At 71.8% G+C, this 56802-nt stretch carries 51 protein-coding genes and 3 tRNA genes (2 of these 54 only partly in view); 30 read left to right on the forward strand and 24 right to left on the reverse strand.

Annotation, left to right across the window (positions count from 1 at the left end):
* A protein-coding gene (locus ACIQLL_RS04430) for a transglycosylase domain-containing protein (RefSeq protein WP_402463752.1) crosses the window boundary here: on the reverse strand, positions 1-241 show its 5' portion. Its footprint begins 2417 nt before the window's first position; 241 of the gene's 2658 nt are visible here — the first part of the coding sequence; it begins with the start codon at positions 239-241; its stop codon lies off the left edge, out of view.
* 313 nt (positions 242-554) lie between these two features.
* Between ACIQLL_RS04430 and ACIQLL_RS04435 the strand changes: the two genes are divergently transcribed.
* The 5 genes from ACIQLL_RS04435 (at position 555) to ACIQLL_RS04455 (ending at position 7995) form a co-directional block, all read left to right on the forward strand.
* Positions 555-1238: a PadR family transcriptional regulator gene (locus ACIQLL_RS04435; protein ID WP_402463754.1), complete on the forward strand. Its 684-nt coding sequence runs from the start codon at positions 555-557 to the stop codon at positions 1236-1238.
* Positions 1235-2326: an inositol-3-phosphate synthase gene (locus ACIQLL_RS04440; RefSeq protein ID WP_402463756.1), complete on the forward strand. Its 1092-nt coding sequence runs from the start codon at positions 1235-1237 to the stop codon at positions 2324-2326. The genes ACIQLL_RS04435 and ACIQLL_RS04440 overlap by 4 nt, the downstream gene beginning before the upstream one ends.
* A gap of 293 nt (positions 2327-2619) precedes the next feature.
* A complete protein-coding gene (locus tag ACIQLL_RS04445) occupies positions 2620-3951 on the forward strand; it encodes an MFS transporter (protein WP_402463758.1) in 1332 nt (443 codons plus the stop codon).
* 182 nt (positions 3952-4133) lie between these two features.
* Positions 4134-6266 (forward strand): SpoIIE family protein phosphatase, encoded by a 2133-nt coding sequence (locus ACIQLL_RS04450; RefSeq protein ID WP_402463760.1) that lies wholly within the window; start codon positions 4134-4136, stop codon positions 6264-6266.
* A 184-nt stretch (positions 6267-6450) separates the two neighbouring features.
* Positions 6451-7995 carry an MDR family MFS transporter gene (locus ACIQLL_RS04455; RefSeq protein WP_402463762.1) on the forward strand — a complete coding sequence of 515 codons (1545 nt, stop codon included), beginning with the start codon at positions 6451-6453 and terminating at the stop codon, positions 7993-7995.
* A gap of 36 nt (positions 7996-8031) precedes the next feature.
* Here the strand turns inward: ACIQLL_RS04455 and ACIQLL_RS04460 are convergent, their stop codons facing one another.
* Both ACIQLL_RS04460 and ACIQLL_RS04465 read right to left on the reverse strand, forming a co-directional pair.
* Positions 8032-9300: an MFS transporter gene (locus ACIQLL_RS04460; RefSeq protein ID WP_402463764.1), complete on the reverse strand. Its 1269-nt coding sequence runs from the start codon at positions 9298-9300 to the stop codon at positions 8032-8034.
* Between the two features lie 55 nt (positions 9301-9355).
* Positions 9356-10855: a CCA tRNA nucleotidyltransferase gene (locus ACIQLL_RS04465; protein ID WP_402463766.1), complete on the reverse strand. Its 1500-nt coding sequence runs from the start codon at positions 10853-10855 to the stop codon at positions 9356-9358.
* 160 nt (positions 10856-11015) lie between these two features.
* On the opposite strand from ACIQLL_RS04465, the gene ACIQLL_RS04470 reads away from it, so the two are divergent.
* From ACIQLL_RS04470 to trxA, 6 genes are all read left to right on the forward strand, one after another.
* A complete protein-coding gene (locus tag ACIQLL_RS04470) occupies positions 11016-11624 on the forward strand; it encodes an NUDIX hydrolase (protein ID WP_402463768.1) in 609 nt (202 codons plus the stop codon).
* Positions 11625-11632: 8 nt separating this feature from the next.
* Positions 11633-13741, forward strand: coding sequence for a DUF6049 family protein (locus ACIQLL_RS04475; RefSeq protein WP_402463770.1), 2109 nt, complete (start codon positions 11633-11635; stop codon positions 13739-13741).
* On the forward strand, positions 13738-15525 hold the full coding sequence (murJ, locus tag ACIQLL_RS04480; protein WP_402463771.1) for a murein biosynthesis integral membrane protein MurJ: 1788 nt from the start codon (positions 13738-13740) through the stop codon (positions 15523-15525). Before ACIQLL_RS04475 ends, murJ begins: the two co-directional genes overlap by 4 nt.
* A 106-nt stretch (positions 15526-15631) precedes the next feature.
* Positions 15632-17521, forward strand: a complete 1890-nt coding sequence (locus tag ACIQLL_RS04485; RefSeq protein ID WP_402463773.1) for a protein kinase family protein — start codon at positions 15632-15634, stop codon at positions 17519-17521.
* An 83-nt stretch (positions 17522-17604) separates the two neighbouring features.
* Positions 17605-18657, forward strand: coding sequence for a thioredoxin-disulfide reductase (trxB, locus tag ACIQLL_RS04490; RefSeq protein WP_402463775.1), 1053 nt, complete (start codon positions 17605-17607; stop codon positions 18655-18657).
* 31 nt (positions 18658-18688) lie between these two features.
* On the forward strand, positions 18689-19015 hold the full coding sequence (gene trxA / locus ACIQLL_RS04495; protein ID WP_402463777.1) for a thioredoxin: 327 nt from the start codon (positions 18689-18691) through the stop codon (positions 19013-19015).
* Between the two features lie 280 nt (positions 19016-19295).
* Here trxA and ACIQLL_RS04500 read toward each other — a convergent pair whose 3' ends face one another.
* The 8 genes from ACIQLL_RS04500 to rpmH all read right to left on the reverse strand — a co-directional run bounded on the left by ACIQLL_RS04500 (position 19296) and on the right by rpmH (position 25087).
* Positions 19296-20651 (reverse strand): ParB/RepB/Spo0J family partition protein, encoded by a 1356-nt coding sequence (locus ACIQLL_RS04500; RefSeq protein WP_402463779.1) that lies wholly within the window; start codon positions 20649-20651, stop codon positions 19296-19298.
* Positions 20652-20761: 110 nt separating this feature from the next.
* The gene (locus ACIQLL_RS04505) at positions 20762-21832 is read right to left on the reverse strand and encodes a ParA family protein (protein WP_402463781.1); all 1071 of its coding nucleotides are present in this window, start codon (positions 21830-21832) and stop codon (positions 20762-20764) included.
* A 150-nt stretch (positions 21833-21982) separates the two neighbouring features.
* A complete protein-coding gene (rsmG, locus tag ACIQLL_RS04510; protein ID WP_402463783.1) occupies positions 21983-22621 on the reverse strand; it encodes a 16S rRNA (guanine(527)-N(7))-methyltransferase RsmG in 639 nt (212 codons plus the stop codon).
* Positions 22622-22767: 146 nt separating this feature from the next.
* On the reverse strand, positions 22768-23292 hold the full coding sequence (locus tag ACIQLL_RS04515; RefSeq protein WP_402463785.1) for a Jag family protein: 525 nt from the start codon (positions 23290-23292) through the stop codon (positions 22768-22770).
* Positions 23293-23303: 11 nt separating this feature from the next.
* Positions 23304-24239 (reverse strand): membrane protein insertase YidC, encoded by a 936-nt coding sequence (gene yidC, locus ACIQLL_RS04520; RefSeq protein ID WP_402463787.1) that lies wholly within the window; start codon positions 24237-24239, stop codon positions 23304-23306.
* Positions 24240-24293: 54 nt separating this feature from the next.
* Positions 24294-24590, reverse strand: a complete 297-nt coding sequence (yidD, locus tag ACIQLL_RS04525) for a membrane protein insertion efficiency factor YidD (protein WP_402463789.1) — start codon at positions 24588-24590, stop codon at positions 24294-24296.
* On the reverse strand, positions 24587-24946 hold the full coding sequence (gene rnpA, locus ACIQLL_RS04530; protein WP_402463791.1) for a ribonuclease P protein component: 360 nt from the start codon (positions 24944-24946) through the stop codon (positions 24587-24589). The genes yidD and rnpA overlap by 4 nt, the downstream gene beginning before the upstream one ends.
* Positions 24947-24949: 3 nt before the next feature.
* Positions 24950-25087: a 50S ribosomal protein L34 gene (rpmH, locus tag ACIQLL_RS04535; protein ID WP_402463793.1), complete on the reverse strand. Its 138-nt coding sequence runs from the start codon at positions 25085-25087 to the stop codon at positions 24950-24952.
* Between the two features lie 315 nt (positions 25088-25402).
* Here rpmH and dnaA point away from each other — a divergent pair, with 315 nt between their 5' ends.
* From dnaA to ACIQLL_RS04590, 11 genes are all read left to right on the forward strand, one after another.
* Positions 25403-26824, forward strand: coding sequence for a chromosomal replication initiator protein DnaA (dnaA, locus tag ACIQLL_RS04540; RefSeq protein ID WP_402463795.1), 1422 nt, complete (start codon positions 25403-25405; stop codon positions 26822-26824).
* A 602-nt stretch (positions 26825-27426) separates the two neighbouring features.
* The gene (gene dnaN / locus ACIQLL_RS04545; protein WP_402463797.1) at positions 27427-28560 is read left to right on the forward strand and encodes a DNA polymerase III subunit beta; all 1134 of its coding nucleotides are present in this window, start codon (positions 27427-27429) and stop codon (positions 28558-28560) included.
* A gap of 70 nt (positions 28561-28630) precedes the next feature.
* Positions 28631-29527 carry a phosphogluconate dehydrogenase (NAD(+)-dependent, decarboxylating) gene (gene gnd, locus ACIQLL_RS04550; protein WP_402463799.1) on the forward strand — a complete coding sequence of 299 codons (897 nt, stop codon included), beginning with the start codon at positions 28631-28633 and terminating at the stop codon, positions 29525-29527.
* 18 nt (positions 29528-29545) lie between these two features.
* On the forward strand, positions 29546-30739 hold the full coding sequence (gene recF, locus ACIQLL_RS04555) for a DNA replication/repair protein RecF (protein WP_402463801.1): 1194 nt from the start codon (positions 29546-29548) through the stop codon (positions 30737-30739).
* On the forward strand, positions 30732-31397 hold the full coding sequence (locus tag ACIQLL_RS04560; RefSeq protein ID WP_402463803.1) for a DUF721 domain-containing protein: 666 nt from the start codon (positions 30732-30734) through the stop codon (positions 31395-31397). The genes recF and ACIQLL_RS04560 overlap by 8 nt, the downstream gene beginning before the upstream one ends.
* Positions 31398-31736: 339 nt before the next feature.
* Entirely contained in the window at positions 31737-33824 is a 2088-nt protein-coding gene (gene gyrB, locus ACIQLL_RS04565) for a DNA topoisomerase (ATP-hydrolyzing) subunit B (protein ID WP_402463805.1), read from the forward strand.
* A 96-nt stretch (positions 33825-33920) separates the two neighbouring features.
* The gene (gene gyrA / locus ACIQLL_RS04570; protein ID WP_402463806.1) at positions 33921-36545 is read left to right on the forward strand and encodes a DNA gyrase subunit A; all 2625 of its coding nucleotides are present in this window, start codon (positions 33921-33923) and stop codon (positions 36543-36545) included.
* Positions 36545-37486, forward strand: a complete 942-nt coding sequence (locus ACIQLL_RS04575) for a DUF3566 domain-containing protein (RefSeq protein ID WP_402463808.1) — start codon at positions 36545-36547, stop codon at positions 37484-37486. The genes gyrA and ACIQLL_RS04575 overlap by 1 nt, the downstream gene beginning before the upstream one ends.
* A gap of 105 nt (positions 37487-37591) precedes the next feature.
* Positions 37592-37665, forward strand: a tRNA-Ile gene (locus ACIQLL_RS04580).
* A 27-nt stretch (positions 37666-37692) separates the two neighbouring features.
* Positions 37693-37812, forward strand: a complete 120-nt coding sequence (locus ACIQLL_RS04585) for a DLW-39 family protein (protein ID WP_216645792.1) — start codon at positions 37693-37695, stop codon at positions 37810-37812.
* 20 nt (positions 37813-37832) lie between these two features.
* Positions 37833-37908 (forward strand) — tRNA-Ala (locus ACIQLL_RS04590).
* 59 nt (positions 37909-37967) lie between these two features.
* On the opposite strand, the gene ACIQLL_RS04595 is transcribed toward ACIQLL_RS04590, so the two are convergent.
* On the reverse strand, positions 37968-38786 hold the full coding sequence (locus ACIQLL_RS04595) for a hypothetical protein (RefSeq protein WP_402463811.1): 819 nt from the start codon (positions 38784-38786) through the stop codon (positions 37968-37970).
* 86 nt (positions 38787-38872) lie between these two features.
* Here ACIQLL_RS04595 and ACIQLL_RS04600 point away from each other — a divergent pair, with 86 nt between their 5' ends.
* Positions 38873-39412 carry a peptidylprolyl isomerase gene (locus tag ACIQLL_RS04600; RefSeq protein WP_402463813.1) on the forward strand — a complete coding sequence of 180 codons (540 nt, stop codon included), beginning with the start codon at positions 38873-38875 and terminating at the stop codon, positions 39410-39412.
* Between the two features lie 188 nt (positions 39413-39600).
* Entirely contained in the window at positions 39601-40323 is a 723-nt protein-coding gene (locus ACIQLL_RS04605; protein WP_402463815.1) for a rhomboid family intramembrane serine protease, read from the forward strand.
* An 83-nt stretch (positions 40324-40406) separates the two neighbouring features.
* On the opposite strand, the gene ACIQLL_RS04610 is transcribed toward ACIQLL_RS04605, so the two are convergent.
* The gene (locus ACIQLL_RS04610; protein ID WP_402463817.1) at positions 40407-40667 is read right to left on the reverse strand and encodes a cell division protein CrgA; all 261 of its coding nucleotides are present in this window, start codon (positions 40665-40667) and stop codon (positions 40407-40409) included.
* A gap of 125 nt (positions 40668-40792) precedes the next feature.
* On the opposite strand from ACIQLL_RS04610, the gene ACIQLL_RS04615 reads away from it, so the two are divergent.
* The 4 genes from ACIQLL_RS04615 to ACIQLL_RS04630 are packed head-to-tail and all read left to right on the forward strand — an operon-like array spanning position 40793 to position 43135.
* Positions 40793-41524 (forward strand): DUF881 domain-containing protein, encoded by a 732-nt coding sequence (locus tag ACIQLL_RS04615; RefSeq protein WP_402463819.1) that lies wholly within the window; start codon positions 40793-40795, stop codon positions 41522-41524.
* The gene (locus ACIQLL_RS04620) at positions 41521-42318 is read left to right on the forward strand and encodes a class E sortase (protein ID WP_402463821.1); all 798 of its coding nucleotides are present in this window, start codon (positions 41521-41523) and stop codon (positions 42316-42318) included. The genes ACIQLL_RS04615 and ACIQLL_RS04620 overlap by 4 nt, the downstream gene beginning before the upstream one ends.
* Positions 42315-42485: a hypothetical protein gene (locus ACIQLL_RS04625; protein WP_402463823.1), complete on the forward strand. Its 171-nt coding sequence runs from the start codon at positions 42315-42317 to the stop codon at positions 42483-42485. Before ACIQLL_RS04620 ends, ACIQLL_RS04625 begins: the two co-directional genes overlap by 4 nt.
* Positions 42482-43135 carry an aminodeoxychorismate/anthranilate synthase component II gene (locus ACIQLL_RS04630; RefSeq protein ID WP_402463825.1) on the forward strand — a complete coding sequence of 218 codons (654 nt, stop codon included), beginning with the start codon at positions 42482-42484 and terminating at the stop codon, positions 43133-43135. The genes ACIQLL_RS04625 and ACIQLL_RS04630 overlap by 4 nt, the downstream gene beginning before the upstream one ends.
* A gap of 45 nt (positions 43136-43180) precedes the next feature.
* Here ACIQLL_RS04630 and pknB read toward each other — a convergent pair whose 3' ends face one another.
* From pknB to ACIQLL_RS04665, 7 genes are read right to left on the reverse strand one after another with little or no spacing between them, the layout of a single operon-like run.
* The gene (gene pknB / locus ACIQLL_RS04635) at positions 43181-45235 is read right to left on the reverse strand and encodes a Stk1 family PASTA domain-containing Ser/Thr kinase (RefSeq protein WP_402463827.1); all 2055 of its coding nucleotides are present in this window, start codon (positions 45233-45235) and stop codon (positions 43181-43183) included.
* Complete coding sequence (locus ACIQLL_RS04640) at positions 45236-46708, reverse strand: serine/threonine-protein kinase (protein ID WP_402463829.1); 1473 nt, start codon at positions 46706-46708, stop codon at positions 45236-45238.
* The gene (locus tag ACIQLL_RS04645) at positions 46705-48162 is read right to left on the reverse strand and encodes a peptidoglycan D,D-transpeptidase FtsI family protein (protein WP_402463830.1); all 1458 of its coding nucleotides are present in this window, start codon (positions 48160-48162) and stop codon (positions 46705-46707) included. The genes ACIQLL_RS04640 and ACIQLL_RS04645 overlap by 4 nt, the downstream gene beginning before the upstream one ends.
* Positions 48159-49775 carry an FtsW/RodA/SpoVE family cell cycle protein gene (locus ACIQLL_RS04650; protein ID WP_402463832.1) on the reverse strand — a complete coding sequence of 539 codons (1617 nt, stop codon included), beginning with the start codon at positions 49773-49775 and terminating at the stop codon, positions 48159-48161. Before ACIQLL_RS04650 ends, ACIQLL_RS04645 begins: the two co-directional genes overlap by 4 nt.
* On the reverse strand, positions 49772-51109 hold the full coding sequence (locus ACIQLL_RS04655; protein ID WP_402463834.1) for a protein phosphatase 2C domain-containing protein: 1338 nt from the start codon (positions 51107-51109) through the stop codon (positions 49772-49774). Before ACIQLL_RS04655 ends, ACIQLL_RS04650 begins: the two co-directional genes overlap by 4 nt.
* Positions 51110-51113: 4 nt before the next feature.
* Entirely contained in the window at positions 51114-51608 is a 495-nt protein-coding gene (locus ACIQLL_RS04660) for an FHA domain-containing protein FhaB/FipA (RefSeq protein ID WP_402463836.1), read from the reverse strand.
* 10 nt (positions 51609-51618) lie between these two features.
* Positions 51619-52338, reverse strand: a complete 720-nt coding sequence (locus ACIQLL_RS04665) for an FhaA domain-containing protein (protein ID WP_402463838.1) — start codon at positions 52336-52338, stop codon at positions 51619-51621.
* 240 nt (positions 52339-52578) lie between these two features.
* Between ACIQLL_RS04665 and ACIQLL_RS04670 the strand changes: the two genes are divergently transcribed.
* Positions 52579-52662: transfer RNA gene (locus ACIQLL_RS04670), tRNA-Leu, on the forward strand.
* A gap of 750 nt (positions 52663-53412) precedes the next feature.
* On the opposite strand, the gene ACIQLL_RS04675 is transcribed toward ACIQLL_RS04670, so the two are convergent.
* The 4 genes from ACIQLL_RS04675 to ACIQLL_RS04690 all read right to left on the reverse strand — a co-directional run bounded on the left by ACIQLL_RS04675 (position 53413) and on the right by ACIQLL_RS04690 (position 56212).
* Positions 53413-53766: a VOC family protein gene (locus tag ACIQLL_RS04675; protein ID WP_402463840.1), complete on the reverse strand. Its 354-nt coding sequence runs from the start codon at positions 53764-53766 to the stop codon at positions 53413-53415.
* Positions 53767-53854: 88 nt separating this feature from the next.
* Positions 53855-55138 carry an RNA polymerase sigma factor gene (locus ACIQLL_RS04680; RefSeq protein ID WP_402463842.1) on the reverse strand — a complete coding sequence of 428 codons (1284 nt, stop codon included), beginning with the start codon at positions 55136-55138 and terminating at the stop codon, positions 53855-53857.
* Positions 55138-55506 carry a YciI family protein gene (locus ACIQLL_RS04685; protein ID WP_402463844.1) on the reverse strand — a complete coding sequence of 123 codons (369 nt, stop codon included), beginning with the start codon at positions 55504-55506 and terminating at the stop codon, positions 55138-55140. The genes ACIQLL_RS04680 and ACIQLL_RS04685 overlap by 1 nt, the downstream gene beginning before the upstream one ends.
* Positions 55507-55537: 31 nt before the next feature.
* Positions 55538-56212, reverse strand: a complete 675-nt coding sequence (locus tag ACIQLL_RS04690) for a DUF998 domain-containing protein (RefSeq protein WP_402463846.1) — start codon at positions 56210-56212, stop codon at positions 55538-55540.
* Positions 56213-56418: 206 nt separating this feature from the next.
* Here ACIQLL_RS04690 and ACIQLL_RS04695 point away from each other — a divergent pair, with 206 nt between their 5' ends.
* Positions 56419-56802, forward strand: the 5' portion of a protein-coding gene (locus ACIQLL_RS04695) for a hypothetical protein (protein ID WP_402463848.1). 90 nt of this gene lie beyond the right edge of the window; only the first 384 of its 474 coding nucleotides appear in the window; its start codon is at positions 56419-56421; its stop codon lies beyond the right edge, outside the window.

Here is a 56802-nt window from a genome sequence, read left to right on the forward strand (position 1 = left end):
ACGAGTAGGAGCCGATCTCCTTGCCGTTGCCGTAGTAGACGGTGGTCGCCTGGTGGTCGACGTCGTCGAGGTCGTCCGGGATCGCCGTGGACGTCCATGCGGCGAAGAAGACGCCGGTCCCGAGGGCGATGCAGGCCAGCCCGCAGCCCACGACGATGCGCCACGAGGGCAGCCAGCGGTGCACGATGCCCTTGCCCCGGCGGGGGTAGTTCCAGAAGCGACGCCTGCGCGTGATCGCCACGTCCAACCTTTCGCTGTGCGGTGCCCTCGGTCCCGAGGTATGCCCCACTCGGCACGAGGAGCCACACGGAACACTAGGGGATCGATGTGCGGGGGTGTCCAGGTCCCCGTGCCGTCGGAGCGCTTCCGCGCCGGTCTTCCGCAGACCCCTGCCGACGGCTCCACGGGGCCTTCACAACTGGTGCGGTGGCTGGTGGGGGCGGGCGGACACCGGTGTCCTTTTGCCTGCACAGGTGTCCGCGTCCTATCCTCACGATGTATCGACTCGATACAACGAGCCGTCATGTGTCAGTGGAACAGGGAGGAGGACCCGGGTGCGTAGTCGCTCGAACGTCCTCGAGACGGCCATCCTCGGCCTGCTCAGCTCCGCCCCGTTGCACGGCTACGAGCTGCGCAAGCGGCTCAACCTGCTCCTGGGCTCGTTCCGCGCGTTCTCCTACGGCAGTCTCTACCCTGCGCTCAAGTCGCTGGTGGCCCGCGGTCTCATCGAGACCGCCGAGCCCGACCCCGCGACCACCGCCCGGGCCACCGCCCGAGGTGGTGCGGCGAGCGCTGCGGGACGTCCGTCGTCGGGCACCAAGCCCCTGACGGGCCGGCGCGGCCGGATCGTGTACCGGCTGACCGCCGACGGCAAGGAGCACCTGCAGACCACTCTCGCCTCCGCGGGCCCCGCGGCCTGGGAGGATGAGAGCTTCGACGTCCGGTTCGCGCTGTTCGCACAGACCGACGCCGAGACACGCCTCCGCATCCTCGAGGGCCGGCGCACCCGGCTGACCGAGCGGTTGGAGGCCGTCCGGGAGTCCGCCTCCCGGACCCGTGAGCGGCTCGACGAATACACTCTCGAACTGCAGCGGCACGGCCTGGAGCAGGTCGAGCGCGAGGTGCGCTGGCTCGACGGCCTCATCACCACCGAGCGCGACCGCGTCAGCGGCCGTGCCCGCGACCGAAACGCCGGGGCGCACGACGCCCCGGCCCAGAGAAACAAGGAGCGAGGATGACCTCCGTCCGCGTTGCCATCGTCGGTGTCGGAAACTGTGCATCGTCCCTGGTCCAGGGTGTGCACTACTACCGCGACGCCGACCCGTCCAGCACCGTCCCGGGTCTCATGCACGTCCAGATGGGCGACTACCACGTGCGCGACCTCGAGTTCGCGGCGGCGTTCGACGTCGACGCGAAGAAGGTCGGCTTCGACCTGGCCGAGGCGATCACCGCCTCGGAGAACAACACGATCAAGATCGCCGACGTGCCGCCCACGGGTGTCATCGTGCAGCGCGGTCCGACCCTCGACGGCCTGGGCGACTACTACCAGGCGACGATCGACGAGGCCGCCGACGAGCCGGTCGACGTCGTGCAGGCCCTGCGCGACGCGAAGATCGACGTCCTCGTCTCCTACCTGCCGGTGGGTTCCGAGGAGGCCGACAAGTTCTACGCGCAGTGCGCCATCGACGCCGGTGTGGCGTTCGTCAACGCCCTGCCCGTGTTCATCGCGTCCGACCCGGAGTGGGCCAAGAAGTTCGAGGACGCGGGCGTGCCGATCGTCGGCGACGACATCAAGTCGCAGGTCGGCGCGACGATCACCCACCGCGTGCTGGCCAAGCTGTTCGAGCAGCGCGGCGTCGTCCTCGACCGGACGTACCAGCTCAACGTCGGCGGCAACATGGACTTCAAGAACATGCTGCAGCGGGACCGTCTGGAGTCCAAGAAGGTCTCCAAGACCCAGGCCGTGACCTCCAACCTGACCGGCGCGCTCGCCGGCAAGAAGGAGGACCGCAACGTCCACATCGGCCCGTCGGACTACGTCGCGTGGCTCGACGACCGCAAGTGGGCCTACGTGCGCCTCGAGGGCCGCGCGTTCGGCGAGGTGCCCCTGAACCTGGAGTACAAGCTCGAGGTCTGGGACTCCCCCAACTCCGCCGGCATCATCATCGACGCCATCCGCGCCGCGAAGATCGCGAAGGACCGCGGCGTCGGCGGACCGATCCTGTCGGCCTCGACGTACTTCATGAAGTCCCCGCCGGTCCAGATGGAGGACACCCAGGGCCGCGAGCACCTGGAGGCCTTCATCCGCGGTGACGTCGAGCGATAGTCCGTAGCGAGCGTGCGAGCGCAGGACGATCGCGACCGAGGGATCGAGCGATAGTCCGTAGCGAGCGTGCGAGCGCAGGACGATCGCGACCGAGGGATCGAGCGCTGACCTGTAGCGAGCGTGCGAGCGTGCGTGCCGAGGTAGGCGATCGCTCGGCCAGGTAGGCAGGACCCTCGGGGGCCCTGCCTACCCGACCAGGTGGTCTGCCTACCTCGCGGGCGCGGGCGCCTACCTCGCGACAGCGGGCGGCCACCCTCGGCACGACGCCGCGACCGGCGTGGGAAGGTGAACGGGTGGGAGCCCTCAGAGAGACCGGGCACGACCTCGCCGCCCTGCTTCGCCTGCCGGGGTTCCGGCGGCTCTTCGCCGTGCGGCTCGTCTCCCAGGCGGGTGACGGCATGTTCCAGGTCGGGCTCGCCTCGCTGCTGTTCTTCTCCCCGGAGCGCGCCGGCACGGCGGCGGGGGTCGCCTCCGCGTTCGCCGTGATGCTCGCCCCGTTCACGCTGGTGGGTCCGTTCGCCGGGGTGTTCCTCGACCGGTGGCGCCGCCGCCAGGTGCTGATGATCGGCAACGCGGTGCGCGTGGTGCTCGCCGCGGCGATGGCGGCCGTCATGCTGACGACCGGCCTGGCCGGTGCCGGTGAGGCCTGGGTGATCGTGCTCGGGCTGGCCGCGCTGAGCGTCAACCGCTTCCTGCTGGCCGCGCTGAGCGCCGGCCTGCCCCGCGTCGTCGACGGCCCCCTGCTCCTCACGGCCAACTCGCTGACGCCGACGCTCGGCACGGGCGCGGCGTTCCTCGGTGGCGGCGTCGGGTTCGTCGTCGGCCTCGCTGTCCCGGCGGGGCGGGTGCACGACGCCGCGGCGCTCGTGTGCGCGTCCGTCGCCTTCGCCGGTGCGACGGTGCTCGCCCTCCGGCTCGGCAAGGACCAGCTCGGCCCGGAGCATCCCCGCCGCGGTGCCCTGGCGGCCGAGATCGCCGAGGTCGCCCGCGGCCTGGTCGACGGCGCCCGCTACCTGGTCGCGCGGCGCACGCCGGGCCAGGGGCTGCTGGTGATGGCGGCGCACCGGTTCCTGTACGGGGTCGTGTTCATCGCCGCCATCCTCATCTCGCGCAACCTGCTGGCGGAGCCGGGAGACACCTCGGCCGGGCTGGCGAACTTCGCCATGGTGCTGGGGGCGACGGGCGTCGGCGGGGCGTGCGCGATCGTGGCCACCCCGGTGCTGTCCCGCCGTACGGGGCCGCAGGGTTGGATCGTGTGCATGCTGCTCCTGGCGGCCGCCTCACAGCTCCTGCTCGCCACCACCCCGACCCGCACGGTGGTGCTCGTCGGCGCGGGGCTGCTCGGGCTGGCCGCGCAGAGCGCCAAGATCGCTGTGGACACGATCGTGCAGCGGGACACGCACGACGACTACCGCGGCCGCGCCTTCGCGTTCTACGACGTGCTCTTCAACGCGGCGTTCGTCGGTGCGGCCGTCCTGGCAGCATGGGTGGTGCCCGACGACGGATGGTCGCGCGGGCTGTTCGTCCTCCTGGCGCTGGCCTACGTCGCGGTCGCGGCGCTGCTGTGGTTCCGCGGCGCCCGCGTCCCGGCCGAGGTGCGGCCCCGGACACGTTCGGCCCGCTGAGCCATCGGAGCCGCCTCGCGGTGCGATCCGGCGCCCCGCGAGTCCGTCGACCTGCACACCCCAGCCGTTCTGCGGCATTCGTCCCACGTGATGGACAGAACCGGGGCGCCGACCGCAAAATATCGATGTCCGGGACGGTGCATGAGCGACGAGCCCGACGCTCAGGCAACGGGAGGATGACCATGGAACGACCACTGCCGACGTCCCTGTCGGACGCCGACGCCGAGAGTCTCGTCGCGGAGACCACCGACGAGCTGGTGCGCCTGGGCGAGCCCGTCGAGATCGCCACGGGCAGCGCCGTCCTGCTCCTGGACACCGCGACGAGGCTGGTGGTCGACGCGAACCGGGCCGCGGTCCGCCTGAGCGGGAGCGTGGGTCTGCCCGTGCCGATCGGCACCTGGTGCGCCGCAGCCGGCGTCGTGGCACCCGACGACACCACGTCCGCGGCCGACGCGATCCTCGGCGCCCTCGAGGACGGCGGCGGCGTCTCGATGCGTTCCGCGCGATCCGACGGCTCCGAGCACCTGTGGACGGTCTGCCTCCCGCTGGCCGGCGCACCCGACCACCTGTCCGACCGGGCCCTGGTCGTCCTGCTGCCCGCCTCGGGGCTGCGCGAGGAGGTCGGGGCCGACGAACCCACCGACGGCCTCCAGCTGCGCGCCGCCGTCGCGAGCCACCTGAGCTTCTCCATCTCCGACCCGTCACAGCCGGACGACCCGCTGATCTGGGTCAACCCGGCGTTCTGCCGGGTGACGGGGTACAGCGCCGAGGAGGTGCTCGGACGCAACTGCCGATTCCTGCAGGGCGAGGGCACCGACCGCGCGACCGTCGACCGCATCCGCGCCGCGCTGGACGCCGGCGAGGCGTTCGGCGAGACGCTGCTGAACCACCGCAAGGACGGCACGCCGTTCTGGAACCAGGTGGTGGTCTCGCCGATCCTGGACGAGGACGGCACGATCACGCACCACGTCGGCATCCAGACGGACGTCACCGAGCGGGTCCACGCCGAACGTCGCCAGGCGCTCGAGATGGACGAGGTGAACCGCGAGAACCAGCGGCTCGCCCTCCTGGCCACCATCACGCAGGAGCTGATGGACCTGTTCGACGAGGACGCCGGGGCGGCCCTCCTGCCGCACCTGGTGGCCCCGCACTTCGGCGCGTGGTGCGTCGTCGTCGTGGTGGACGACCGGGGTGAGCCCCGGCTCGTGCACGCGGCCGCCCGTGACCCGCGGCGTGCCGCCGACGTCGCCGTCCTCGAGGGCTCGCAGCGCTGGGCGATGGAGTCGCCGGCGATCCGGCGCGTGCTCGACGTCGACCGCGCCGTGGTGCCGGCACCGTTCCCCGTGGACATCGACTCGCTGCCGCGGCGCACCGCCCCGGCGGAGCTCGAGGCCCTGCGCAACCTGGGCCTGGGGTCCGCGATCGCCGTCCCGCTGCGCGGCCGTGACCGTGTCATCGGTGTCATGGTCGTCATCAGCGACCAGGGGGTGGAATCGTTCGACCGTGCGGACGTGCGGGACATCGTCGCCCTGGGCGCCCGTGGCGGCCTGGCCCTCGACAACGCCCGGCTGTACCGCCGCGAGCACGAGGCGGCCCTGACCCTCCAGCACAGCATGCTCCCCCAGATCGTCGACGTCCCCGGGCTCGACTGCGCGGCCCTCTACGAGCCGGCGTCGTCCCGCGCCGACGTCGGCGGCGACTGGTACGACGTCGTGCCCCTGCCCACCGGCGGCGTGGCGGTCTCGGTGGGCGACGTCGTCGGCCACGACATCCGGGCGGCGGCCGCCATGGGGCAGCTCCGCTCGGTGCTGCGCAGCGAGGCCTGGTCGGGGCGCTCGGCGTCGGAGGTCGTCGCCGGCGTCGACGACCTGGTCCGAGGCCTGCGGATGGCGGACATGGCCACGTGCGTCTTCGCCCTGCTCGCCGAGCCGGACGACGCCGGTCGGCGGCGCGCGACGTACACCCGGGCGGGCCACATGCCGCCGCTGCTCCTGCGGGCGGCCGGCGGGGTGGAGCGGCTGGACCAGGCGCTGACCACCCCGATCGGCGCCCCTCGCGTGGTCGAGGAGGTGCCGGAGGCCGAGGTGGTGCTGGAGCCCGGTGACGCCCTCGTGCTGTTCACCGACGGGCTCGTCGAGCGGCGGGACCGCACGCTGCGCGACCAGCTCGAGAGCCTGTACGACTGCGCCTGCGCCCTCGACGGCGGGCCCGACGCCGCGGCGCTGCTGGAGGAGATCGTCGAGGCCTGCGCCGACGGCACCAACGAGGACGACACCTGCATCCTCGTGGTGCGCAACGCCCCCGTCGCCGACTGACCGGACCCCGCACCCGCACCTCGCCCCGGCCGGTCCCGTCTGGCCCACGCCGATGAGTTCCGGGCGGAAATCAGGTCGCCACGAGCACGGGAATACCGCACCCTGGTGACGACTTCAGTTGACGGGTCATTCCGTGCGCAGCGTCGCCCGCGGTCGGCCGGAACCGCACGAACCCGGAGGGGACATGTCTGCACGCACCACCGAGGCGACGCCGCCGGATCGCACCACCCCGCCCGACGTGACGGGCGTCGCGCCGTCCGCGTCACCGAGCACCACCCCGCCCGCGGCGGCGGGCGAGGCGGCCGGTGACCGGCTCCCGCGCGAGCACGTCCGCGTCATCGCGCTGCTGCTCGTCTCCGCGTTCGTCGTCATCCTCAACGAGACGACGATGGGCGTCGCGCTGCCGGCGGTCATGGACGAGTTCGACATCGCCCCGTCCGCCGGCCAGTGGCTGACCACCGCGTTCATGCTGACGATGGCCGTGGTCATCCCGACCACCGGGTGGATGCTGCAGCGGCTCGGCACCCGGGGGGCGTTCATCCTGGCGATGTCGCTGTTCAGCACGGGTACCCTGCTCGCCGCGGTCGCCCCGGTCTTCGGCCTGCTCGTGGCCGCGCGCGTGGTGCAGGCGACCGGCACGGCGATCATGATGCCGCTGCTGATGACCACGGTCATGACGACGGTCCCGCTCCACCGCCGTGGTCAGGTGATGGGGAACGTGTCGATGGTGATCGCCGTCGCGCCCGCCCTCGGACCGACCATGTCCGGCGGCGTCGTGACCGCGCTCGGCTGGCGTGAGGTCTTCTGGGTCGTGCTCCCGATCGCCGTGGCGGCACTCGTCCTCGGCGCGATCCTCGTCCGCGACGTGGCCGACCGCGCCCGGACCCGCCTGGACCCGCTGTCCCTGCTGCTCTCCGCGGGAGCCTTCGGCGGCCTGGTCTACGGGCTGTCCGCGATCGGCGAGGCGGCGCAGCACGCGACGCCGGTCTCCCCCGCGGTCCCGTTGGCTGCCGGCGTGGTGTTCCTCGCCCTCTTCGTGTGGCGTCAGCTCCGGCTGCAGCGCACCGACGCCGCCCTGCTCGACCTGCGGGCCTTCCTGGCCCCGGGCTTCTCGGTGGGGCTGGGCGTGATGGCGATCGCCATGGTCGCCATGTTCGGCATGATCATCGGGCTGCCGCTGGTGCTGCAGGAGGCGATGGGCCTGGCGCCGTTGACGAGCGGTCTGCTCATGCTGCCGGGCGGGCTCGCGATGGGACTGCTCGGCCCGGTCGTCGGCCGGCTGTACGACCGGCTCGGACCCCGTCCGCTCGCCCTGCCGGGCGTCGTCGCCGTCGGTGTGGCGATGGTCCTGTTCGCCACCCTGACCCCGACGTCGCCCCTGTGGTGGGTCCTGGTGGGCCACATGGTGCTGAGCCTCGGCCTGGCGTTCGTGTTCACCCCGACCTTCACCTCGGCCCTGGGCGGCCTGCGGCCGGCGCTGTACTCCCACGGCTCGGCGGCCGTCGCGACGGTGCAGCAGCTCGCGGGGGCGGCGGGCACCGCGCTGTTCGTCACGCTGCTGACGATCCGTTCGGTCGCGCTGCTCGACGACGGCGCGTCCGAGGCGACGGCCACGGCCGGCGGGGCACGGCTCGCCTTCACCGTGTCCGCCGTGGTGATCGTGGCCGCCGTGCTGCTGGCGACGCGGCTGCGCCGGGCGGACGCGCCGTCGGGGGCGCCCGCCCACTGACGCCGGCGGCGCCGGGACCGGGCGGAGGCGGCGGGGCTACCGGGGCCGCGCCGCCACGGTCGGTACGGTCTCGCGGCGCGCGGCGACCCGGTATGCGGGAGCCAGCGCGACCACGCCGAGCGCCAGCACGGCGGGCACGGCGAACGCCCAGCGCAGGTCCGCGAGCTCGGCGACCCCGCCGATCACGCCGGCGCCCAGCACGAACCCCACGTAGTTGAACAGGTTCACGCGGGCCACGGCCACGCCGGAGGTGTCCAGCGCGCCGGCCACGGAGAACGAGAGCGGCACCACGACGCTCAGGCCCAGCCCGGTGAGCCCGAACCCGACGACGGCGACCCACGGCGTGGGCGCCACGGCCACGAGCCCCAGCCCGGCCGCGCCCACGATCCCGCCCACGGCGACCGGCCGCACGGGACCGAACCGGTTGACCTGACCGTCCGCCGCCAGCCGGCCCAGCAGCTGGCAACCCAGGTAGGCCGCCAGCCCGAGCGGCGCCACGTTGTCGGCGCTGTGCAGCACGTCGGAGATGTACTTGGTCGACCAGCTCGAGGCCGCGGAGTCGGCCAGGTAGACGATCGCGACGGCGGTGCCGACCAGGAGGATCGGTCGCCACGGCACCGGGGTCGCCGAGCCCTCGCCGCCGACGCCGGAGGCGCCGCCGTCGTGCGCACCCGGCCCGGCCCCGCTCGCCGCGGTCACGGCGTCCTGCGCCCGTCCGGCCGGCAGCAGCGGCGCGGCCACGAGGTCCACCACGACGGCGACGGCGGCGACCAGGCCGAGTCCCGCCACCAGCCCCCAGTCCAGGGAGTGCGCGAGCACGGCCGCCAACGAGCCGAGGATGCCGCCCACGCTCCACGCGCCGTGGAAGGAATTGAGCAGGCTGCGCCGGTACCGCCGCTCCACGGCCACACCCTGCATGTTCATCGTCGCGTCGACCACGCCGAGCAGCAGCCCCACGACGGCCACGACCGGCAGCAGCACCGCCGTCGACGGCGCCAGGGCGGTCCCGAGGACGGCCACGGCCACGAGCGGACCCGCCACCCGCAGCAGGGCGGCGCTGCCCGTGCGAGGTGCCAGCGTCCCGGCCAGGACGCTGCCCGCGCCCGCCACGACGGGGACCAGGAGCAGCACGATGGTCAGGGTGCCGTCCGACATCCCCAGCCCGTCCTGCAGCGTCGGCACCTGGGCCAGCAGGCCCGCGAAGCACAACCCCTGGACGAGGTAGAACGCCGTCGCACCCGTGCGTGCCCTGCGGTCCGTCGTCACGGTGCGCTCCCCTGCGTCGTCGATCACCGGTCCGGTCACCGGGAGCGGGTCCGTCGCGACGACGGCCTCGCGCGCCCACCCTAGGGCCGCGACCTCAGCCCTGGCGAGCCTCCCACCACGTCCGCAGCTCCGCCGTCGCCCGCTCCTCGCCGAGCGGACCCTGCTCCATGCGCAGCGCCAGCAGGTGCTGGTAGGCCGCGCCGACGTCACGCCCCGGCGGGATGTCGAGCACCGCCATGATCTGCGTACCGTCCAGGTCGGGGCGGATCGCGTCGATCTCCTCCTGCTCGCGGAGGCGTTCGATCCGCTCGGTCAGGTCCGTGTAGGCGTCCGAGAGCCGCTTGGCCTTGCGGCGGTTGCGGGTGGTGCAGTCCGCCCGCGTGAGCCGGTGCAGACGCTCGAGCAGCGGCCCGGCGTCCGTGACGTACCGCCGCACCGCCGAGTCCGTCCACGCGCCGTCGCCGTACCCGTGGAACCTCAGGTGGAGCTCGACGAGCCGGGAGACGTCCTTGACCACCTGCTTCTCGTACCGCAGCGCGCGCAGCCGCTTGGCCACCAGCTTGGCCCCGACCACCTCGTGGTGGTGGAAGCTCACGCCGCCCCCCGGCTCGAACCGGCGGGTGGCGGGCTTGCCGATGTCGTGCAGGAGCGCCGCCAGCCGCAGCACCAGGTCGGGGCCGGGAACGGCGCCGTCGGGCCCCGTCTCCTGGGCGATCGCCTGGTCGAGCACGATCAGCGAGTGCTCGTAGACGTCCTTGTGACGGTGGTGCTCGTCGATCTCGAGGCGCAGCGCGGGCAGCTCGGGCAGCACCTGGTCCGCCATCCCCGTGTCGACCAGCACCTCCAGCCCGGCTCGGGGCGACGGCGCGCACAACAGCTTGGACAGCTCGGCCTGCACCCGCTCGGCCGAGACGATCTCGAGCCGGGGAGCCATGTCCACGATCGCGGCCCGGGTGCCCGGCTCGACGGCGAACCCGAGGCGGGCGGCGAAGCGGGCGGCCCGCAGCATCCGCAGCGGATCGTCGTCGAAGGACCGCTCGGGTGCGATCGGGGTGCGCAGCACCTTCGCGGCCAGGTCGGTCAGCCCGCCGAACGGGTCGACGAAGGTCAGGTCGGGCAGCCGCACCGCCATCGCGTTCACCGTGAAGTCGCGGCGGGACAGGTCCCCGTCCAGCGAGTCGCCGAACTCCACCACGGGTTTGCGCGAGGCCGCGTCGTACGCGTCCGTGCGGTACGTCGTCACCTCGACGACGACGTCGTCCGGCGCGTTGCCGCGGCGTGCGTCCCGTGCGCCGGACCGGCCGAACCGCCGCGCACCGATCGTGCCGAACTCCTTGCCGATGTCCCAGTGGGCGTCACCCCAGCGGGCCAGGAGCCGCTGCGTCTCGTCGGGGGTGGCCGACGTCGCGAAGTCGAGATCGTCGCTCGCGCGGCCCAGGAACGCGTCCCGCACCGGGCCTCCCACCAGCGCGAGCTCGTGCCCGGCGGCGGCGAAGATCTCGCCGAGCTCGACGGCGGCCGGCGCCATCTCGGTCAGGACGCCGAGGGCGCGGCGCAGCAGCGCGATCTCCGGGGAAGGCTCAGGTGTCGACACGACGTCCTATCCTCCCAGATCGCGGGCACGGGTGCGCGCGCCCGCGACGCACCCGCCGGCAACCGCGCGACGTCACGGCGCCGGCGAGGAGGTCGCGGACCGGCCCGGCAGCACCTGCCGGGCCGTCAGGAACAGCGGGTGAACTCGGTAGGGTGGCCCCATGTCTTCTGCGGCACCGGCGCCAGGCGCTCCCGACGGGCGCCCGTCCGTGCCGGTGCCCGTCCCGCCCGGCGGACACCCCCTGCGGGTCGACCCTGCCCGGGTGCACGGCCGCTCGGGCGCGCCCGAGGGTCGCGGTCCGACGGCGGGACACCTGCCCGTGGTCGACGAGACCTCGGCCGGTGGTCTGGTCGTCGAACGGCACGTGTCCGGGCCGCGCGCCGCGGTCATCCTGCGGCGCAACCGCGGGGGTCGGCTCGAGATGTGCCTGCCCAAGGGCCACCTCGAGGGTGCGGAGACGCCCGCGGAGGCCGCGGTGCGCGAGATCCACGAGGAGACCGGCATCGTCGGCACGGTCCGTTCCACGCTCGGCGTCATCGACTACTGGTTCAGCGGGGAGGACCGGCGGGTGCACAAGGTGGTCCACCACTTCCTCCTGCGCGCCGAGGGCGGTGCCATCACGGCCGCGGGCGACCCGGACGGCGAGGCGGAGGACGCCTGCTGGGTCCTGGTGGAGGAGCTCCCGCACCGGCTGGCCTACCCGAACGAGCAGCGACTGGCGGCCACGGCGCTGCAGGTGCTGATCCGCACCCCGGACCTCGTCGAGTGAGCCCGTCGGTGACCTCCTCCCGTGCCGCGGGGGCGCGACGGCGCGCGTCCGTCCTCGTCCTCGCCGTCGTGGCCCTCGCCGCCGTGTTCGCCGCGGCACCCGCGCCGTCCGCCACGGCCGCCGAGGCGCTGACGGCCGAGATCGTCGGCGTCAGCCCCACCGTCGTCGGACCCGACGGGACGCAGGAGGTCACGGTCCGGATCACCAACGACGGAACCCGGCGGGCGACCGACCTGCGCGCCGACCTCGGCGTCGGCTGGATGCTGCTGTCGTCGGCCGCCGAGGTGAGCGCGTGGGCGGACGACGACTCCGGCCGCACCGCGACGACCCAGGCCACCACGTCCGTCGACGACATCCCGGCGGGCGGGTCCACCCAGGTCACGTTCGAGCTCGCGGTGGCCGGCCTCCAGCTCGGCGACCAGGCCGCCTGGGGACCGCGGCAGATGTCGGTCGAGGTCTCCGCCGCCGGCGCACCCCTCGTGGTGCTGCACTCCTTCCTCCTCTACGACCCGGACGGCGGGACCGCCGACGCGGGGACGGACGCCCCCGACCCCGTGCGCCTCGCCCTGGTCGCGCCGGTGACCGGACCCGGTCGCGACCCGGCCTCGCCCTCGGACTACACGGACGCCGTCGTCGCCGCCACGGCTCCCGAGCAGGAGCTCGGTCGCCTGCTCAGCGCGGCCACGGACGGGACGGCGGGGCTGTCCCTCGCCGTCGACCCCGCCGTCGTCGCGGCGGCCGGCACGTCCTCCGACGCCGGGGCGACCGACTGGGCCGAACGGCTCGAGAGCGACGGGGCCGCCGACGTCGTCACCCTGCCCCCGTACGACCCGGACCTGGCGGCGCTCGCCCACGCCCAGGTGGGCGCCGCCGACATGGCCGCCGCGACGGACCCGACGACGCTCCTGCCGTCGGGGTGGACCCCTCCGGCGGCCTGGGACACCACCGTCGCCTGGCCGCAGGGCGTCACGGACCGCGCCACGGTCGCCACCGCACCCGCCGCAGGAGCGCAGCACGTGCTCGTCACCGACGGGGTGGAGGCCGCCCCCGGCACGGTGATGTCGACGCTCGACACCGGCGCGGACGAGGTCTCGCTCGCCGTGGCCGACCCCACCTGGTCCGCGCTCGTCGGGGCGGCGACCGGCGTCGACGGAGACGGCCTCTCGGCGGGCGAGACCCGACGACTCCTCGCGGACGCCGCCGCCCTGGCCACGAGTGCACAGACTGCCGGGACCTCCGCCGACGTCGTGGCCGCCCTGCCCCGGGGCTGGAGCCCCGACGTCGAGGCCTTCGAGTCGCTGGTGTCCGCGCTCGGCAGCGCCGGGTGGATCGACATCGCTCCCCTGACCGACGTGCTCGCCGGGGCGCCGTCGAGCCCCACCACCGCACCGGCGGACCAGGTGGTCGACGACGCCGAGCTCCCTGCCGGCCAGGTGCGGGAGCTCTTCCGGGCCGGTGACGACGTCGCGGCCTTCGCGACCGTGGCCCCCGATCCCGCCGAGCTCGCCGGCACCGTGGACCGCGACCTGGTCGCCCCTTTGTCCCTGGCCTACCGGACGGACCCCGAGGCGCGGGAGGCCGCCCGCCGGCTCGCGCTCACCCGGGCGGCCGAGGTGCAGTCGGGGATCAGCGTCGCCGACCGCGGGGACGTCACGCTCATCAGCGACACCGGGGACCTGCCGGTCCGCGTGCGCAACGAGCTGCCCGTCGACGCCACCGTCACCGTCGAGCTCACGCCCTCCGACCCACGGGTGATCGTCGAGACCGACCCCACCGTCGTCGTCCCGGCCGGCGGGTCCCGCGACGCCCAGGTCCGCGTCCGCGCCATCGGTTCCGGTGACGTCGACCTCGACGTCGAGCTGCTCGCCCCGAGCGGCGTGCTGGTGGCCGACTCGACGAGCTTCGCGGTACGGGTCCGCGCCGGCTGGGAGACCGTCGGCACCACCGTCATGGCGTGCGCCGTCGGCCTGCTGTTCGTCGCCGGGATCTGGCGCACGGTGCGCCGCGGCCGGTCCGACCGCCGGACCACGGGCGAGCAGGTCACCGAGGCCGCCGTCCCCACCGAACCGACCGAGGGCGTCGCGCGGCACGACGACCTGGAGGACCCCCCGCGATGACCGTCGACAGCCCCGATCCCGCCCCCCGTGCCGACCGGCCGGTGCCCGCGCCAGGGGCGACGCCGGACGAGCCCGGTCCCGTGCCGGACGCCACCGGCGGGTCCGGGGACGGGGCACCGGCGGACCCGGGCGCGTCCGGTGCCCGCAAGGCCGGGTTGGGGCGCAGCTCGTTGGCGATGTCCCTCGGGACGGCGGCGTCCCGCGCCTCGGGCCTGGTGCGCACCATGCTCCTGGTCGCCTGTGTCGGTTCGATCGGGACCGTCGCCGACGCGTTCGACATCGCGAACAAGCTGCCGAACATGCTGTTCGCCCTCATCTCGGCCGGCGTGCTGCAGTCGGTGCTGGTGCCGCAGATCCTCAAGTCGATGCAGGCGCACAACGCCCGGGAACGCCTCGACAAGCTGCTGACGCTCTCGGGGCTCGGGCTGCTGTCCGGCACCATCGTCCTGGTCGCGGCCGCCCCGCTCGTCGTGACCCTGCTGACGCTCAGCGAGCCCGCCGGGGCCGAGGCTCGCGAGCTCGCCATCGTGTTCGCCTACTGGTGCCTGCCCCAGGTGTTCTTCTACGGTCTGTACACCCTGCTCGGCCAGGTGCTGAGTGCCCACGGGCGGTTCGCGGCCTACGGCTGGGCGCCGGTGGCGAACAACGTGGTCTCGTTGCTCGGTTTCGGCGCGTTCATCCTCCTGTTCGGCCACGCACCTGCGGACGGCATCACCGACCTGTCGGGCTGGACGACGGCGCAGACCCTGCTGCTGGCCGGCACCGCGACGCTGGGGATCGCCGCGCAGGCGCTGCTGCTCATCATGCCCCTGCGCCGGGCCGGCTTCCGGTGGGGGTTCCGGCTCGGGCTGCGCGGCATCGGGCTCCGCTCCGCGGGCAAGGTCGTGGGCTGGACCCTCGGTGCCGTCGCGCTGGAGCAGGTCGGCGTCGTCTTCCTGACCAACGTCCTCTTCGCCGCCGGCCAGTCCGGGGGCGACGACGGCGCGACCGCTGCCGGTAACTTCGCCTACACCAACGCCATGTCGATCTACCTGCTGCCGCACTCGTTGGTCGTGGTCTCGATCGTCACCGTGCTGTTCCCCCGCATGAGCGCCGCCGTCAACAGCGGTGACCTCCCGGGGGTGCGGCGGGACATGTCGCTGGGCCTGCGCTCGGCCGGCGTCTTCTCCGTCTTCTCGGCCACCGCCCTCGTGGTGCTCGCGTTCCCCCTGACCAAGGCGCTCATCCCCACCGCCTCCGAGGTCGGTGTGGAAGCGATCGCACCGATCCTGCGCGCCATGGCGATCGGCACCATCGCCCTCGGCGCCACCGTGCTCGTGCGCCGCATGTACTTCGCGTTCGAGGACGGCCGCAGCGTGTTCGTCATCCAGATCATCGCCACGGTCTCCCTGGTCGCCGCGCTGTGGCTGGCCACGGTCGCGCTGCCGGTCACGGCCTGGGCGGTCGCCGCCGGCGGTGCGTTCGCGCTGTCCACCTGGATCTCCCTGCTGCTGCGGGTGCGGGGCATGAGCCGCAAGCTGCAGGGCATGGACGGGCCACGGGTGCTCAGCCTGTACGGGCGGGCCGCCCTCGCCGCCGCCGTGGCCGGTGGCCTCGGCTGGCTGATCGTGCACCTCACGGACACGACCGCCGGGTCGTCGTGGCTCGCGGCCGTGCTCGTCACCGCCGCCGCCGGCGTGGTCATGGGCGCCGCCTACCTGGCGATGCTGAAGCTCCTGCGGGTCCGCGAGCTGGACGACGCACTTGCGCCGATCCTGCGCAGACTCGGGCGAGGTCCGGCATGACGCGCCCCGTGACGGGCCCCGGCCTCTACCATGGTCCGATGGAACGGATGACGGGCTCACCTCGCCCGTCGGCGCTCCCCCACCACACCCCCACGGAGGCGTCCAGGTGAGCATCGCCCAGCCCGGAACCGTCATGGTCGATCGTTACCGGCTGACCCGACCTGCCAGCACCGACCTGGCGGCGGCACAGGCCTGGGAGGCGCACGACCAGATCCTCGACCGTCCGGTCCGCGTGACGTTCGTCGACGGTCCGAACGCTCCGGCGGCCCTCGACGCCGCGCGCCGTGCCGCGCTCGTCGCCGACCCGCGGCTGTGCCGCGTGCTCGACGTCGGCACGACCGACCTCGGCTCCGGTGACACGTCCTACGTCATCACCGAGCCGTACGCCGGCGAGTCCCTCACGCAGATCATCTCCCGCGGACTCGTGGACGCCCAGCAGGCCCGCGCCCTGGTGGGCGAGGCGGCGACCGCCCTCGACGCCGCCCACCAGCGGGGGGTGCATCACCTGGCGCTGCGCCCGGAGGCGGTCCGCGTCGACGGCCACCGCGTCGTGGTCACCGGCCTGGGCGTCGACGCCGGCGTCGCCGGGACAGAGGCCTCCGGTGCGGCCGGCGCCGCGGCCGACGCGCGAGGGCTCGTCGCGCTCGGCTACTACGCGTTGACCGCGCGCTGGCCCGCGGACCCCCTCGAGGTGGACTGGATCTCCCCCGACGCGGTCCGCCCGCTGCCGGCACAGACGGGTCCCGACGGCGTCGTCGCCGTCTCCCAGCTCGTGCCGCACGTCGACCCCGAGCTCGACGCGCTGGTCCGGCGGACCTTCGGTGCGCACGGCGACGAGGCGCCCGCCACTCCCGGCGAGGTCATCGCGGCGCTGGAGCCCTGGGGGCAGGTGTCCGTGATGGCGGCTCTGCCCCAGTTCGTCCAGCCGACGGCGGAACGTCCGGTCCGTTCCTCGGTGCTGGGTGCCGGTTCGCCCCCGGGCACCGAGCCCCGGCCGGGGACCCCGCCGCCCGCGCCGCCCGTCCGGCGGCCCTCGACCGGTCGGATCGCCCGCGCCGGTGCTGTCGGGGCCGCGGCCGGCGCCGGGGGTGCCTGGGCCGCGCAGCAGACCGCCGCGCAGGGCCCGCCCTACCAGCAGACCGCGGCCTACGGTCAGCCGCCGGCCGCCGCGACCCCGACGGCGCCCGCGGCCGCGACCCAGGTCGGCCAGCCGCCGACGCCTCCGCCTCCTTCCGGGCAGCAGGGCTACGCGCAGCCGGGCTACGCCCCGGCCGCCGCGGCCGGCGCCGGGCAGGGCGTGCCGCCGTCGTCGACCAGCCCGGCCACCGGTGGTTTCGCGTCGACCCCCGCGCCCAAGCGCCGGGGAGTGAACCCCACCCCCATCGTGCTCGGTCTGCTGCTCGTCGGCGTGGTCCTGGGCGCCGTGTGGGCCGTGAGCCAGGTCTTCACCCCGTTCGACACGACCCCGATCGGAGGCGCCGCGACATCCGCGGCACCGACCCAGGAAGCCGAGGAGTCGCCGTCGGAGGACGAGGGATCCGCGGAGCCCACCGAGTCCGAGGAGCCCGAGGTCCGGCCGATCATCGAGTCCGGCTCTCAGCTCGACCCCTACAGCGACGGCGAGCACCCGGAGGCGGTCGAGCTCGCCTACGACTCGGATCCGTCGACGTTCTGGTACACGCGTACCTATTACAACGACCCGGCCTGGGGCGGCTTCAAGCCCGGCGCCGGCTTCGACGTCGTCCTGCGGGAACCCGCGCCCGTCTCGGCGGTCGAGCTCAACACGAACAGCTCCGGAGGTGCGTGGGAGCTCCGGCAGACCTCCGCCGATGATCCCGAGGGTGGTGAGGTCCTGGCGAAGGGCTCCTTCTCCCCCGACACCCAGATCGAGCTGGACAAGGCCGTGGTCCTCGACGAGTTCGTCCTGTGGATCACCGAGCTGCCCACCACGGACGGGGAGAACCGACTGGAGCTCAACGAGATCACCCTGTCCTGACCCTTCCGGAACAGGCGCGGGGGTCGCGGTGTTGTCTCCTCGTGCCGGCCACCACCGGTTCGACACGACCCGCAGGAGACGCCTTGACCGACCAGCCGACCACCTCGACCACGCCCGGCACGGCGGTGCACGACATCGTCATCGTGGGCTCCGGACCCGCGGGGTACACCGCCGCGATCTATGCTGCGCGCGCCGGGCTGGCCCCCGTCGTCATCGCCGGATCGGTCACGGCCGGCGGCGCACTCATGAACACCACCGAGGTCGAGAACTTCCCCGGCTTCCCTCCCGGCATCCAGGGCCCCGACCTCATGGACGCGATGCGGGAGCAGGCGGAGAAGTTCGGTGCCACCGTGCTCTGGGACGACGCCGAGAGCCTCGACCTGACCGGGGACGTCAAGGTGGTCGTCACCGGCGGCGGTGAGACCTTCCGGAGCCGCGCGGTCATCCTGGCGACCGGGTCCGCCTATCGTGAGCTGGGCCTGCCCGAGGAGAAGAAGCTCTCCGGTCGGGGCGTCTCCTGGTGCGCCACGTGCGACGGGTTCTTCTTCCGCGACCAGCACATCGCCGTCGTCGGCGGTGGGGACTCCGCCATGGAGGAGGCCACCTTCCTCACCCGATTCGCGGCGAAGGTCACGATCGTCCACCGCCGCGACGCACTCCGCGCCTCGAAGATCATGGCGGACCGGGCCCTGTCCGACCCGAAGATCGAGGTGGCCTGGAACAGCGAGGTCGCCGGCATCTCGGGCGACGACAAGGTCTCCGGCCTGCGACTCCGGGACACCCGGACCGGGGCCGAGCGAGACCTGGACGTCACCGGGCTCTTCGTCGCCATCGGCCACGACCCGCGCAGCGAGCTCCTCCGGGGTCAGATCGACCTGGACGAGGAGGGCTACGTCCTGGCGGAGGGTCGTTCGACCCGCACCAACCTTCCCGGCGTGTTCGCGTGCGGCGACCTCGTCGACCACACGTACCGCCAGGCCATCACCGCCGCCGGTTCGGGCTGTTCCGCGGCGCTCGACGCCCAGGCCTACCTGGCCGACCTCGCCGACATGCCCGAGATCGACCCGGAAGACCTGCCCGCGGCGCTGGACGCCGTCGACGACCGGGACGACGCCGTCGGCGCAGCCAGCCGCTGACCATCACACACCGCAGAACCCTGGAGAGAGCATGCCTACCGTTGCCGTCACCGACGACACCTTCCAGTCCGAGGTCCTCGAGTCCGACGTGCCCGTGCTGGTCGACTTCTGGGCGACGTGGTGCGGCCCGTGCCGCATGGTCGCGCCGATCCTCGAGGAGCTCTCGAACGAGTACGAGGGCAAGGTGAAGATCGTCAAGCTCGACACCGACGCGAACCAGGCCACGACCATGGCCTACGGCATCACGTCGATCCCCACGCTCAACGTCTACTCCGGCGGTGAGGTCGTCAAGTCGATCATCGGCGCACGCCCCAAGCGTGCCCTCACCGAGGAGATCGAGGGCGTGCTCGGCGCCTGATCGCCTCGCTCGCCCCGACGACGGCGGCCGCACCGGTGGGATGACCGGTACGGCCGCCGTTGTCGTCTCTGGGCGTCATGTCCGGCGCGGACGTGCATGACGGAATGGTCGACATGGTCGTAACGGGCGCACGTGGGCCGAGGCCGCGCAGGTCCTGCGCCGGCTCGCAGCGATGTTTCACGTGAAACGCTGCGTCGACCGCTCCGCACAGCAGTCGGCCCGGCGACGTTTCACGTGAAACATCGCCGGGCCGGCGGTGGAACTGCGCTCTCCTTGACCGTCAGGGCTTCAGCAGACCGGGATCGTCCGGAGCGACCACCGCAAGGATCCGGTTGAGGTCTTCCACCGAGGCGAACTCGACGGTCATGCGGCCCTTGGTCTTGCCGAGGTCGACCTTGACCCGTGTCTCGAAGCGGTCCGAGAGCCTGCTGGCCAGCTCCTCCATCGCTTCGCTGCGCTGACCTGCACGGGGGGCCCGGCGGGCCGGCTGCGCGGTACCGTCCGCGGCCATGGTGACGATCTCCTCGGTGGCGCGCACCGAGAGGCCCTCGGACACGATGCGCTGCGCCAGGCGCTCGATCTCGGCACCGTCGCTGAGTCCGAGCAGCGCCCGGGCGTGACCGGCAGACAGGACGCCGGCTGCCACCCGTCGCTGCACCAACGGAGGCAGCTTGAGCAGACGCAGAGTGTTCGAGATCTGAGGTCGCGAACGGGCGATCCTTGTCGCCAGTTCCTCGTGGGTGCAGCCGAAGTCGTCGAGCAGTTGCCGGTAAGCGGCCGCCTCCTCGAGGGGATTGAGCGCCGCCCGGTGCAGATTCTCGAGCAGAGCGTCCCGCAGCATCTCCGCGTCATCGGTCTCGCGGATGATCGCCGGGACGGCCTCGAGGCCGGCATGCTGAGCGGCCCGCCACCGGCGCTCACCCATGATGAGCTCGTAGCCCGAGGAGGCATCGGGGTCAGGGCGCACCACGATCGGCTGCAGCACGCCGATCTCCCGAATGGAGTCGACCAGCTCGTCGAGCTCGCTCTCGTCGAACACGGTCCGCGGCTGACGCGAGTTCGGCCGCACCGACGTGACCGGCACCTCGGCGAAGCGCGCCCCCGGCACCGGGACCAGCTCGTCCGAGCTCGACGCGTCCGCCGCGACGTCCGTCATCATCTCGTCGTCGTGGAACGCGGAGGTCGACGACGACAGGTCGTCCGGTGCGTCGTGCTCGGAGATCTCCACCGGGGTCACGGTCCCGATCACCCGGGTCTCCCCCGTCGCCAGCCGCGCCTCGCTCTCGAGACGCGAGGCCATCCCGGCGAGTGCGCTCACGGCGTCGTCGGCCGACTCGGCACCGCCGCCGCCCTGGCCGGCGATGCCGAGGCGACCACCGGCGATGGCGGAGTCCCACGAGGCGCTCCGTCGGCCCGAACGCGCGGCGCCGGCGCTGGAGTGCGACCGCCCCGGGTCACCGTCGACGCCCGGCCCCTCGGCGCCGTCACGCTCCTGCTCCGGAGCGGTGAGCACCGCCGCCCGTCCGTCGCCGTCCTCGCCCGCCGGGAAGAACACGTCGACCGGCTTCTCCTGGGCGGGGCCCTGAGGGATCAGCGCACCCAGTCCGCGTCCCAGGCCTCTCTTCTTCTGGCTCATGCTCCACCAGCCTCCTGGTCCCGGACGGCTTGGCCCGCCGTCGCCCTCGTCCTTGGTCGCCCCGTCGGCGTCGTGCCGAGCATCATCGTTCGCTCACCACTGTACGCACATCATGGCAGGTCAGCGCGTTGTACGGCGTGCTCGGCGATCTCTCGAGCCGCCTCCAGATAGGCCAGTGCACCCGTCGATCCCGGGTCGTAGGTCATGACGGTCTGCCCGTACGAGGGGGCTTCCGAGATCCGCACGGACCGCGGCACCGTCGTGCGCAACGTCTGCTCGGGGAAGTGTGTCCGCACCTCCGCGGCGACCTGTTGCGCAAGATTGGTCCGGCCGTCGTACATCGTCAGCAGGATCGTCGAGACCACCAGGTCGCGGTTGAGGTGGGCCTTGATCAGCTCGATCGTCTTGAGAAGCTGGCTCAGTCCCTCCAGCGCGTAGTACTCGCACTGAATCGGAATGAGCACCTCACGTCCCGTGACGAAGGCGTTGACGGTGAGAAGTCCGAGGCTCGGTGGGCAGTCGACGAACACGTAGTCGATGCGCTCCTCGCCACGCTCGGCACGCTCCTCGAGGAACTGATCCAGGGCCTTACGCAGACGTGTTTCACGTGAAACCAGGGAGACCAGCTCGATCTCGGCCCCCGAGAGATCGATGGTCGCCGGCACGCCCCAGAGGCCCTCGACGTCAGGACAGGCCTGCACGGCGGAGCTCAGGGGCTCTTCCTCGACGAGCACCTCGTAGATCGACGGGGTACCGGCGCGGTGCTCGAGGCCCAGAGCGGTCGACGCGTTGCCCTGGGGGTCGTTGTCGATCACCAGCACCTGGAGCCCAGCGCGCGCCAGGCCGGCGGCAAGATTCACGGTGGTCGTCGTCTTGCCGACGCCACCCTTCTGGTTGGCCACCGTCAGGATGCGCGTCTCCTGCGGCTTCGGGAACCGCCGCCCGTCCAGCTCGATCCGACGCCGGGCGTCGAGAGCAAGCTGGGCCGCGAGAGGTGTCGAGTCATCCGCCTCAGGGACCGAATCGCGCAACGCGTCGCGGTGCGATTCCTGGTCCTCCCGGTCCGAAGGGGGCCATTCAAGCTGCGCGGTTTCACGTGAAACATCGCCGGGGGCGCCGTCCGGGCCGCCCCACTGACCACCGTCGGACGACGGGTCAGGCCGGTCGGTGCTCGTGCTCACGGATCGATCCTCCAGGTCGGCTGGTCACGCGGTTCCGGTGCCGCGCTCACTCTACGGCCTGGGACCCTGGCCCGTCCCGGAGACACCCTGATCAGAGGTGGGTGTTTCACGTGAAACGCGCCGTCGACCATCAGAGACGTCGACGGGCACCTATCCGCGACGGACACGCACGATGGTCGTCGACTCCACACCCGGCACGGTCGTCCCCTCCAGGATCTCCGGCTCGGATGCTCTGAACCGACGGAGCACCTTGCGCGCCGGTTCGATCTCTCGCTCGACGTTGCGCCCCTTCAGGACCACCATCTCGCCGCCAGGCCGGACGAGCGGCAGGCTCATGCGGGCCAGCTTCGAGAGCGGCGCCACGGCCCGCGACGTCACCGCGTCGACCTCCAACGCGCCGTCGTACTCCTCTGCGCGGCCATGCTTGACCGAGACGTTCGACAGGTCGAGCGTGGCGACCACCTCGTCCAGCCACTGCGTTCGACGCTCCATCGGTTCGACGAGATGCACGGCGGCGTCGGGTCGCATGATCGCGATCACGATCCCCGGCAGGCCCGCACCCGACCCGATATCAGCAACAGAGGTTGCCTCGCCGATGTGGGCAGTCACGGCCGCCGAGTTGAGGAGGTGCCGCTCCCAGAGCCGCTCCACCTCCCGCGGACCGATCAGGCCCCGGCGTTCTCCCTCGTCACGGAGCATCTCGTAGTAGTGGTGGGCGACCTCGTACCGGTCACCGAAGTACGCCCGCACGGCGTCGCTCGTGCCGAGTGCCTCGTCCGTGCCAGCCATGTCATCCATCCTGTCATCCCACCTCTGCCGTGTCGGCCCGACTGCCGCGGGACGAACGTCCGATCCATTTGTCGGCCCCGAGCCCGAGGCCTCACACAGCCAGGGCCCGCTGTTTCACGTGAAACAGCGGGCCCTGGACCTCCCCGTCAGACCGACTCGGCCGACGCGGGCCGGATCACCACATGTCGATCCGGGTCGACACCTGCGGAATCGCTGACCAGACCCGACTCCGCCACGACGTCGTGAACCACCTTGCGCTCGAACGCGTTCATCGCGTCCAGCGAGACCGCTTCCCCCGACGCCTTGACCCTTTCGACCGCTTCCGCTGCGACCGACTCCAGCTCGCGGCGTCGGCCGGCTCGGTATCCCGCCACGTCCAGCATCAGCCGGCTCCGCTCCCCCGTCCGAGCCTGCACCGCGAGGCGCGTGAGGTCCTGGAGCGCGTCGAGCACCTCACCATCGCGCCCGACGAGAATCTGCAAGGAGCGAGAGGTCGGATCCTCCGAGAGGATCTCCACGGCCGCACGGTCGTGCTGGATGTCCAGGTCGATGTCCCCGTCCAGGTCCGCGACGTCGAGCAGCTCCTCCAGGTAGTCGGCCGCGACCTCCCCCTCTTCCTCGAGGCGCCTGACCAGCGACGAGGTGTCGTCCTGCTGCGCGTCCTTCGTCATCGTCGCTGCCCTCACTTCTTCTTCTTGCGGTTCTTGCGAACCGGCTGCTGACGCTGACCTCGCGGCTGCGGAGCCTCGGGGGCCTTCTCCTCCTCGATGACCAGGCCCTTCTTGGCGGCCTTCGCGGCCTTCCGCTCCTGGAGCAGCCGCTCCGCCTCGGAGCCGGGAGCCGGCATCCGCTTGATCGTGTAGAACTGCTGACCCATCGACCAGAGGTTGGTCGTCGTCCAGTAGATCAGCACACCGACCGGGAAGTTCACGCCCGAGATGAGGAAGATGAGCGGCAGGACGTACAGCATCATCTTCTGCATGTTCGCCATCGGGCCCTCGAGGGCCGCCTTCGGCATGTTCTTCATGGTGAGCTGGCGCTGCGTGAAGAACGTCGTGGCGCTCATCGCGATGATGAGGGCGAGGATGACCAGGCGCACGCTCCAGTCGTCCGTCTGCATGAAGACGTCCGAGAGCTGGGCACCGAACAGGTCCGAGTTCTCGATGTCGGCCGCGACCCCCTGGTCGATCGGCCCGATCGCAGGCTTGGTGCCCTCGGCGATGTTCCCGAGGTTGTACAGCAGCCGGAACAGCGCGAAGAAGATCGGCGACTGCAGCAGGATCGGCAGGCACGACGCCATCGGGTTCGTGCCGTGCTTGCGGTAGAGCTCCATCGTCTCGCGGCCCAGGGCCTCACGCGACGACGGATCGGTCTTGCCCTTGTACTTCTTCTGGATGGCCTGCAGCTCCGGCTGCATCATCTGCATGCCGCGCGACGCCTTGATCTGCTTGAAGAACAGCGGAATCAGCACGATCCGCATGACGATCACCAGGGCGACGATGGACAGCACCCAGGCGAAGCCCGGTCCGTTCTGGAAGCCCAGCGCCGTGAAGAGCTGGTGCGACCCGTACATGATCCAGGCCACGACCCATTGAATGGGGTAAAGGATGGTATCCATCCCGAATTGTCTCCTCTGTCGGAAGCGGGGTCCGGGTGGCGCGCTCCCGGGAGGTCAGTGCGTGCGGGCGCCGCGGTGCTCGTGCGACCGAGCCGGCGGTACGTCGTCGACACCGCCCAGGCTCCAGGGGTTGCACCGCAGGATTCGCCAGAGGGCCATTCCTGTGCCGCGCAGCGGTCCGTGGCGTCGCACCGCCAGGATGGCGTAGTGCGAGCAGGAGGGGTAGTACTTGCAGGTCGGTCCGGTCCAGGGCGACACGACGGCCTGGTAGACCCTGATCGCACCCACCAGCACGGCGGTGGGCAGAGCGCGGACCAGCTCGCGGCTCCGGTCGAGCACGGTGCCGGTCATCGCGACCGCTCTCCGGACCGGACGAGGGCCTTCTCGATCCCCCGCGTCACGTCGCGCTCGAGCCGCTCATAGCTCGCGTCGGCCGCACCCGGCAGGGCTCGCAGCACCATCAGGGAGTCGTCCGGCAACGCGCCGAGGTGGCACGCTGCGGCACCGCGGAGGCGGCGCTTGACGAGGTTCCGGTGCACGGCGTTGCCGACGGCCTTGGAGACGACAAGACCGACCAGCGGTCCGTCCGCCCGGTCCGGCACGCGGACCAGGTGGACGACCACGGTCGATCGTCCTGCGCGCGCGCCACGCCGCACCGCCCGTTCGAAGTCGACGGAGCGGCGCATGCGGCGCGCCGCGGGCAGCATCGCTCAGGCAGAGAGCTCGGCGCGACCCTTGCGGCGACGGTTCGCCAGGATCGCGCGGCCGCCGCGCGTGCGCATGCGCAGACGGAAGCCGTGGGTCTTGGCACGACGGCGGTTGTTCGGCTGGAAGGTCCGCTTGCTCACGAGGTACTCCAAGTAACGTCGGGGAGACACACCGTCAGGTCCTCGACGATGTCGGTCAGGTTGCAGGCCGTTTCCCTGCCCAGGCAGGTGATCGACCGGGCCGACCCGAGGCTCGCGCCCGGACGAGGGCGCACGAAAGTACCTGGAACGGCTGTCCGACGTTACGCCGTCGGACGGCCCGAGGTCAACTGCCGCCGGCGTGACGACGACGACACACGGCCCGGTCCGGCGCCTTCGTCCACACCCGTGTCCACAGGCTCCACAGGGTGTGGAAAACTATGTGGACATCGCACCCGAGCAAGTCCGGAGGAGCCCGTGCCCCAGCCCGACGAGAACATCACCGACGTCTGGGCACAGACGTTGGCGACGCTCGAGGCACGGCCCGACATGACGCCGCGCCAGCTCGCCTTCATCAAGCTGGCCAAGCCCATGGCGATCGTCGACGACACCGTCTTCATCGCCGTCCCGCACGAGCAGACGCGCACCTATCTGGAGACGAGCCTGCGCGACCAGCTCGTCTCGGCCATGTCGGCGACCATCGGTCGCGACATGCGTTTCGGCATCACCGTGGATCCCGAGCTGAGCCACGACGCCCTCACCGGCCCCGCGCAGGACTACACGCCCCCGCAGGACGAGCCCGCGGTGGACGAGCCGCCGACGCCGGCGGCGCCTCCGGTCGACCGCCGGGAGTCCGCGGAGGCGACCCGCCTCAACCCGAAGTACATCTTCGAGACGTTCGTCATCGGATCCTCCAACCGGTTCGCCCACGCGGCGGCCGTCGCCGTCGCCGAGGCACCTGCCAAGGCGTACAACCCGCTCTTCATCTACGGCGACTCCGGCCTGGGCAAGACGCACCTCCTGCACGCCATCGGGCACTACGCGCACAACCTGTACCCCCACGTGCGCGTGCGGTACGTGAACTCGGAGGAGTTCACCAACGACTTCATCAACTCCATCGGCGAGGGGCGCACCGGCGCGTTCCAGCGGCGCTACCGGGACGTCGACGTGCTGCTCATCGACGACATCCAGTTCCTCCAGGGCAAGGAACAGACGATGGAGGAGTTCTTCCACACGTTCAACGCCCTGCACAACGCCGACAAGCAGGTCGTCATCACGTCCGACGTCCCGCCCAAGCAGCTCGACGGCTTCGAGGACCGCCTGCGATCACGGTTCGAGTGGGGCCTCATCACCGACGTCCAGCCGCCGGACCTCGAGACCCGCATCGCGATCCTGCGCAAGAAGGCGGCCAGCGAGCACCTCGCCGTGCCGGACGAGGCGCTGAGCTACATCGCCTCGCGCATCTCCTCCAACATCCGCGAGCTCGAGGGCGCCCTCATCCGCGTCACGGCGTTCGCGAACCTCAACAAGCAGCAGGTCGACCCGGCGCTGACGGAGATCGTCCTCAAGGACCTGATCACGGACGACGACCGTGCCGCGGAGATCACCCCGGCGCTCGTCATCGCCCAGACGGCCGCCTACTTCGGCCTGACCATCGACGACCTGTGCGGCTCGTCCCGCTCCCGCGTGCTCGTGACCGCCCGCCAGATCGCGATGTACCTGTGCCGCGAGATGACCGACCTGTCCCTGCCCAAGATCGGACAGCAGTTCGGGGGCCGTGACCACACCACGGTCATGCACGCCAACAAGAAGATCGCCGGACAGATGGCGGAGCGCCGATCCACCTACAACCAGGTCACGGAGCTCACGAGCCGCATCAAGCAGCAGCACCGCGGCTGATCCACAGTGTCCACACCCCTGTGGAGAACGGCTTTGCACAGAGTTGCCCACAGGTGCAGTCCCGGCATTCCGGAGTTTTCCCACCGTCGTCCCCACCCTTGTGGACCCTAGAGGTGGACAACCTGCCGAACCGGCGCAGACCTCCGATACACACCTGTGGACAAAGTTGTGGACGCCTGTGGAACACGCCGTGCGGACGGTGGACGACCACGTGCGAATCGGTGGACGCCTGTGGGTACAGATTTCGCCGTCCCCAGGCACCCCGAGTTGCCCACAGGTTCGCCCCCAGGTGGGTCCACACCCAGAAAGACGCTCTGACCTGCCAAGACAGCGCCTTTCCCCAGAATCCACAGGCCCTACGACGACGATGAACGGGTTTCTTCCTCCAGAGGCACCATCCGCCTTCATGGCCCGTCCGACCGCACGACATCCAGGAGCTCCACGGGTGCCGGACCGCCGCGGCACGGTAGGGTTTGCACGGACGACGGCGCAGGTCTCGCGACGAATCCCGAGGCGTCGACCGGCTGCAGGTCGGGGGCGAGCTCGCAGGGTTTCTCCCGGCACCGCGCACGTCGCAGGGCACGAGGACACTGAGGAGTGGGATGAAGTTCCGGGTTGAGCGCGACGTCCTGGCCGAAGCCGTGACCTGGACGGCCCGCACGCTTCCCACGCGGCCGCCGGCTCCCGTGCTCGCCGGCGTGCGGCTCGAGGCGGACGCCGGCGGGTCCATCACGCTGACCAGCTTCGACTACGAGGTCTCGGCCCGTTCCGAGATCCCCGCGGAGGTCGCCGAGCCGGGCACGGTGCTCGTCTCGGGTCGGCTCCTCGCGGAGATCTCGCGGGCACTGCCCAACAAGCCGGTCGAGGTCACCGTCGAGGCCAACAAGGTGGCCCTGACGTGCGGCGCCTCCCGCTTCACGCTGCTCACCATGCCGGTCGAGGAGTACCCGGCCCTGCCGGCGATGCCCGAGCTGTCCGGGACCGTCGCCGGCGACGCCCTGACCCACGCCGTCGCGCAGGTCAGCGTGGCGGCGAGCCGGGACGACACCCTGCCGCTGCTCACCGGCGTGCGGATGGAGATCGAGGGTGAGCACATCACCCTGCTCGCCACGGACCGCTACCGGCTCGCACTGCGCGAGCTGACCTGGACCCCCGCCACCCCCGGATTCTCCGCGGTGGCCCTCGTCCGGGCGCGCACGCTCAACGACGTCGCGAAGTCGCTGGGATCCGGCGGCGGGCTGGTGAACATCGGGCTGAGCACCGGTGACGGCATCGAGCTGATCGGGTTCGAGGCCGGCGGTCGCCACACCACCTCCCAGCTCGTCGACGGTGACTACCCGGCCGTGCGTCGGCTGTTCCCCGATGCCACGCCGATCCACGCCGTCGTGCCCACCCAGGCCCTCATCGACGCCGCCAAGCGTGTCGCCCTCGTCGCCGAGCGCAACACCCCGATCCGCCTCGCCTTCTCCGAGGGGCAGGTCGTGCTCGACGCCGGGCAGGGCGACGACGCGCAGGCGTCCGAGGCGCTGGAGGCGGTGCTCGTCGGCGAGGACATCCAGGTGGCCTTCAACCCCCAGTTCCTGCTCGACGGGCTCGGCGCCCTCGGCACCGACTTCGTGCGGATGTCGTTCACGCACCCCAACAAGCCCGTGGAGTTCACCGGCCAGGAGTCCCTGGACGGCGAGGACTCCTCGCACTACCGCTACCTGCTGGTGCCCATCCGCTTCTCGTCCTGAGGCGTTGCCCGCGCGACGCCGAGTCCCGCCCCGTACGCTCGCAGCGACGCAACCGCAGGAGGTCATCCGCATGGTCACCCACATGGGTCTGGTCGGTCTCGGCAAGATGGGCAACAACATGCGCGAGCGGCTGCGCCGCGCGGGGATCGAGGTCACGGGGTACGACCCACGACCGGAGGTCTCCGACGTCGCCTCCCTCGCCGACCTCGTCGCCGCGCTGCCGTCCCCGCGCCGGGTCGTGTGGGTGATGGTGCCGGCCGGTGAACCCACCCGGGGGGTGGTCGACGAGCTCGGCACGCTGATGGACGCGGGAGACATCGTCGTCGAGGGCGGCAACTCGCACTACCCGGAGGACCAGGCCCGGGCCGCCGAGCTGGGCGAACGCGGTATCGGCTACGTCGATGTCGGTGTCTCCGGCGGCATCTGGGGCCTGGAGAACGGCTACGGCCTGATGTGCGGCGGCCCCGACGACCAGGTCGAGCACCTCATGCCCGTCTTCGACGCCCTGCGCCCCGAGGGACCGCGCGAGGAGGGATTCGTGCACGCGGGGAAGGTCGGTGCCGGCCACTTCGCCAAGATGGTGCACAACGGCATCGAGTACGGCCTCATGCAGGCGTACGCGGAGGGCTACGAGCTGCTGTCCGCCAAGGAGGACGTGGTCACCGACGTCCACGGCACGATGAAGGCGTGGACGCGCGGCACCGTCGTCCGGTCCTGGCTGCTGGACCTCATGGTCAAGGCGCTCGAGGACGACCCGGACCTGCGCGCGATCGACGACTGGGTGGACGACTCGGGCGAGGGCCGCTGGACGGTGGACGAGGCGATCGACAACGCCGTGCCGCTCCCCGTGATCTCCGCCGCGCTGTTCGCGCGGTTCGCCTCGCGGCAGACCGAGTCGCCCGCGATGAAGGCCGTGGCGGCCCTGCGTCAGCAGTTCGGTGGCCACGCGGTGAAGCCCGCCGAGTAGGCGCGCCACACTGGGGTCATGTACGTCTCGCACCTGTCGCTGCTCGACTTCCGTTCCTACGAGGCGGTCGACGTCGAGCTGGAGCCGGGGCCGAACGCCTTCGTCGGCCGCAACGGTCGGGGCAAGACGAACCTCGTGGAGGCGATCGGCTACGTCGCGACCCTGGGCAGCCACCGGGTCGCGAACGACACGCCGCTGATCCGCGCCGGGGCCCAGCGGGCGGTGGTGCGTACGCGAGTCGTGCGTTCCGAGCGCGCCTCCACGGTGGAGCTGGAGATCACGGCAGGCAAGGCGAACCGGGCTCGCATCAACCGGGGTCAGCTCGGCCGGGCCCGTGACGTCCTGGGGATCCTGCGGACGGTGCTGTTCGCCCCGGAGGACCTGGCGCTCGTCAAGGGTGATCCCGACGGTCGCCGCCGGTTCCTCGACCAGCTCGTCGTGCAGCTCCTGCCCCGGGCAGCGGGCGTGCTGTCCGACTACGAGCGCGTGGTGCGTCAGCGCTCGGCCCTGCTGAAGTCGTTGCGGGGGCACCGGGCGGCCGGGCGTGAGCCCGACCTGTCGGCCCTGGAGGTGTGGGACGCGCGGGCGGCCCAGCTCGGCGCTCAGGTGCTGGCGTGGCGCACCGCACTGGTCCGGGCGCTGCAACCTGCGGTGGCGGCGGCGTACGAGCAGGTCAGCGACGCGGACGGCCAGGCGCACGTGGGCTACCGCTCGCGTGTGGTGCCCGACGGCGGGACACCGGACGTGAGCGGTCCGGCGCCGGTCGAGGACCTGGAGAAGGCGATGCTCGCGGCGATCCAGGAGCAGCGCCCCGCGGAGATCGAGCGGGGTCAGAGCCTGGTCGGTCCGCACCGCGACGACCTGACGCTCGACCTGGGCGGTCTGCCGGCCAAGGGTTACGCGAGCCACGGGGAGTCGTGGTCGTTCGCGCTGGCACTGCGGCTGGCGTCGTTCCGCCTCCTGGGCGGCGCAGCCGAGCCGGCGGCACCGGACGCGGTGTTCTGGGACCCGGACCACGGGTCGGACGCCGACCCGGTGCTCATCCTCGACGACGTCTTCGCCGAGCTCGACGTGCGGCGTCGGGAGCGGCTGGCCGAGCTGGTGGCCCAGGCGCGTCAGGTGCTCGTCACGGCGGCCGTGCCGCAGGACGTGCCGGCCCAGCTCCTCGGAGCGCGCTTCGAGGTCGGCGAGGGTACGGTGCGACGTGCCTGAGGGGCCGCCGGGGTCCTCGCGGCGCGCCCGGGGCGACGCCGTCGGCACGTCCGGTCTCCACGGCGACGCCGGTCGCGACGCCGGTCGCGACGACGACGCAGCGCCCGACGTCGGGCCGGACGCGTCCCGGGACCCCCGGCCCGTCGTCGAACGCACCGAGCTGACCCCTGCGGCGGAGGTCGCGCGCGAGGCGCTCAACCGCGCCAAGGCGGCTGCGCGCGCGCGGGGCCTGCGTCCGGGGTCGCCGGCGCGGCGCTCCCCGCTGGCCGAGCCGCGCAGGGATCCCGGGAAGGGACCCGGGGCACGGGATCCGCGGCTGGTCTCGGACGTGGTGTCCCGTCTGCTGCGGGAGAAGGGCTGGACGGAGGAGGTCTCCGTCGGCGGCGTGGTGGGCCGGTGGAGCGAGGTGGTCGGGGCCCAGGTGGCGCAGCACTGCACGCCGGAGACGTTCGAGGACAAGGTGCTGGTGGTCCGGGCCGACTCGACCGCGTGGGCCACGCAGGTCCGGCTGCTGCTGCCGACGTTGCAGCGCCGGCTCGACGAGGAGGTCGGCGAGGGCGTCGTCGAGCGGATCACGGTGCTGGGCCCGTCGGGTCCGAGCTTCCGTCGGGGGCGTCGTTCGGTGCGTGGTCCGGGTCCTGGGGACACCTACGGGTGACCGCCGTGGCCCGCGCCGTGGAACGGTGTGGAGAAGGCTGTGGAAAACGTGTGAGAACCCACACGCCCGGGGGCCCCGGACCCGCGATTTCTTGCGCTTTCACGGTAGACTGGGCCGGTGCCCCCGGGTGGTTTCCCGGGCCCGTGAGATCACTGCGACCGGCCTCTTCGTCCTAGCACGCCAGGCCGGTCGTCGAGCGCTCGGGCCCCGGTGGTCTCCCGGTGGCGCACGGCACCGACCCGCGGCCGGCACCCTGCGTGCCCGTCCTTGTGTCGCGGCCCGGACCACCCGTCCGGGAGACCCTGTCGCGTGCCTGGACGACGAGGAGTGCTCCAGCCTGTGGCTCAGCGATCCGACGGCACGTACGACGCCGGGAACATCACCGTCCTCGAGGGACTCGAGGCCGTCCGCAAGCGACCCGGCATGTACATCGGGTCCACCGGCGAGCGCGGTCTGCACCACCTGGTCTACGAGGTGGTGGACAACTCGGTGGACGAGGCCCTCGCCGGCGAGGCCGACACCATCGACGTGACACTCCTGGCCGACGGCGGCGTGCGCGTCGCGGACAACGGCCGCGGCATCCCGGTGGCGATGCACCCCACCGAGGGCCGCCCCACGGTCGAGGTCGTCATGACGATCCTGCACGCCGGTGGCAAGTTCGGCGGCGGCGGCTATGCCGTCTCCGGTGGTCTGCACGGCGTCGGCATCTCGGTCGTCAACGCGCTCTCGCGCCGCGTCGTCACCGAGGTCCGGCGGGACGGCTACGCCTGGCGCCAGGAGTTCGCCGACGGCGGCGCCCCGGTCGGTGAGCTGCAGCGGCTCGAGCCGACGGAGGAGACCGGGACCACCCAGACGTTCTGGGCCGACGGCACGATCTTCGAGACCACGGACTTCGACTTCGAGACCCTGCGGGCACGGTTCCAGCAGATGGCCTTCCTCAACAAGGGCCTGCGGATCACGCTGACCGACGAGCGCACCGAGCACGTGTCGGGTCCGGACGAGGTCACCGGCGCGATCGACGCGCGCGAGGTTCTCGCCGCGGTCGCGGCCGCGGACGGGGAGGGCCCGGACGAGGAGGCCAACGACGACGCGGTGCACGAGGCCACGTCGGCGGCCGGGGCGGCCCGGACGGTGACCTTCAAGTACGACGGCGGCCTGCGGGACTACGTCGCCCACATCAACGGCGCCAAGAAGGCCGAGATCGTCCACCCGGAGATCATCGACATCGAGGCGGAGGACACCGCCCAGCACATCTCCCTGGAGATCGCGCTGCAGTGGACCACGGCCTACAGCGAGTCCGTCCACACGTTCGCCAACACGATCTCGACGACGGAGGGCGGCACCCACGAGGAGGGCTTCCGCGCCGCGATGACCACGCTGGTCAACGCGTACGCCCGCGACAAGGCGATCCTCAAGGACAAGGACGAGAACCTCACGGGTGACGACATCCGCGAGGGCCTCACGGCCGTCCTGAGCGTCAAGCTCTCCGAGCCGCAGTTCGAGGGGCAGACCAAGACGAAGCTCGGCAACACCGAGGCGAAGACCTTCGTGCAGCGCATCGTGCGCGAGCGGCTGGTCGACTGGTTCGACGCCCACCCGAACGAGGCCCGGGACATCATCCGCAAGGCGATCTCGGCGTCGCAGGCACGGATCGCGGCCCGCAAGGCCCGCGAGGCCACGCGCCGCAAGGGGATCCTCAACTCCGGCGGGATGCCGGGCAAGCTCAAGGACTGCCAGTCGAACCGGCCCGACGAGTGCGAGATCTACATCGTCGAGGGTGACTCGGCCGGCGGGTCGGCGGTGCGCGGGCGCGACCCGCACCACCAGGCGATCCTCCCGCTGCGCGGCAAGATCCTCAACGTCGAGCGGGCTCGCCTGGACAAGGCGCTGTCGAACGCAGAGGTCCAGGCGCTCATCACGGCGTTCGGCACCGGGATCGGCGAGGACTTCGACATCACCAAGCTGCGGTACCACAAGATCGTGCTCATGGCCGACGCCGACGTCGACGGCCAGCACATCTGCACCCTGCTGCTCACGTTGCTCTTCCGGTACATGCGACCGCTGATCGAGCACGGGTACGTGTACCTGGCCCAGCCGCCGCTGTACCGGCTCAAGTGGTCGAACGCGCCGCACGACTACGTCTACTCGGACCGGGAGCGCGACGCGTTCCTCCAGCAGGGCCTCGCGGCCGGCAAGCGGATCCCGAAGGACAACGGGATCCAGCGGTACAAGGGTCTGGGCGAGATGGACTACACCGAGCTGTGGGACACCACGATGGACCCGGAGCACCGCACGCTGCTGCAGGTGACGGTGGACGACGCCGCCGCGGCGGACGAGATCTTCTCGGTGCTCATGGGCGAGGACGTCGAGTCCCGCCGCAGCTTCATCCAGCGCAACGCCAAGGACGTCCGCTTCCTGGACATCTGACCAGGTCGGGGCGTGTACAGAACGCCGCGACCAGACGTACAGAGCAGGACGGCAGCGGGACCCGCGCCCTGGCGGCGCAGGAAGGAACGGTAGACGGTGACGGACGAGACTCCCGGACCCGACACGACGGACGGCACGGCCTCAGGGTCCGCGTCGATCGTGCAGCACGGCCGCATCGAGCAGGTCGACCTCCAGCTCGAGATGCAGCGCAGCTACCTCGACTACGCGATGAGCGTCATCGTGAGTCGAGCGCTGCCGGACGTGCGAGACGGCCTCAAGCCGGTGCACCGCCGGGTGCTGTACGCCATGTACGACGGCGGGTACCGGCCCGACCGCGCGTTCTCGAAGTGCTCGCGCGTCGTCGGCGACGTCATGGGCAAGTACCACCCGCACGGGGACACGGCGATCTACGACGCCCTGGTGCGCCTGGTGCAGGACTGGGTGCTGCGCTACCCGCTCGTGGCCGGCCAGGGGAACTTCGGGTCCCCGGGCAGCGACCCGGCGGCCGCCCCGCGGTACACCGAGTGCCGCATGGCCCCGCTCGCCCTCGAGATGGTCCGGGACATCGACAAGGACACCGTCGACTTCCAGGACAACTACGACGGTCGCACCCGTGAGCCCACGGTGCTCCCCGCGCGCATCCCCAACCTGCTGGTCAACGGCTCGGCGGGCATCGCCGTCGGCATGGCCACGAACATCCCGCCGCACAACCTGCGCGAGGTCGCCGAGGGCGTGCGGTGGCACCTGGCGCACCCCGAGGCGACCAAGGAAGAGCTGCTGGCCGCGCTGATGCAGCGCATCAAGGGCCCCGACTTCCCGACGGGCGCGCAGATCCTGGGCACCAAGGGCATCGAGGACGCCTACCGCACCGGTCGCGGCTCGATCACGATGCGTGCGGTGGTCAACGTCGAGGAGATCCAGAACCGGATCTGCCTCGTGGTCACCGAGCTGCCGTACATGGTCAACCCGGACAACCTCGCGACCAAGATCGCCGACCTGGTCAACGACGGCCGCATCGCCGGCATCGCAGACATCCGCGACGAGACGTCCGGCCGCACCGGCCAGCGGCTCGTGATCGTCCTCAAGCGCGACGCCGTGGCCAAGGTGGTCCTCAACAACCTCTACAAGCACACGCCGCTGCAGGACAACTTCAGCGCGAACATGCTGGCCCTGGTCGACGAGGTGCCTCGCACGCTGAGCCTCGACGCGTTCGTGCGGCACTGGACCCAGCACCAGATCGACGTGGTGCGGCGCCGGACGGCCTACCTGCTGCGGGCCGCCCAGGAGCAGATCCACATCTACGAGGGCTACCTCAAGGCGCTCGACGCGCTGGACGAGGTCATCGCGCTCATCCGCCGGTCCCCCGACGCCGACCAGGCCCGCACGGGTCTGATGGAGCTGCTCGGGATCGACGAGACCCAGGCGAACGCCATCCTCGCGCTGCAGCTGCGCCGTCTGGCCGCGCTCGAGCGGCAGCGGATCCTGGACGAGCACGCCAAGCTGCAGGCCGAGATCCTCGACTACGAGGACATCCTGGCCCGGCCCGAACGGCAGCGCACCATCGTCGGCGAGGAGCTGGACGAGGTCACCGAGAAGTGGGGCGACGAGCGCCGCACCTCGATCCTGCCGTTCGACGGCGACATGTCGGTCGAGGACCTCATCCCCGAGGAGGACGTGGTCGTCACGATCACGCGCGGTGGGTACGCGAAGCGCACCCGGACGGACTCCTACCGGGCCCAGCGCCGTGGCGGCAAGGGCATCCGTGGCGCGCAGCTGCGCGAGGACGACATCGTCGACCACTTCTTCGTCACCACCACCCACCACTGGCTGCTGTTCTTCACCGACGCCGGCCGCGTCTACCGCGCCAAGGGCTACGAGCTGCCGGAGCAGGCCCGGGACGCCAAGGGTCAGCACGTGGCGAACCTGCTGGCGTTCCAGCCGGGGGAGAAGATCGCCCAGGTGATGGCGCTGCGGGACTACGACGACGCCGAGTACCTGGTGCTCGCCACCCGCCGCGGCCTGGTCAAGAAGACCCGCCTGACCGACTACGACTCCCCGCGCAGCGGCGGCCTCATCGCCATCAACCTGCGCACGGACGACGACGGCGCGGCGGACGAGCTCGTGTCGGCCCGGCTCGTGGACGCGGACGACGAGCTGATCCTCGTCTCGCGCAAGGGCCAGTCCATCCGGTTCGCCGCGGACGACGAGACGTTGCGGCCGATGGGCCGGGCGACGTCGGGCGTGACGGGCATGAAGTTCCGCGACGGTGACGAGCTCCTCGCCGCGGACGTGGTGGAACCCGGCACCGACCTGTTCGTGGTCACCGAGGGCGGGTTCGCCAAGCGGACGCGGATCGACGAGTACCGGCTGCAGGGCCGCAACGGGTTCGGGATCAAGGTGGCGAACCTGGTCGAGGCCCGCGGCGACCTGGTCGGTGCGCTGATCACGGAGGCGGACACCGAGGTGCTCGTCATCATGCAGGGTGGCAAGATCGTGCGCTCCCGGGTGGACGAGGTGAACCTCACCGGCCGTACCACGCAGGGAGTCACCTTCGCGAAGCCGGACAAGTCCGACCGCATCATCGCCGTCGCCCGGAACGTCGAGCGTCGCGAGGAGGCGGAGTCGGTTAGCGTGGAGGAACAGGCCGCCGACGGCGACCTGGAGCAGGACGCCCCGGCGACACCGCCGGAGCCGGACGACACCGGGGACGGTAACATCTGATGGCCAGCGACAACACCTCACCGCGGGCGGGTACGACGACGGCGGACGCCGCCGAGTCGACGCAGCAGCTTGCGCCGGTTCCCGCCCCGCAGACGCCGACGCGCGACGGCAGCTCCACGCCGTCGAACGGCAGCGCGTCCAACGGCAGCGCGCCGAACGGCGCCGCCGGTACGGAGCGGGGCACGACCGCCCAGGGCTCCGAGACGCCGCACCGCACGGGAGCCTCGACCTCCGAGGTCCCGCAGGGCGCCGGGACGGAGCAGGCCGCCTCGCCGGTCAAGGACGGGGCGGTCAAGGCCGCCGCCGCCGCGCTGGCGGCAGCGCGCACGGCCGCCAAGAAGGTGCAGTCCGCCGCTTCCGCGACGTCGGCGGGCGCGACGCCCGAGAACCGGTCCGGGACGCCGTCGTCGACCCCGCCGCCCCCGCCGGCACCGGACGCCGCCCAGCCCGACCAGCGCCCGCAGATGCACTACTCGGCCGGCGGGGTCCGCGGGTCGGCGCAGCAGGTGCCCCTGGCCGACGGGCAGCCCGGTGCCGCCCCGCAGACCGGTGCCCAGCCGATGGCCGCGGAGGCGGTCGGCGGCGTGCGGCGCGTCCGGCTGTCGGTGTCGCGCGTGGACCCGTGGTCGGTCATGAAGCTGGCTTTCCTGCTGTCCTTCGCGATCGGCATCATGGTCGTGGTGGCCACGACGGTGGTCTGGTACTCGCTGAACTCGCTCGGGACCTTCGCCACCATCCAGGACTTCCTCGTCGAGACGCTGGGGCCGCAGGCGATCGACATCACACAGTTCGTTGAGCTCAACCGGATGCTCTCGCTGTCGATGCTCATCGCGCTGGTGAACATGGTGCTCATGACGGCCCTCGCCACCATCCTGGCGATCCTCTACAACATCACGGCGGCGCTGGTCGGCGGGGTCCACCTGACCCTCACCGACGAGTGACCGGCGCGACGGACGTCACACCCGGACGGCCCGCCCAGGGTTTGGGGCGGGGCCGCCCGGTACGGTAATGTTCCGTGCTGCACGCCCTCGCTGAGGACGTGCGGAGGGGCTATAGCTCAGACGGTTAGAGCGCTTCCCTGATAAGGAAGAGGTCGGAGGTTCAAGTCCTCCTAGCCCCACTCCCCCGCCTGACGAGGAGGTCGAGCATGAAGAAGCTGTTCGTCGTGCTGCTGGCTGCAGCGGCCGGATACCTCGTGTGGCGCCGCGTCTCGTCCGACGCCGCCGACCGGGACCTGTGGACCGAGGTCACCGACTCGCTCGACTGAGCGGAGCGACCCCCACGCCGGGGGCCATGGCGCAATTGGTAGCGCACCTGCTTTGCAAGCAGGGGGTTGGGGGTTCGAGTCCCCCTGGCTCCACCACACAGCACGAGAGCCCCCGTCCGATGCGGACGGGGGCTCTTGCGCTGTGCTCGGAGTGACTACTTCGTGTTGTCGTCCGTCGTGGCGTCCTTCGCCGCCGCGGTGGACTCCTCGGACGCCTCGGCAGCGGCCTCGCCGGCGTCCTCTGCCGCGTCGGTGGCCTTCTCGGCGGCGTCCCCGGTCTTCTTGCGGGCACGGGTGGCGCGCTCGGTGATCTTCTCGGACGCCTCCTTGCCCTTGGCGACCGCAGCACCTGCGGCCTCGCCGACCGCCTCCGCGGCATCCTCGACGACGTGCCGCGCGTCCCGCGCCACCCCGTCGAAGTCGGGCGCGGAGGACTGCTCCCACGGCTCGGCCCACGGGTCGTTCTGAGGCTGGGCGCGCCGGTAGAGGGCGTACCCGCCTGCGGCCACGCCGCCGACGACGAGGGTCCAGACGAATACCTTGCGTCGACGCGACTTGCGGTGCGCCTTGCGTGCGGCCTTCTCGGCGGCCTTCGCCGCCTTCCCTGCCCTCTTGGCGGCCTCGTCGGCGGTGAGCGACGCGCGCTCCGCCGCCGCGTTGAACGCGAGGACGAGCTTGGGCAGGTACTCGTCCACGATCTTGTCGTGCGCGGTGTCGATGTAGGGGCCGGCCTTGCCTGCCGCCTCCTCGACGCGGGGGGCGGCAGCCTGGACGCTGTCCTGCCACGCCTTCTCGGCGCGCGGGCGGAGCCACTCGACGAAGCTGTCGACGCGTGGGCCCGCCCAGTCCTTGGCCTGACCTGCGGCGTCACGGGCACCGTCGGCGGCGCGGGAGCCCGCACCGACCAGCGCGGCCGCGACGTCCGCAGCGGAGTCCTTGACCTTGGCGGAGTCGATCTTCGGGGTCTGCACCATGGCACCACTCTGCCACCGGCGGCCCGAGAATGCACCGTCACACGCCCGATGACGTGCCCTCATGGTGGTGGTGAGAAGATGGAGCCATGTTCGCAACCCTCCACACCTCTGCCGGTGACATCCGCATCGAGCTCTTGCCGAACCACGCGCCCAAGACGGTCGCCAACTTCGTGGGGCTGGCCCGGGGCACCACCGCCTGGACCGACCCGCGCACGGGCGCCGAGCGCACCGACCCCCTGTACGACGGCGTGATCTTCCACCGCGTGATCGACAACTTCATGATCCAGGGCGGCGACCCGCTGGGTACCGGCACCGGCGGTCCGGGCTACATGTTCGACGACGAGATCCACCCGGAGCTCGTGTTCGACCAGAAGTACCTGCTGGCGATGGCCAACGCGGGCAAGCGTCGCAACCCCGTCACGGGCGCGGTCGAGGGCACCAACGGCTCGCAGTTCTTCATCACCACCGGTGAGACCCCGTGGCTGAACGGCAAGCACACGATCTTCGGCAAGGTGGCCGACGACGACTCCCGCGCGATCGTCGACGCCATCGGGACCACGGCGACGCGCCCCGGCGACCGACCGGTCGAGGACATCGTCATCAACTCGGTCACCGTCGAGGACTGACCCGACCCGACCCCTCGGAGGGCCGAGCCATCAGCACCCCTCAGTCCGACCCGCCGTCGGGCGCTGCTCCCCCGGTGTGCCCCCGGCACCCGGACCGGGTGTCCTACGTGCGCTGCCAGCGCTGCGGGCGCCCCGCGTGCCCGGAGTGCCAGCGCCCGGCGGCGGTGGGTATCCAGTGCGTCGACTGCGTGGCGCAGTCCGCGAAGCAGGTCCGCAGCGGCCGGACCGTGTTCGGTGCCACCGTGCGGGGCGGGCGTCCCGTGGTCACGCTGACGATCATCGGGCTGTGTGCCGTGAGCTGGGTGCTCCAGCTCGCCACCGGCGGCATCAACGGCACCTGGACCACCATGTGGGAGTTCTGGCCTGCCGGAGGGCAGGAGGACCCGTATCGGTTCCTCACGACGGCGTTCCTGCACTCGACCAGCCCGCTGCACATCCTGTTCAACATGTACGCGCTCTGGCTGGTGGGCCCGTTCCTCGAGCAGGCGTTCGGGCGAGGACGCTTCGTCGCGCTCTACCTGCTGGCCGCCGTCGGCGGTTCGGTCGGGGTCCTGCTCCTCGCGGATCCTCTGGGGCCGAGCTGGCGAACGGCCGCTGTCGGAGCCTCGGGCGCCGTGTTCGGTCTGTTCGGCGCGATCATCCCCGTGCTGCGACGGCTCGGACGCAACGCCGGGCAGATCGTCGCGCTCATCGCCATCAACATGGCGCTGCCGCTGTTCGTGGACAACATCGCCTGGGAGGCGCACGTGGGCGGGCTCGTCGTGGGTCTGGCGATCGGGGCCGGCTACGCGGTCGCCCCCCGTGAGAGGCAGCGCCTCGTCGGGTGGGCGCTGCCCGTTCTCGTCGGCCTCGTCCTCGTCGCCCTGACCGTGTGGAAGTACTCGACGGTCCCGTCGCTGGGACTGTTCTGAGAGCGGGCCGGGGGAACGCCGGACGAGTTGTCCCCAGGGATGTACACAGGTGTGGAATCACACCCGTGCAACTTGTACAGCCGTCACTTCCACCGTGTGGTCAGCGAGAACCCGGCGATGATCAGCACGAACCCGACCAGCAGGTTCCAGTTCTCCAGCGCGGGGACCGGCAGCCCGAGGTTCTGGCTCGTCAGGTAGTAGATGACGATCCACGCCAGGCCCACGAGCATGAGCGTCAGCATGGTGGGCACGAGCCAGCGGGGGTTGGCCGAGGGCTTCTGGGGGACGGCGGGCGCGGCGGCGTCGCCCTTCTTCTTCCCGGGGTTCGGCGACTTCTCGGACACGACTGGCTCCTGTCAGGATGGTGCGACGTCCAGGGGCTGGGTCCCTGCACGCCGACGACGGTTCGTCGTCTAGCGTAGTGGGAAGCAGCGCCCGTTCGGGCACGACGACGCAAGGAGGGCGCGGGATGTCGCCTCGGATCCGCTCCGGGATCGCCGTCTGCGGCGTCCTCGCGATCTCCGGCGTGCTCTTCACGGTCAGCGCCCAGCTCGCTCCCGACGACGACACCCGGCACGCCGAGGACCTGGCCTCGGTCGTCGCCGACGAGTCCGACCGGGTCGAAGAGCTCTCCGAGCAGTCGACCGAGCTGGACGAGGAGATCTCCCGGCTGAGCGAGACCGTCGACGTGGACGTCCCCGCGCGGGAGCCCGAGCTGCGGCAGCGCGAGGCCGTCGTGTCCGGAGCCTGGCCCGTCTCCGGTCCGGGCCTGAGCGTGTCGCTCGACGACGCGCCGTCGTCGTCGCTGTCGATCCCCGGGTTCACGGCCGACGACCTCGTGGTGCACCAGCAGGACCTGCAGCACGTCATCAACGCCCTGTGGGCCGGGGGCGCCGAGGCGATGACCCTGCAGGGCGAGCGCGTGACGTCCACGAGTGCGTTCCGCTGCTCCGGGAACATCCTGCTGCTGCACGGCAAGGTGTTCTCCCCGCCCTACGTCGTCCAGGTCATCGGAGACCCGACCCGTCTGCAGATCGCGTTGGACGCCTCGCCCGGGGTGGGGGTCTACCTCCAGTACGTGGAGCGTGTCGCGCTGGGTTACGAGGTGGCGGAGCTCGACGCGGTGGAGATGCCCGCGTACGCCGGCGGCGAAGGGCTGGAGTTCGCCGAGGTGCCCGACGGCACGGACGTGTTCTCGTGAGGCACGCCAGGGGTCGCCGGCCCGGAGGGGTCTTCGGGTCGATCGTGGGGGTGGTGGGCGAGCTGCTCATCACCGCCGGGGTGTTCCTCGGGCTGTTCGTGGTGTGGCAGCTGTGGTGGACCGACGTGCAGGCCGAACGGATCCACACCCAGGTGCTCGCCGAGCTCGAGTGGCCGGACCCGCCGAAGGTCGAGGCCGACGAGGGCCCCGCCGTCGCCTCGGAGCACCGCGGGAAGCCGCCCGTCATGGACGAGCCCGCCGAGGGCACGGTGTTCGGCCAGCTCTACGTGCCCCGCTGGGGGGCGGACTACGTGTCGCCGATCGCCCAGGGGATCGACAAGGCGACGATCCTGGACCGGCTCGGGATCGGGCACTACCCCGGCACGGCGATGCCCGGCGACCTCGGCAACTTCGCCACCGCGGGGCACCGGACCACCTACGGCAAGCCGTACCACCTGGTGGCCGACCTGACCGAGGGTGACCCGCTGGTGGTCCGCACCGCCAAGACCTGGTACGTGTACCGCGTCACCGAGCACGAGATCGTCTACCCGAACCAGGTCGAGGTCGTCTCCCCGGTCCCCGGCCTGGAGCCGGGCGCGCCCGTGCCCGAGCTGACGCAGCGGCTCATGACCATGACGGCCTGCCACCCCATGTACTCGGCGGCACAGCGTTACATCGTGCACGGGGAGCTCGACTACTGGGCGCCCGTCGACGAGGGCACCCCCGCCGAGCTGCTCGACGCCGGCGTGGAGATCCAGGCGGCGGGCGACCAGGACCTGACGGGGGTGAGATGATGTACGGCCTGCTGTGGCGCGCGCTGCCCGGTCCGGTCTGGGTCCGGGTGCTGCTCGTGCTCGTCCTCTTCGTGGCCGCCGTGTGGGCGTGCTTCGAATGGGTCTACCCCTGGTTCTCCGACTACGTCCCCATCAACGACAACACCGTCGAGGCGCACGCACCATGACCTCCATCCTCGTCGTGGACAACTACGACTCCTTCGTCTACACGATCGTCGGCTACCTCGACCAGCTCGGGGCCTCCACCACCGTGGTGCGCAACGACGCCGTCCCCGATCCGGACGCCGAGGGTCGCTTCCGGCACGAGGACGGCACGGCGTACGACGGCGTGCTCGTCTCGCCGGGTCCCGGCACGCCTCAGGAGGCGGGGTCGTCGGAGGACGTCATCCGCGCCTGCGCCCGGTCGGCCACGCCGATGCTCGGGGTCTGCCTGGGCCACCAGGCACTCGCCGAGGTCTACGGTGCGACCGTCAGCCACGCGCCCGAGCTGATGCACGGCAAGACGAGCCGGGTGCAGCACCACGGCACCGGGGTCCTCGAAGGGCTCGGCACCCCCTTCATCGCGACGCGCTACCACTCGCTCGCCGTGGAGCCGCAGACCGTGCCGGCCGAGCTCGAGGTCACGTGCACCACGGCCGGCGGGATCGTCATGGGTGTCCAGCACCGCGACCTGCCGCTGCACGGGGTCCAGTTCCACCCGGAGTCCGTGCTCACCGAGGGCGGGCACCGGCTGCTGGCGAACTGGCTCTCCGTGTGCGGCGACGACGGTGCGGTCGAGCGGTCGGCGGGGATGGCACCGCTCGTCCACACGGCCTGAGCCCGGACCGGGCGCGGGACCCGCCGTCGGGTCCCGCGCTCCGGGTCAGCCGTTGCCGGGGTTGTCGTCGGCCGGCGGCGAGTCGTCGCCCTGGTCGTTCCCGGAGTCGTCGGCCGGCTCCGGGGTGGCTCCGCCGGTGCAGTTCTGCCCGTCGGCACCGGTCGAGACGGTGATGGTGATCTCGTCACCCACCTCCACCTCGGTGCCCGCCACCGGGTCCTGCGCGGACACGTAGCCCGGGCAGTAGTCGGGCGAGGACGCCGTGGTCTGGCGGGACTGCAGGTTGGCCTGGCTGCCGAGCGCCGCCTCGGCGTCGTCGGCGCTCATGCCGACGACGTTCGGCACCTGGACCTTCTCGGCCTCCGGCTCCTCACCGATCGTCACGGTCACGCGGGTGTCCTGGGTGACGGAGCCCTCCTGGGGCGACTGGTTCACGACGAGCCCGACGTCGTTCGGGTCGTCCACCGGTGTGGACTCGAAGCTGCTGTCGAGGTTGAGATCGTCCAGGGTCTGCTCGGCCTCGTCCCGGGACATGCCGATGAGGTTGGGCAGGTTCACCTGGCCGCTGGCCACCGTGAGGTTCACGCTGTCACCGGGGTTCACCGCCTGGCCCGGGCTCGGGTCGGTAGCGGTCACCTCCCCCTGGTCGGCGTCGGGACTGGCCTCCTGGGACACCTCGCCGACGACGAGGTCGGCGTCCTCGATCTGCGCCTCGGCCTCGCTCTGGCTCATCCCGGTCACGTCCGGCATCGCGAACGTCTGCGGCCCGCCGGAGAAGAAGACGGCCACCTGCGAGCCGACCTCGACGCTCTCTCCCGAGGCGGGGTCGGAGCGCGTCAAGGTGTTCTCCGGTTCCTCGGACTCCTCGTCCACCCGCTGCGAGAAGACCAACCCGGCGCCCTCCAGAGCACGTTCGGCCTCCGTCGGTGACATGTCCGCCGTGAGCTCGGGGACCGCGACCATCTCGGGACCGGGGTCGGGCCGCAGCCAGAAGAACAGGATGGCCGCCAGCGCGAGCACGCCCAGGACGATGAGGGTCCACATCAGCCCCTTGCGGCTGGTCTCCTCCTCCTCGGGCGGCGGCGCCCCCACCGCGGTCTGGTCGGCGGGCAGCCCGGTGGCGCCCCACGGGGACTGGTCCATGACCTGGGTGGATGTCGGGTCGCCGAGCACCTGCGTCGCGGCGTACCCGGCGCCGGCTCCCGCGGCGAGCGCACCGATCGCCGGCGCACCCACGTGGCCGCCGCGCATGGCGGCCTCCAGGTCGGAGCGGAACTCGGCGGCCGAGGAGTACCGCTGGTCGCGGTCCTTGGTCAGCGCCTTGAGGACGATGCGGTCGAAGACCTCGGGCACGTCGCTGGCGATCTCGCTGGGTCGCTGGGGTTCCTGGCCGACGTGCTGGTACGCCAGCGCCACCGGGGAGTCCCCGACGAAGGGGGGCCGGCCGGTGAGGAGCTCGAACAGCACGCACCCCGTGGAGTACAGGTCGCTGCGGGCGTCCACCTGCTCGCCGCGCGCCTGCTCCGGGGAGAGGTACTGGGCCGTGCCGATCACGGCCTGGCCCTGCGTCATGGTCGCGGCGGAGTCGGCGACGGCCCGGGCGATGCCGAAGTCCATGACCTTGACGGCACCGGTGGGGGTGATCATGACGTTGGCCGGCTTGATGTCGCGGTGCACGATGCCGGCGTGGTGGGAGTACTCGAGAGCACTGAGGATGCCGGCGGTGATCTCCGCGGCCTCCTCGATGGGGACCGCCGCGCCGTCCGCCAGGATGTCGCGGACCGTGTGGCCCTCGACGTACTCCATGACGATGAACGGGATGTGGGCCTGCTGGCCGGTGACGTCGGTGGCCGTGTCCTCGCCGGTGTCGTACACCGCGACGATCGCCGGATGGTTCAGCGCGGCGGCGGACTGCGCCTCGCGACGGAACCGGGCCAGGAAGGACGGGTCGCGCGCCAGGTCCGAGCGCAGCACCTTGATCGCGACCGTGCGGCCGAGGCGTGCGTCGTGGCCGATGTGCACCTCGGCCATGCCGCCGCGGCCGATGAGCTCACCGACCTCGTACCGGCCCGCGAGTACTCGGGGCGTGTTCTCCACCACTCAGTCGTCCTTCTCGGTCGTGGTCGCGCTCGAGGAGCGCGACGGGTCTGGGTGCATCATCCCAGAGTCGGGCACGGTCATCGCCCGCAACGCTGCAGGCCGTGTCGTCAGAGCGCCGACGGGCAGCAAGAACGCTGCTGCCGCAGCCTCGCCGTCCCCACCGGACAACGCACTCACCAGGGTGGCCACGAGCAGGACCGCGAGCAGGCCGAGCAGGGCCAGCAAGGGCCAGGAGAGCCGCCGCAGGGGACCGACGCGCTGGCCCGTGGTCGTCGAGGACCGTTGGGGCCCGCCGCGGCTGCCGGACCGGGTCCGGACCTCACCCTGCACCGGCGTCTGACGCGGCGTGCCGCCGGCACGCAGGTCACGCCGCGCCGGGTAGGTGCGGGCCGCGTCCTGCTGGCGGGCCGCGTCCCGGGTGGCCGCGGGGACGGGCGGCGGTGCTGACGGCGTCGCCGGTGCGTCGCGGCGGCTCGCGGGGGCGTGCCGCCCCTCGTGCTCGGGTCGCGCGCCCTGCTCGGCCCCCGCGCCGGGGGCGGTCACCGTGCGGACCGGGCGGTCGGCGTCGGACCGGGCGTGCCGCACGGGTGCCGGCCGGCCGCTGCGGGCAGCACGGCGCGCCGCGCGGGACCGCGCACCGAGCGGGTCCTCGGCGATCTCGTGGGCGAGCGCCTCGAGCTCGTCGGCCAGCACGGCCGCGGACGCCGGGCGCTTGCCCGGGTCCTTGGCGAGCATGCGCATGACGACGTCGACGAGCCCGGGGTGGACGGACGACGGCAGCGGCGGCACGGCGTTGTTGACGTGGGCGACGGCGATGTCCACCGGGGTGGACCCCGTGAACGGGCGCTTGCCCGCCGTCGCCTCGTAGGCCACGATCCCGAGCGCGTAGAGGTCCGACGCCGCGGTGGCGGCCTGGCCCACGGCCTGCTCGGGCGACAGGTACTGGGCGGTGCCCATGACCATGCCCGTCGCGGTCATCGTGGCCTGGTTGGCGGCGAGCGACACCCCGAAGTCGGTGATCTTCACGCCGCCGTCGTGCTCCAGCAGGATGTTGCCCGGCTTGACGTCGCGGTGCACCACCTTCGCGACGTGCGCGTGGTGCAGCCCGCGCGCCGTCTCGGCGAGGATCGGCAGCAGCTTGCGCGGCGCCACGACCGGCTCGCGCTCGAGCAGGTCGGACAGCGGCTCACCGAGCACGAGCTCCATGACGAGGAACCCGGCGCCGTCCTGCTCGCCGTAGTCGTACATCTGCGCGATGTTGGGGTGCGACAGCGCCGCGCTGTTGCGGGCCTCGGTCCGCAGCCGGCGCAGGAAGTCCTCGTTGCCGGTGTACTCCTCGCGGAGCACCTTGACGGCGACGTCGCGGCCCAGGTAGCCGTCGTCGGCCACCCACACCTCGCCCATGCCGCCGATCGCGATCCGCCGGGTCAGGCGGTAGCGGTCCCCCAGGGACAGTCCGGTCGCCGGCCTCATCCGTTCAGCACCGCCTCGATGACCGCCTTGGCGATCGGGGCGGCGACGCGCCCACCGGTCGCCTCCGAACCCATGGACCCGCCCTGCTCGACGAAGACGGCGACCGCCACCTGGGGGTCGTCCGCGGGGGCGAACCCGGTGAACCAGGCGTGCGGCGGGACGTCCGGGACGGTCTGGGCGGTGCCCGTCTTGCCGGCCACGGTCACCCCGGAGATCTGCGCCGACGTGCCCGAGCCGCTCTCGACGACGCCGACCATCATGTCGGTGAGCTGGGAGGCGGTGTCGGTGGAGATCGCCCGGCCCAGCGCCGACTCGCGGGTCTGCGAGACGACCTCGAGCTCCGGGTCGCGGATGGCGCCGACGGAGAACGGCTGCATGACCTCGCCGTCGTTGGCGATGGCGGCGGAGACCATCGCCACCTGCAACGGGGTCACCCTGTCGTCGTACTGGCCGATGGCGGACTGCGCCACCTGGTCCGGCGAGAGCGAGTCGGGGTCGGGGAACACGCTCGTGGCCGTGGCGAACGGGACGTCGTAGCTCTGCCCGAACCCGAAGGCCGCCGCCTGGTCCGCCAGGGCGTCGGCGCCGAGGTCGACCCCGAGCTTGGCGAACGCGGTGTTGCAGGAGATGCGCAGGGCGTCCGCGAGGCTCTGCTCCCCCGTCGGCGAGCACGCCTCCCCGCCGTAGTTCGGCAGGTCGGTGGTGGTCCCCGGCAGCGTGTACGTCACGGGCGCGTCGATGACCGTGTTCTCGTCGTAGTCACCGCTCTCGAGCGCGGCGGCTGCGGTCACCAGCTTGAACGTCGACCCGGGCGGGTAGATCTGATTGGTCGCCCGGCTGATCAGCGGGTCGTCGTCGTCGTTGAGCAGCTCCACGTAGGCGTCGTTCGCCTTCTTCGTGTTGTGCGTGGCGAGGTCGTTCGGGTCGAACGTGGGCTTCGAGACCATCGCGAGGACCTTGCCCGTCGACGGTTCGAGCGCGACGACGGCGCCCCGCTGGTCGCCGAGCGCGTCCCACGCGGCCTGCTGCGCGGCCGGGTCGATCGTCAGCTCCACGGAGGAGCCCTGCGGGTCGGCCCCCGTGAGCAGGTTCTGCAGGCGGTCCACCCACAGCGCGTCGGCGGATCCCGCGAGGAAGTCGTTCTCGGCCTGCTCGACGCCGGAGGTGCCGCTGACCAGGGAGTAGAACCCCGTCAGAGGGGCGTAGAGCGGCCCGTCGGAGTACGTGCGCTGGTAGTTCCACTCGTCGTCGGCCGGGACGGAGTCGGCGACGGCGTCACCGCCGACCACGATCGGCCCGCGGTCGGTGCCGAACTGGGCGTACAGCGAGCGGGCGTTGCGGGGGTCGCTGTTGAGCTTGTCCGCGGAGAAGTACTGGATCCACGTGGTCGAGACGAGCAACGCGAGGAACATCGCCATGACGATGGAGGCGAGGCGTCGGGTGGTGGTGTTCACCGCTGCTCACCTCCCCTCTCGGGGTCGTCGTCGGGGTGGTCGATCTGCTCGGTCTCGGCCGCGCGGGACGCGTCGGCGAGCTCCGCTCCGGCGGGGACGTCACGCTCCGCGACACTGCGCCGGGGCAGGGACGACGCCGGCACCCCGGCCGCCGGTGTGCCCGCGGGGCCGCTGCCCTGCGCCGTCGTCCCGCCGTCGCCCCCTGCTCCGACGAGTATCGGTTCCGGGTCCGCCCTGCCTGCCGAGATCTGTCCGCGCACGGGCAGGTCGGAGGGCCTGCGGGCGCTGTCGGAGATGCGCAGCAGGAGCGCGACCACGATCCAGTTGGCCAGCAGGGACGAACCACCCTGCGCCATGAACGGCAGGGTGAGCCCGGTCAGCGGGATGATCCGCGTGATGCCGCCGACGACGACGAAGATCTGCAGGGCCATGACGAACGCGAGACCGCCGGCCAGGAGCTTGCCGAACCCGTCGCGGACCGTCACGGCCGTCTTGAGGCCCCGCTGCACGATGAGCAGGTAGGTCAGCAGGATCGCCGCCAGGCCCGTCAGCCCCAGCTCCTCGCCGAGGGCGGCGTAGATGAAGTCGGAGTAGGCGTAGGGGATCTGGAACGGGCGGCCCTCACCCCAGCCGGTGCCGAACAGGCCGCCGTTGGCCATCGAGAACTGGCCCTGCACGAGCTGGTAGGAGCCGCCGATCTCCCGGTCGTAGAAGCTGTCGTCGAACGGGTGCAGCCAGACGTCGACGCGTGCCCCGACGTGCGGGAAGAGCCGTGCTGCCGCGACCGCGCCGACCCCGAAGAGCGTCAGGCCGAGCACGATCCAGCTCGAGCGGGCGGTGGCCTGGTAGAGCATCGCGACGAACAGGCCGAAGAACAGCAGCGAGGTACCGAGGTCGCGCTGGAAGACCAGCACCATGAGGGACGCCGCCCAGACCACGAGGATCGGTCCGAGGTCGCGCAGCCGGGGCAGGTGCAGCCCGAGCACCTTGGGGCCGGCCAGCGCGAGGGTGTCGCGGTTGACCACGAGGTAGCCGGCGAAGAACACGGCGAAGGCGATCTTCGCGAACTCCGCCGGCTGCAGGGAGAAGCCGCCGACGGAGATCCAGATGCGCGCGCCGTTGATCTCCTCGCCCAGGCCGGGGATCAGCGGGAGCGCGATCAGCAGCAGGCCCACCAGCATGGCGATGTAGGTGTAGTGGCGCAGCCACCGGTGGTCCCGCAGGATCCACAGCATCGTGAACGCGACGACGGCGCCGAGCAGCGATGCCTGCATGTTGCCGGCCGCATCGGCCACGCTCATCCCGGGCGCGTCGGAGATCTCCAGGCGCCAGATCATCGACAGCCCGATGCCGTTGAGCAGCACCACCGCGGGCAGGATCACCTGGTCGGACCACGGCGCGCGCAGCCGCAGCACGACGTGGGCCACGAGGGCGGTCAGCGCGAGCAGGCCGGCGCGCCACCAGAAGCTCTCGGGCAGCTCGCCCCGGATGGACAGGCCGACCATGGCGTAGCCGCCCACGCCGCCGCCCAGCGCGAGGATCAGCAGGAAGACCTCGGCGAGGCGCAGCGGCCGCCGCTGGCGCGGCGTGACCGTGGGGCTGTCGGTGGTCACGCCCGCGCACCCCCGTTCCCGGAGCCTCCGTTGCCGCCGCCGGCACCTGACTTCTTGGTGGGGCTGGGGCTGGGGCTCGGCGACGGGCTCGGCGAGGCGCTGGCGCTCGGTGACGGGGTGGGCGTCGGCGTCGGCAGCGCCTCGTCGATGAGCCGGTCCGCCCGCTCGACCGCCTCGTCGAGGGAGGACGCCCGGATCGTGCCGTCCAGCCGCTCGGTCCAGTAGGCGGGCAGCTCGTCGACCGGCGTCCCGGTGAGCTCGACGGGGTGCGACAGCGTCAGAGGGCCGGCGTCCTGGGGGATGCCCTGGAAGACGGCCACCTGACCGTCGGCGACGCCGACGTAGAACTGTTCCTGCGTCCAGCCATAGGCCCACCAGCCGCCGAACCCGACGGCGGCCAGCACCAGGACGGTGACGATCATGCCGATCCAGGGCCGACGGCGCGGGCTGGGCCGGACGTCGTCGTCCTCCTCCTCGTCGTCCCCGCCGTCACCCGGGGCCTCGACGGCGCCGGCGCCACCGGCGCCGTCGTCGTGCCGGGTCAGCTCCGCCCGCGTGCCGTCGGCCGCGGCGCCCACGACCTGGCTGACGGTCGAGGGCTCGGTCTCGGAGTCGACGACGTCGGCCACCACGACGGTGATGTTGTCGGTGCTGGCCGAGGTCATGGCCAGCGTGATGAGCAGGTCCGCGGCCTCCTCCGGCGACTCGCACTCGGCGAGGACCTGCGTGATCTGGTCGATGGGGACGAACCCCGACAGGCCGTCCGAGCAGAGGAGCCAGCGGTCGCCCGCCCGGGCCTCGCGGACCGACATGTCGGGTGTCAGGTCGACGTCGAAGTCCCCCAGCACACGCATGACGACGTTGCGCTGCGGATGGGTCTCGGCCTCGTCCGGCGAGATGCGGCCCGTGTCGACCAGGTGCTGGACGAACGTGTGATCGATGGTGACCTGGTTGAGCGAGCCGTCCCGCAGCAGGTAGGCACGGGAGTCGCCCAGGTGGGCCATGGCCAGCGTGTTGCCCGACCGCAGCAGCGCGGTGACGGTGGTGCCCATCCCGGACAGCTCCGGGTCGACCTCCGAGGCGTGCACCAGGTCCTGGCGGGCCTGCTCGACGGTGTGCTCGAGGTCGGCCAGCGCCTCCTCCGGCCCGTGCTCGGTGGAGTCCAGAGGCGCCAGGGCCGCGATCGCGAGGCTCGAGGCGATGTCCCCGCCGGCGTGGCCGCCCATGCCGTCGGCCACGACCAGGAGGTTGGGTCCGGCGTAGGCGGAGTCCTGGTTGTCGTTGCGCACGAGCCCGACGTCGGACCGTGCGGCGTACCGCAGGGCGAGGGTCACGCGCTCACCCCTGCAGCTCGACGACGGAACGGCCGATCTGGACGCCGACGCCCGGTGACAGACGGGTCGGCCCGGTGAGCTTCTGGTCGCCGATGTAGGTGCCGTTCGTCGAGCCCAGGTCCTCGACGTACCACTGGTCACCCTGGGGGAAGATGCGGGCGTGCCGCGAGGACGAGTAGTCGTCGTCCAGCACGAGCGTGCAGCTCGGCGCGCGGCCGATGAGGATCGACGACGTCGACAGCGGCAGCGTCGAACCCGTCAGCGGGCCGGACGTCACCACGAGCCTGGTCGGACCGGAGCGCCGCGGTGACGCCGGGGTCCCCGCCGAGGCGACCGGCGACGCGGGCGCCGCAGCGCCGTCGTCGGACCGCTTGCTGCGCGCGCGGGGAGCGCCTCGGGGCGCCATGTCCCGCCGCAGCACGGCGATCGCGGAGAGCACGAACACCCAGAGCAGCACCAGGTAGCCCAGCCGCAGCAGGGTGAACGTGAGCTCGCTCATCCTCGGTCGATCACCAGTCCTCGGTCGATCGGCCGGCGGACGAACCGGTCCAGAACATGATGCGCGTCCGGCCGATGGTCAGGGTGTTGCCGTCCAGCAGCGTGGCCGCCGGGACCTGGTGGCCCTCGACGAACAACCCGTTGGTGGAGCCGAGGTCCGTGGCGACGACCCCCTCGGGGGACACGCGGATCTCCAGGTGGCGGCGGGAGACGCCCGGGTCGTCGACGACGATGTCGGCCTCGCCGTCGCGGCCGATGACCGTGACCGGGCCGGTGAGCAGGTAGCGCTGGCCGTCGATGTCGATGAGCGGGTGCCGCGTGCTCGGCGCCGGGTTGGTAGCCGGGGCGACGTTGCCGCGCACCGTGGCCGACCGCAGCTGGAACCGGCCGCCGGTGAGCTCGGAGTGCTCCTCGAAGGACACGCTGACGGGACCGACGAACGCGTAGTGCTGCGAGGCGGCGTACTCGGTGAGGTTCGTGGCGAGCTCGTCGGCGAGCGTCTCGGCACCCCACGACTGCACCTGCTCGAAGTCGGCGGGCGAGAGCTCGATCGTGAACTCGTTCGGCGCCACCGTCCGGTCGTGACCGACGACGGCGGCACGGTCGTCGATCTCGCGCCGCAGCCGGCTCGCCAGCTCCACCGCCTTGACCTCGCCGCCGCGCCCGACCTTGGCGAACGCGTTGTTCATCAGTCGCTCGACGCTCTTCTCGAAGCGATCCAACGCTCCCATGCCACCTCCTCCCGTCGCCCGTGCCTGTCGCGGGCAGACTATCCAGATCGTAGGCAGCGGCGCACCACCCGCGCCCACGAACCTGTGGATTTCGTGCGAATCCCTCGCGCAGACGTGGCGCTCCAGGTCACGGGGGGATCACGGGGAGCGACCTGGCCTGCGGTGTGACGGACGTCGCGGCCGGGCGGCCCGTATCGGGTTGGGATCCGGGGGCGCCTGCGTGCTAATCTCCTACGGCACGCGCGAGTGGCGGAATAGGCAGACGCGCACGGTTCAGGTCCGTGTGCCCGAGAGGGCGTGGGGGTTCAACTCCCCCCTCGCGCACGTGACGTGAGGAGGGTTTCGGCTTCAGGGCCGGAACACCTTCGGAAAGTCCCGGTCAGGTTCTCCTGGCCGGGACTTTCTGCGTTGGTGGGTGCCGTGACGACGTCGTCAGAGGCGTGCGTGTGGCTCTGCCGGTGACTGATGGGATGACTGGGCAGTTCAGGGCATGTTCTGGGCGCGCTGGGACCGATGGTGAAGGCGTTGGGGACGGGATTCTCAGGTGGTGCTGGCGGTGACGTCCTGGCCCGGCGGTCCGCGGTGATGGGACTGCTGCAGGCGCTGTGGCCCGGTGTGGGGCGTGCTGGGTGGGTGCGGGTGCCGGTGGGTGTCAGGTGGTCGGGGTGTGGCGGGTCGCGGCGGCTTTGCCGGGTGGTCCTCGGTGCGGGTTCGGCGCTGAGCGGGTGGTGTAGCCCATCGGCCGGTCGTCCGGTGGTTCGCTGAGCGTGGCTTGCCAGGGCTCAGTCATCCCGGCGGCACCGCAGTTGCTGGCCAGGGCGGGTCAGGTCTGCCCCGAGCGCGGTGTCCGCCACCGTGACTGTGAGTCCGTGTCCGCGGGTGAACTTCGAGGATGTGGGTGGCCGTAAGGTCCGAGCGGATCGGCAGATTCCGAGTTTGACCGGCGGCAGGATCCGACTTCGGGCGACGGCAGCAGGTTGGAGGCTCGTCGTTTCTGGGCGGTTCGCGCAGGGGGCGAGTGCGGCCGGCCCTGGTGGCCGGTCCGGCCGCGGTGTCCCGTCCGGTGCGCACGGCTCAGCTCTTGCGCTCACCCAGGACACAGAATTCGTTGCCCTCCGGGTCGAGGAGAGTGACCCAGTGCTGCTCGTCCAGCACGGTATCGGCGCGCCGGGCACCGAGGGAGAGCAGCCGCGCGACCTCGGCCGCCTGGTCGTCGGGGCGGAAGTCGGGGTGGAGCCGGTTCTTCGATGTCTTGCCCTCCGGCACCGGGACGAAGAGCAGCCCGGGCACCTGGTCCTGCTCCGGCCGGATCTCGATGATCTCCTCGGTCTCGTCGACCACTACCCAGTCGAGAGCCTCGGCCCACCAGCGCCCCAAGGCGATGGGGTCGAACGAGTCGACGATGATCTGCTCCCATTCCAGTGCCATGGGCGCGAGCATAGACAGGCCGCCCCGGCTCGGGGACGGGAGTCACTGCCTTCGGCGAGCAGGGTCCCGGCGGCCGAGCACGTGACCGTCAACCCTCGGGCGCGGGCCGCCGGCTGCGACGGCATAGGTAGCGGCGTTCGGTCTCGTTGTCGGTGAGTGCTCCAGCGGCACGGAACTCCTCGACGGCCCGGTCGTGCTCGCCGAGCTGGTCGAGGAGGTGCGCGCGGACGGCGTGGGCGCGCTGGGCGACCAGAGGGTCCTCGGAGAGCCGGTGGTCACGGTCGAGCTGTTCGAGCAGAGCGAGCCCCCGGCGTGGTCCGAAGGCGTGCGCCACGGCGACGGTGCGGCTGAGCCGGACCGGCGCGGTGGGTTGCAGCCGTTCGAGCCACAGGTACAGCGCCGCGATCTGCGGCCAGTCGGTCTCCGCGGCGGTGCGCGCCTGGACGTGGGTGGCGGCGACGGCCGCCTGGAGCTGATAGGGCCCGACGCGCTCGTGAGCCCATGCCCTCTCGATGAGCTCCAGCCCTTCGGTGAGCATGCCCTCGTCCCACCGGGTGCGGTCCTGCTCGGGAAGCACCACGAGCTCTGCGTCGGGATCGGTGCGGGCAGCGTGGCGCGCGTCCGTCAGCAGCATGAGGGCGAGCAGGCCGGATGCCTCGGTGTCCGCCGGCAACAGGTCGTGGAGCATCCGTGCGAGCCGGATCGCCTCCGTCGTGAGGTCCGTGCGGGTGAGACGGTCGCCGCCGGTGGCGGTGTAGCCCTCGTTGAAGATCAGGTAGAGGACGCGCATCACGGTCGAGACGCGCCCGGCGACGTCGTCCTCGTCGCGAAGCTCGAAGCGGGCGCCGGCCTTCCTGAGGGTCTGCTTGGCGCGGCTGATCCGGGTGCCCATCGTGGCCTCGGTCGTGCCGTAGGCGTGCGCGATCTCTGCGGTGGTGAGCCCGCCGACCGCACGCAGGGTGAGCGCGACCTGCGACACCTCGCTGAGCGCCGGGTGACAGCAGAGCAGCAGCAGTCGCAGGCTGTCGTCGTGGTCGACGACAGCGGGTCCCGGCCGGGCCGGATCGACCAGGACCGGGTCGGCGCGCGCGGCGTCCTGCTCACGACGGTGCGCAGCCTGTTCCGAGCGCAGGAGGTCGATCATCTTGCGGTAGCCCACCCGGATCAGCCAGCTGCGCGGGTCCTCCGGAACGCCCTTGGCGGGCCACTGCGTGCTGGCGACGATCAGCGCCTCCTGCACGGCGTCCTCGGCGAGCTCGAACCGGCCGAAGCGACGCACCAACGCTCCGAGCACGTGCGGTGTCTCGCTGCGCAGCACGTGCTCGAGGCGCCGGGGCGGGGGCCCTCCGGTGTCGTCCGTCGGGGGTGGCATCAGGCGAAGTCGTCGCCCATGATCGGCCGGATCTCCATCGGCTCGCCGAGCACGTCGACCATCCGGGCGACGATGTCGCGAGCGCGTTCGAGGCCCGAGACGTCGATGATCGCGAAGCTCGCGAGCACCTCCTTCAGCTCGGCGAAGGGGCCGTCGGTGGCGACGACACCCGTCGCGCTCCTGCGCACGGTCGTGGAGACGGCGGGATGGCCCAGGCCCTCGCTCAGCACGAACTCCCCGGTCTCGCGGAGCTCGGCCTCGAACTTCTGGTAGGCCGCGAACGCGTCCAGAGCCTCGGGGCTCGGCACGTCGGCGGTCTCGGCGTCCCACGACACGGCGGGGGTGTAGCTCAGCACCAGGAACTTCACGAGTGCACTCCTCTCGGCCGGGATCTCGGCCTCAGGCTAGGGCGCGTCCGGCCAGACGGCGCAGGCTCAGCGCGGACACGGTGATCCAGGCGAACGCGACGAGGCCCGTGACGGCGATCTGGATGCTCGACTCCGTGGGCGATATCGGCATCAGGAGCACGAGCGCGACCAGGCCGTTGCCGAGCGAGGCCGCCACCCGGCGTCGTCGGATCGAGCGCACCAGCAGGGCGATGCACGCGCCGGCGAGGGCGACGAACGACACCGCCGCCGCCGTCGTGTGCACGACCGAGTGCCACGACATCTCGACGACGCCCGCCGGTGCACCGATGGGGAACCCGTTCTGCGCGTCCATCGGGAAGCACCCGGCGACGACGAAGCCCGCACCGAAGACGCTGAGGAAGATCGGTGCGACCCGGGCGCCGGCACCCGTCGTCACGAGGCGTCGGTGAGCTACCGCCAGGGCGATCACGCCCAGTCCCGCGAGCACGAAGGAGACCTGCTGGATCCAGCCGGGTCCGCCGGTGGCGAGCTGGCTGAGGGGGTGGACGCGGATGTCGAACCCGTCTCGGGACAGCGCCTGGGCTGCGGACGAGACGTAGAAGAACGGCCCGGCGAGCGCGGCGGCGGTCAGCAGCCCGCGAGTCCTCGGACGGGCTGTCGATGCTTCGATGCCTGGCGTCGCCTGCGGGGTGGCGTGGGTGGTCATGACGGTCTCCCCTTTCCGGGTGCGCCGTCGCTCGGTCGGACGGCGTTCACCGACACCACGGAGCCGACCTCGCGTTCTCGACACCGTCGGCACGAGATCCCCGGCGACTTCCTGGTGCGAACGTGTCGAGGACCCGGCAGCCGTTCCGAGGTAGCGGTGAGTGCGGCCCGCACCGCGGTCGCACCGATCGGATCGAGGAGAACGACATGACTGAGGACACCCCCACCCGCACTGTCGAGGCCGCGGGACACGAGCAGGAGGAGGCCCCCCGGCCCAGCGACCGCGTCCGGGCGCTCAACCGGCTCGTCGGCACCTGGACGGTGACGGGCGAGGCGGAGGGCACCGTGCGGTACGAGTGGATGCCCGGCGGGTACTTCCTCGTCCAGTACGTCGAGCTCGAGCAGTACGGCCGGGCCGTCGACGGGTTCGAGGTCATCGGCCACCTGCACCCCTTCGGGGAGCCGGTCGGTGAGGAGATCGCCTCCAGGTTCTACGACTCCGCGGGGAACACCTTCGACTACGTCTACGAGCTCGACGGTGACACCCTCACCATCTGGGCCGGTGCGCAGGGAAGTCCCGCGTACTTCCGC

It is taken from the genome of Isoptericola aurantiacus, assembly GCF_044769875.1.
Taxonomy (GTDB): Bacteria; Actinomycetota; Actinomycetes; order Actinomycetales; family Cellulomonadaceae; genus Isoptericola; species Isoptericola aurantiacus.

What these genes read in the sequence shown, in the direction of transcription:
- rnpA (WP_402463791.1), bottom strand. Translation starts at nt 24,946, where the DNA reads ATGCTGCCCGCGGCGCGCCGCATGCGCCGCTCCGTCGACTTCGAACGG.
- ACIQLL_RS04630 (WP_402463825.1), top strand. Translation starts at nt 42,482, where the DNA reads ATGACCTCCATCCTCGTCGTGGACAACTACGACTCCTTCGTCTACACG.
- ACIQLL_RS04455 (WP_402463762.1), top strand. Translation starts at nt 6,451, where the DNA reads ATGTCTGCACGCACCACCGAGGCGACGCCGCCGGATCGCACCACCCCG.
- ACIQLL_RS04680 (WP_402463842.1), bottom strand. Translation starts at nt 55,138, where the DNA reads ATGCCACCCCCGACGGACGACACCGGAGGGCCCCCGCCCCGGCGCCTC.
- ACIQLL_RS04640 (WP_402463829.1), bottom strand. Translation starts at nt 46,708, where the DNA reads ATGAGGCCGGCGACCGGACTGTCCCTGGGGGACCGCTACCGCCTGACC.
- ACIQLL_RS04575 (WP_402463808.1), top strand. Translation starts at nt 36,545, where the DNA reads ATGGCCAGCGACAACACCTCACCGCGGGCGGGTACGACGACGGCGGAC.
- ACIQLL_RS04515 (WP_402463785.1), bottom strand. Translation starts at nt 23,292, where the DNA reads ATGACGAAGGACGCGCAGCAGGACGACACCTCGTCGCTGGTCAGGCGC.
- murJ (WP_402463771.1), top strand. Translation starts at nt 13,738, where the DNA reads ATGACCGTCGACAGCCCCGATCCCGCCCCCCGTGCCGACCGGCCGGTG.
- ACIQLL_RS04615 (WP_402463819.1), top strand. Translation starts at nt 40,793, where the DNA reads ATGTCGCCTCGGATCCGCTCCGGGATCGCCGTCTGCGGCGTCCTCGCG.
- ACIQLL_RS04600 (WP_402463813.1), top strand. Translation starts at nt 38,873, where the DNA reads ATGTTCGCAACCCTCCACACCTCTGCCGGTGACATCCGCATCGAGCTC.
- ACIQLL_RS04450 (WP_402463760.1), top strand. Translation starts at nt 4,134, where the DNA reads ATGGAACGACCACTGCCGACGTCCCTGTCGGACGCCGACGCCGAGAGT.
- trxA (WP_402463777.1), top strand. Translation starts at nt 18,689, where the DNA reads ATGCCTACCGTTGCCGTCACCGACGACACCTTCCAGTCCGAGGTCCTC.
- rsmG (WP_402463783.1), bottom strand. Translation starts at nt 22,621, where the DNA reads ATGGCTGGCACGGACGAGGCACTCGGCACGAGCGACGCCGTGCGGGCG.
- gnd (WP_402463799.1), top strand. Translation starts at nt 28,631, where the DNA reads ATGGTCACCCACATGGGTCTGGTCGGTCTCGGCAAGATGGGCAACAAC.
- dnaN (WP_402463797.1), top strand. Translation starts at nt 27,427, where the DNA reads ATGAAGTTCCGGGTTGAGCGCGACGTCCTGGCCGAAGCCGTGACCTGG.
- ACIQLL_RS04675 (WP_402463840.1), bottom strand. Translation starts at nt 53,766, where the DNA reads ATGGCACTGGAATGGGAGCAGATCATCGTCGACTCGTTCGACCCCATC.
- ACIQLL_RS04470 (WP_402463768.1), top strand. Translation starts at nt 11,016, where the DNA reads ATGTCTTCTGCGGCACCGGCGCCAGGCGCTCCCGACGGGCGCCCGTCC.
- yidD (WP_402463789.1), bottom strand. Translation starts at nt 24,590, where the DNA reads ATGACCGGCACCGTGCTCGACCGGAGCCGCGAGCTGGTCCGCGCTCTG.
- ACIQLL_RS04660 (WP_402463836.1), bottom strand. Translation starts at nt 51,608, where the DNA reads ATGAGCGAGCTCACGTTCACCCTGCTGCGGCTGGGCTACCTGGTGCTG.
- ACIQLL_RS04665 (WP_402463838.1), bottom strand. Translation starts at nt 52,338, where the DNA reads ATGGGAGCGTTGGATCGCTTCGAGAAGAGCGTCGAGCGACTGATGAAC.
- ACIQLL_RS04440 (WP_402463756.1), top strand. Translation starts at nt 1,235, where the DNA reads ATGACCTCCGTCCGCGTTGCCATCGTCGGTGTCGGAAACTGTGCATCG.
- ACIQLL_RS04585 (WP_216645792.1), top strand. Translation starts at nt 37,693, where the DNA reads ATGAAGAAGCTGTTCGTCGTGCTGCTGGCTGCAGCGGCCGGATACCTC.
- yidC (WP_402463787.1), bottom strand. Translation starts at nt 24,239, where the DNA reads ATGGATACCATCCTTTACCCCATTCAATGGGTCGTGGCCTGGATCATG.
- ACIQLL_RS04625 (WP_402463823.1), top strand. Translation starts at nt 42,315, where the DNA reads ATGATGTACGGCCTGCTGTGGCGCGCGCTGCCCGGTCCGGTCTGGGTC.
- ACIQLL_RS04595 (WP_402463811.1), bottom strand. Translation starts at nt 38,786, where the DNA reads ATGGTGCAGACCCCGAAGATCGACTCCGCCAAGGTCAAGGACTCCGCT.
- ACIQLL_RS04500 (WP_402463779.1), bottom strand. Translation starts at nt 20,651, where the DNA reads ATGAGCCAGAAGAAGAGAGGCCTGGGACGCGGACTGGGTGCGCTGATC.
- recF (WP_402463801.1), top strand. Translation starts at nt 29,546, where the DNA reads ATGTACGTCTCGCACCTGTCGCTGCTCGACTTCCGTTCCTACGAGGCG.
- ACIQLL_RS04690 (WP_402463846.1), bottom strand. Translation starts at nt 56,212, where the DNA reads ATGACCACCCACGCCACCCCGCAGGCGACGCCAGGCATCGAAGCATCG.